The sequence below is a fragment of the Pseudomonas sp. CC120222-01a genome (assembly GCF_003097235.1).
Lineage (GTDB): Bacteria > Pseudomonadota > Gammaproteobacteria > Pseudomonadales > Pseudomonadaceae > Aquipseudomonas.
In genome coordinates this window covers 55090-112265 of sequence record NZ_QEQQ01000010.1, presented here as the reverse complement: position 1 = coordinate 112265, position 57176 = coordinate 55090, and the positions used below count along the sequence as shown (strand labels likewise).

Annotated in this window: 50 protein-coding genes and 1 riboswitch (2 of these 51 only partly in view); of the genes, 28 read left to right on the top strand and 22 right to left on the bottom strand. The window is 62.0% G+C overall.

The features are described from left to right. From dxs to ribB, 4 genes are all read right to left on the bottom strand, one after another. On the bottom strand, nucleotides 1-1564 hold the 5' portion of the coding sequence (dxs, locus tag N430_RS14870; protein ID WP_110637781.1) for a 1-deoxy-D-xylulose-5-phosphate synthase. 332 nt of this gene lie to the left of the window's left edge; the window shows 1564 of its 1896 coding nt (coding positions 1-1564); it begins with the start codon at nucleotides 1562-1564; its stop codon lies beyond the left edge, outside the window. A 143-nt stretch (nucleotides 1565-1707) separates the two neighbouring features. Beyond that, a complete protein-coding gene (gene ispA / locus N430_RS14865) occupies nucleotides 1708-2595 on the bottom strand; it encodes a (2E,6E)-farnesyl diphosphate synthase (protein ID WP_110637780.1) in 888 nt (295 codons plus the stop codon). Further along, complete coding sequence (locus N430_RS14860; RefSeq protein ID WP_008092375.1) at nucleotides 2592-2834, bottom strand: exodeoxyribonuclease VII small subunit; 243 nt, start codon at nucleotides 2832-2834, stop codon at nucleotides 2592-2594. Before N430_RS14860 ends, ispA begins: the two co-directional genes overlap by 4 nt. Nucleotides 2835-3043: 209 nt before the next feature. Then, nucleotides 3044-3694: a 3,4-dihydroxy-2-butanone-4-phosphate synthase gene (gene ribB / locus N430_RS14855; protein ID WP_110637779.1), complete on the bottom strand. Its 651-nt coding sequence runs from the start codon at nucleotides 3692-3694 to the stop codon at nucleotides 3044-3046. A gap of 80 nt (nucleotides 3695-3774) precedes the next feature. Then, a riboswitch (FMN riboswitch) is annotated at nucleotides 3775-3916 on the bottom strand. A gap of 92 nt (nucleotides 3917-4008) precedes the next feature. On the opposite strand from ribB, the gene N430_RS14850 reads away from it, so the two are divergent. Then, entirely contained in the window at nucleotides 4009-5214 is a 1206-nt protein-coding gene (locus N430_RS14850; RefSeq protein WP_110637778.1) for an RtcB family protein, read from the top strand. A 49-nt stretch (nucleotides 5215-5263) separates the two neighbouring features. On the opposite strand, the gene N430_RS14845 is transcribed toward N430_RS14850, so the two are convergent. The 3 genes from N430_RS14845 to N430_RS14835 all read right to left on the bottom strand — a co-directional run bounded on the left by N430_RS14845 (nucleotide 5264) and on the right by N430_RS14835 (nucleotide 8268). Continuing rightward, on the bottom strand, nucleotides 5264-6160 hold the full coding sequence (locus N430_RS14845) for an alpha/beta hydrolase (protein WP_110637777.1): 897 nt from the start codon (nucleotides 6158-6160) through the stop codon (nucleotides 5264-5266). Nucleotides 6161-6229: 69 nt separating this feature from the next. Beyond that, nucleotides 6230-7576 (bottom strand): sensor histidine kinase, encoded by a 1347-nt coding sequence (locus N430_RS14840; RefSeq protein WP_110637776.1) that lies wholly within the window; start codon nucleotides 7574-7576, stop codon nucleotides 6230-6232. Further along, entirely contained in the window at nucleotides 7576-8268 is a 693-nt protein-coding gene (locus tag N430_RS14835) for a response regulator transcription factor (RefSeq protein ID WP_110637775.1), read from the bottom strand. Before N430_RS14835 ends, N430_RS14840 begins: the two co-directional genes overlap by 1 nt. A gap of 193 nt (nucleotides 8269-8461) precedes the next feature. Here N430_RS14835 and N430_RS14830 point away from each other — a divergent pair, with 193 nt between their 5' ends. The 6 genes from N430_RS14830 (at nucleotide 8462) to N430_RS14805 (ending at nucleotide 21624) form a co-directional block, all read left to right on the top strand. Continuing rightward, nucleotides 8462-10639: a TonB-dependent siderophore receptor gene (locus N430_RS14830; protein WP_110637774.1), complete on the top strand. Its 2178-nt coding sequence runs from the start codon at nucleotides 8462-8464 to the stop codon at nucleotides 10637-10639. A gap of 554 nt (nucleotides 10640-11193) precedes the next feature. Further along, the gene (locus N430_RS14825; RefSeq protein ID WP_256592137.1) at nucleotides 11194-12744 is read left to right on the top strand and encodes a sensor domain-containing diguanylate cyclase; all 1551 of its coding nucleotides are present in this window, start codon (nucleotides 11194-11196) and stop codon (nucleotides 12742-12744) included. A gap of 133 nt (nucleotides 12745-12877) precedes the next feature. After that, a complete protein-coding gene (locus N430_RS14820) occupies nucleotides 12878-14008 on the top strand; it encodes a response regulator (protein ID WP_110637772.1) in 1131 nt (376 codons plus the stop codon). Between the two features lie 63 nt (nucleotides 14009-14071). Further along, on the top strand, nucleotides 14072-15769 hold the full coding sequence (locus N430_RS14815) for an EAL domain-containing protein (protein WP_110637771.1): 1698 nt from the start codon (nucleotides 14072-14074) through the stop codon (nucleotides 15767-15769). An 82-nt stretch (nucleotides 15770-15851) separates the two neighbouring features. Beyond that, nucleotides 15852-20699 carry a PAS domain S-box protein gene (locus N430_RS14810; RefSeq protein WP_110637770.1) on the top strand — a complete coding sequence of 1616 codons (4848 nt, stop codon included), beginning with the start codon at nucleotides 15852-15854 and terminating at the stop codon, nucleotides 20697-20699. After that, nucleotides 20689-21624 (top strand): diguanylate cyclase domain-containing protein, encoded by a 936-nt coding sequence (locus N430_RS14805; protein WP_110637769.1) that lies wholly within the window; start codon nucleotides 20689-20691, stop codon nucleotides 21622-21624. Before N430_RS14810 ends, N430_RS14805 begins: the two co-directional genes overlap by 11 nt. 410 nt (nucleotides 21625-22034) lie before the next feature. Here the strand turns inward: N430_RS14805 and N430_RS14800 are convergent, their stop codons facing one another. The 9 genes from N430_RS14800 to N430_RS14760 all read right to left on the bottom strand — a co-directional run bounded on the left by N430_RS14800 (nucleotide 22035) and on the right by N430_RS14760 (nucleotide 31185). Next, complete coding sequence (locus N430_RS14800; protein WP_110637768.1) at nucleotides 22035-22733, bottom strand: XRE family transcriptional regulator; 699 nt, start codon at nucleotides 22731-22733, stop codon at nucleotides 22035-22037. 175 nt (nucleotides 22734-22908) lie between these two features. Continuing rightward, entirely contained in the window at nucleotides 22909-23436 is a 528-nt protein-coding gene (gene ppa / locus N430_RS14795) for an inorganic diphosphatase (RefSeq protein WP_003255365.1), read from the bottom strand. Nucleotides 23437-23529: 93 nt separating this feature from the next. After that, the gene (locus tag N430_RS14790) at nucleotides 23530-24345 is read right to left on the bottom strand and encodes a zinc-dependent peptidase (protein WP_110637767.1); all 816 of its coding nucleotides are present in this window, start codon (nucleotides 24343-24345) and stop codon (nucleotides 23530-23532) included. Between the two features lie 8 nt (nucleotides 24346-24353). Next, entirely contained in the window at nucleotides 24354-25001 is a 648-nt protein-coding gene (locus N430_RS14785; protein WP_110637829.1) for a DedA family protein, read from the bottom strand. Between the two features lie 249 nt (nucleotides 25002-25250). After that, complete coding sequence (locus tag N430_RS14780; protein WP_110637766.1) at nucleotides 25251-25709, bottom strand: GNAT family N-acetyltransferase; 459 nt, start codon at nucleotides 25707-25709, stop codon at nucleotides 25251-25253. 109 nt (nucleotides 25710-25818) lie between these two features. Next, nucleotides 25819-26649 (bottom strand): ethanolamine ammonia-lyase subunit EutC, encoded by an 831-nt coding sequence (gene eutC, locus N430_RS14775; protein WP_110637765.1) that lies wholly within the window; start codon nucleotides 26647-26649, stop codon nucleotides 25819-25821. A gap of 9 nt (nucleotides 26650-26658) precedes the next feature. Then, a complete protein-coding gene (locus N430_RS14770; RefSeq protein WP_110637764.1) occupies nucleotides 26659-28053 on the bottom strand; it encodes an ethanolamine ammonia-lyase subunit EutB in 1395 nt (464 codons plus the stop codon). Between the two features lie 46 nt (nucleotides 28054-28099). Beyond that, nucleotides 28100-29548, bottom strand: coding sequence for an ethanolamine permease (eat, locus tag N430_RS14765; RefSeq protein WP_110637763.1), 1449 nt, complete (start codon nucleotides 29546-29548; stop codon nucleotides 28100-28102). A 116-nt stretch (nucleotides 29549-29664) separates the two neighbouring features. Further along, nucleotides 29665-31185, bottom strand: coding sequence for an aldehyde dehydrogenase family protein (locus tag N430_RS14760; RefSeq protein ID WP_110637762.1), 1521 nt, complete (start codon nucleotides 31183-31185; stop codon nucleotides 29665-29667). Between the two features lie 255 nt (nucleotides 31186-31440). Between N430_RS14760 and N430_RS14755 the strand changes: the two genes are divergently transcribed. The 4 genes from N430_RS14755 (at nucleotide 31441) to N430_RS14740 (ending at nucleotide 35743) form a co-directional block, all read left to right on the top strand. Continuing rightward, on the top strand, nucleotides 31441-33414 hold the full coding sequence (locus N430_RS14755; RefSeq protein ID WP_110637761.1) for a sigma-54-dependent Fis family transcriptional regulator: 1974 nt from the start codon (nucleotides 31441-31443) through the stop codon (nucleotides 33412-33414). A gap of 69 nt (nucleotides 33415-33483) precedes the next feature. Beyond that, nucleotides 33484-34833: a UDP-N-acetylmuramate:L-alanyl-gamma-D-glutamyl-meso-diaminopimelate ligase gene (gene mpl / locus N430_RS14750; RefSeq protein WP_110637760.1), complete on the top strand. Its 1350-nt coding sequence runs from the start codon at nucleotides 33484-33486 to the stop codon at nucleotides 34831-34833. After that, on the top strand, nucleotides 34830-35459 hold the full coding sequence (gene ubiX, locus N430_RS14745; RefSeq protein ID WP_110637759.1) for a flavin prenyltransferase UbiX: 630 nt from the start codon (nucleotides 34830-34832) through the stop codon (nucleotides 35457-35459). The genes mpl and ubiX overlap by 4 nt, the downstream gene beginning before the upstream one ends. A gap of 8 nt (nucleotides 35460-35467) precedes the next feature. Beyond that, nucleotides 35468-35743: a YceK/YidQ family lipoprotein gene (locus tag N430_RS14740; RefSeq protein WP_103448817.1), complete on the top strand. Its 276-nt coding sequence runs from the start codon at nucleotides 35468-35470 to the stop codon at nucleotides 35741-35743. A gap of 3 nt (nucleotides 35744-35746) precedes the next feature. On the opposite strand, the gene N430_RS14735 is transcribed toward N430_RS14740, so the two are convergent. From N430_RS14735 to N430_RS14725, 3 genes are all read right to left on the bottom strand, one after another. Next, complete coding sequence (locus N430_RS14735) at nucleotides 35747-36391, bottom strand: oxidoreductase (protein WP_110637757.1); 645 nt, start codon at nucleotides 36389-36391, stop codon at nucleotides 35747-35749. 27 nt (nucleotides 36392-36418) lie between these two features. Further along, nucleotides 36419-38152 carry a C13 family peptidase gene (locus N430_RS14730; RefSeq protein WP_110637756.1) on the bottom strand — a complete coding sequence of 578 codons (1734 nt, stop codon included), beginning with the start codon at nucleotides 38150-38152 and terminating at the stop codon, nucleotides 36419-36421. Nucleotides 38153-38330: 178 nt separating this feature from the next. Next, nucleotides 38331-38786, bottom strand: a complete 456-nt coding sequence (locus N430_RS14725) for a MaoC family dehydratase (RefSeq protein WP_110637755.1) — start codon at nucleotides 38784-38786, stop codon at nucleotides 38331-38333. 143 nt (nucleotides 38787-38929) lie between these two features. Here N430_RS14725 and N430_RS14720 point away from each other — a divergent pair, with 143 nt between their 5' ends. The 3 genes from N430_RS14720 to N430_RS14710 are packed head-to-tail and all read left to right on the top strand — an operon-like array spanning nucleotide 38930 to nucleotide 40608. Next, on the top strand, nucleotides 38930-39295 hold the full coding sequence (locus N430_RS14720) for a CidA/LrgA family protein (protein ID WP_110637754.1): 366 nt from the start codon (nucleotides 38930-38932) through the stop codon (nucleotides 39293-39295). Then, on the top strand, nucleotides 39292-40008 hold the full coding sequence (locus tag N430_RS14715) for an LrgB family protein (protein WP_110637753.1): 717 nt from the start codon (nucleotides 39292-39294) through the stop codon (nucleotides 40006-40008). The genes N430_RS14720 and N430_RS14715 overlap by 4 nt, the downstream gene beginning before the upstream one ends. A gap of 9 nt (nucleotides 40009-40017) precedes the next feature. Beyond that, entirely contained in the window at nucleotides 40018-40608 is a 591-nt protein-coding gene (locus tag N430_RS14710) for an LON peptidase substrate-binding domain-containing protein (protein WP_110637752.1), read from the top strand. A gap of 110 nt (nucleotides 40609-40718) precedes the next feature. Here the strand turns inward: N430_RS14710 and N430_RS14705 are convergent, their stop codons facing one another. After that, complete coding sequence (locus N430_RS14705) at nucleotides 40719-42035, bottom strand: bifunctional DedA family/phosphatase PAP2 family protein (RefSeq protein WP_110637751.1); 1317 nt, start codon at nucleotides 42033-42035, stop codon at nucleotides 40719-40721. A gap of 3 nt (nucleotides 42036-42038) precedes the next feature. Beyond that, nucleotides 42039-42728: a DNA-3-methyladenine glycosylase gene (locus tag N430_RS14700; protein ID WP_110637750.1), complete on the bottom strand. Its 690-nt coding sequence runs from the start codon at nucleotides 42726-42728 to the stop codon at nucleotides 42039-42041. 226 nt (nucleotides 42729-42954) lie between these two features. Here N430_RS14700 and N430_RS14695 point away from each other — a divergent pair, with 226 nt between their 5' ends. The 14 genes from N430_RS14695 to N430_RS14630 all read left to right on the top strand — a co-directional run bounded on the left by N430_RS14695 (nucleotide 42955) and on the right by N430_RS14630 (nucleotide 56966). Beyond that, nucleotides 42955-44430 (top strand): hypothetical protein, encoded by a 1476-nt coding sequence (locus tag N430_RS14695; RefSeq protein WP_110637749.1) that lies wholly within the window; start codon nucleotides 42955-42957, stop codon nucleotides 44428-44430. A 176-nt stretch (nucleotides 44431-44606) separates the two neighbouring features. After that, nucleotides 44607-45878, top strand: coding sequence for a glutamate-5-semialdehyde dehydrogenase (locus N430_RS14690; protein ID WP_110637748.1), 1272 nt, complete (start codon nucleotides 44607-44609; stop codon nucleotides 45876-45878). Between the two features lies 1 nt (nucleotide 45879). Next, nucleotides 45880-46539, top strand: coding sequence for a nicotinate-nucleotide adenylyltransferase (gene nadD / locus N430_RS14685; RefSeq protein WP_110637747.1), 660 nt, complete (start codon nucleotides 45880-45882; stop codon nucleotides 46537-46539). Between the two features lie 44 nt (nucleotides 46540-46583). Continuing rightward, the gene (gene rsfS, locus N430_RS14680; protein WP_110637746.1) at nucleotides 46584-47006 is read left to right on the top strand and encodes a ribosome silencing factor; all 423 of its coding nucleotides are present in this window, start codon (nucleotides 46584-46586) and stop codon (nucleotides 47004-47006) included. Nucleotides 47007-47015: 9 nt separating this feature from the next. Continuing rightward, the gene (rlmH, locus tag N430_RS14675; RefSeq protein ID WP_008090421.1) at nucleotides 47016-47483 is read left to right on the top strand and encodes a 23S rRNA (pseudouridine(1915)-N(3))-methyltransferase RlmH; all 468 of its coding nucleotides are present in this window, start codon (nucleotides 47016-47018) and stop codon (nucleotides 47481-47483) included. A gap of 16 nt (nucleotides 47484-47499) precedes the next feature. Next, nucleotides 47500-49389: a penicillin-binding protein 2 gene (gene mrdA, locus N430_RS14670; RefSeq protein ID WP_110637745.1), complete on the top strand. Its 1890-nt coding sequence runs from the start codon at nucleotides 47500-47502 to the stop codon at nucleotides 49387-49389. A 38-nt stretch (nucleotides 49390-49427) separates the two neighbouring features. Continuing rightward, nucleotides 49428-50531 (top strand): rod shape-determining protein RodA, encoded by a 1104-nt coding sequence (gene rodA, locus N430_RS14665; protein WP_050437190.1) that lies wholly within the window; start codon nucleotides 49428-49430, stop codon nucleotides 50529-50531. A 17-nt stretch (nucleotides 50532-50548) separates the two neighbouring features. Then, nucleotides 50549-51559, top strand: coding sequence for a lytic murein transglycosylase B (gene mltB / locus N430_RS14660; protein ID WP_110637828.1), 1011 nt, complete (start codon nucleotides 50549-50551; stop codon nucleotides 51557-51559). Beyond that, entirely contained in the window at nucleotides 51559-52560 is a 1002-nt protein-coding gene (locus N430_RS14655) for a septal ring lytic transglycosylase RlpA family protein (RefSeq protein ID WP_110637744.1), read from the top strand. Before mltB ends, N430_RS14655 begins: the two co-directional genes overlap by 1 nt. Nucleotides 52561-52769: 209 nt before the next feature. Then, nucleotides 52770-53930: a D-alanyl-D-alanine carboxypeptidase family protein gene (locus N430_RS14650; RefSeq protein WP_110637743.1), complete on the top strand. Its 1161-nt coding sequence runs from the start codon at nucleotides 52770-52772 to the stop codon at nucleotides 53928-53930. A gap of 73 nt (nucleotides 53931-54003) precedes the next feature. Beyond that, nucleotides 54004-54279 (top strand): DUF493 domain-containing protein, encoded by a 276-nt coding sequence (locus N430_RS14645; RefSeq protein ID WP_103448833.1) that lies wholly within the window; start codon nucleotides 54004-54006, stop codon nucleotides 54277-54279. Then, entirely contained in the window at nucleotides 54279-54926 is a 648-nt protein-coding gene (lipB, locus tag N430_RS14640; protein ID WP_110637742.1) for a lipoyl(octanoyl) transferase LipB, read from the top strand. Before N430_RS14645 ends, lipB begins: the two co-directional genes overlap by 1 nt. A gap of 2 nt (nucleotides 54927-54928) precedes the next feature. Continuing rightward, entirely contained in the window at nucleotides 54929-55945 is a 1017-nt protein-coding gene (lipA, locus tag N430_RS14635; protein WP_060509515.1) for a lipoyl synthase, read from the top strand. 82 nt (nucleotides 55946-56027) lie between these two features. Next, complete coding sequence (locus N430_RS14630; protein WP_110637741.1) at nucleotides 56028-56966, top strand: LD-carboxypeptidase; 939 nt, start codon at nucleotides 56028-56030, stop codon at nucleotides 56964-56966. A gap of 117 nt (nucleotides 56967-57083) precedes the next feature. Here N430_RS14630 and N430_RS14625 read toward each other — a convergent pair whose 3' ends face one another. Further along, nucleotides 57084-57176 carry the end of a lytic murein transglycosylase gene (locus N430_RS14625; RefSeq protein ID WP_110637740.1) on the bottom strand. 1224 nt of this gene lie beyond the right edge of the window, so only the last 93 of its 1317 coding nucleotides appear in the window; the start codon falls outside the window, past its right edge; its stop codon occupies nucleotides 57084-57086.

Here is a 57176-nt window from a genome sequence, read left to right as displayed (position 1 = left end):
ACTGCACGCCGAACACCAGCAGGGCAACGTTCTCGCCCTGGCGGCGAACCACACCCTTGCCGATCTCCAGCGGTTCGAGGTCGCCACTGATCGGTGCGTTCGGGCCGGTACCACGCGGGTAGCGCACAGCTGCCGGGCCGTTGTACAGGTGGCCGGTGCTGAGCATCTTGCGCAGCTCGTTCTCGTCGCTCGGGGTCATCACCAGCATGCCGGGGATGCAGCGCAGGTACGACAGGTCATAGGCGCCGGCGTGGGTCGGGCCGTCTTCGCCGACCAGGCCGGCGCGGTCGATGGCGAACAGCACATCGAGGTTCTGCACCGCCACGTCGTGGATCAGCTGGTCATAGCCGCGCTGCAGGAAGGTGGAGTAGATCGCCACCACCGGCTTGCTGCCCTCGCAGGCCATGCCCGCGGCCAGGGTCACCGCGTGCTGCTCGGCGATCGCCACGTCGAAGTAGCGCTCGGGGTAGCGCTCGCTGAAATCGACCAGGTCGGAGCCTTCCTTCATCGCCGGGGTGATGCCCACCAGGCGGTTGTCGTCGGCGGCCATGTCGCACAGCCACTGGCCGAACACCGCAGAGTACTTCGGCCCGCTGACCTTCTTCGGCGCAGCTGGCTTGTCGGCGGGTTCGAGTTTGGTGATGGCGTGGTAGCCGATCGGGTCGACCTCGGCCGGGGCGAAGCCCTTGCCCTTCTTGGTCACCACGTGCAGGAACTGCGGGCCCTTGAGGTCACGCATGTTGCGCAGGGTGGCGATCATGGTCGGCAGGTCGTGGCCGTCGATCGGGCCGATGTAGTTCCAGCCCAGTTCTTCGAACAGCGTGCCTGGCACCAGCATGCCCTTGGCGTATTCCTCGGTGCGACGGGCGATTTCCCAGGCACCGGGCAGGCGCGACAGCACCTTCTTGCTGCCCTCGCGCATGCTCGCGTAGGTGCGGCTGGAGAGGATCTTGGCCAGGTAGTTGGACAGGCCGCCGACATTGCGCGAAATCGACATGTCGTTGTCGTTGAGGATCACCAGCATGTCGGCGTTGACTTCCTGGGCGTGGTTCAACGCTTCGAAGGCCATGCCGGCAGTGAGGGCGCCGTCGCCGATGACGGCGATCGACTTGCGTGCACTGTTCTGCAGGCGGGCGGCGATGGCCATGCCCAGCGCGGCACTGATCGAGGTGCTGGAGTGGCCGACGCCGAAGGTGTCGTACTCGCTCTCGCTGCGGCGCGGGAAGGCGGCGATGCCGTCCTTCTGGCGCAGGCTGAGCATGCGCTTGCGGCGCCCGGTGAGGATCTTGTGCGGGTAGGCCTGGTGGCCAACGTCCCACACCAGCCGGTCATCCGGGGTGTCGAAGACGTAATGCAGGGCGATCGTCAGCTCGATGACGCCCAGGCCGGCGCCGAAATGCCCACCGGTCTGACCAACGGTGTAGAGCAACTCCTGGCGCAATTCGTCGGCCAGGGTCTCCAGGTCGGCTTCGGCCAGCCGGCGCAGGCCGGCAGGCGTGTCAGCGCGGTCGAGCAACGGCGTGACCGGGCGTTCGCGGGGGATCTCTTGAAACGTCGTGGGCATCAGGCGAGTCGTTATAGGTGTGTGAAGACGCGGCAGTTTACCCCATTGTGGGAAATACTGCCCATTCATGCGGGTGCTGCTGGGGCTGCTTTGCAGCCCTTCGCGGGCTTGCCCGCGAAGGGCCGCAAAGCGGCCCCATTCAATCAGTGGCGGCGTTCGACGATATAGCGTGCCAACGCCCGCAGCGGCTCGGCATTTTCGCCAAACCCTTGCAGTGCGACCAGCGCCTGGTCGCGCAGTTCGATGGCATAGGCCTTGGCGGCTTCCAGCCCCAGCAGGGCCGGGTAGGTCGGTTTGTCACGGGCGATGTCGGCACCCTGGCGTTTGCCCAGGGTGGCGGTGTCGCTTTCCACGTCGAGGATATCGTCCTGCACCTGGAAGGCCAGGCCAATGGCCTGTGCATAAGTCTGCAGGGCGTCCAGCTGCGCCTGCTCGGCGCGGGCACTGGCCAGGGCGCCCAGGCGCACGCTGGCTTCGATCAGCGCACCGGTCTTGTGCCGGTGCATGAATTCCAGGGCCTGCTGGTCCAGCTTCAGGCCGACCGAGCCGAGGTCGATGGCCTGGCCACCGACCATGCCTGCAGGGCCTGCAGCCTTGGCCAGTGCCTGGACCATGGCCAGGCGGGTGCTATCGGCCTGCGGGCTCAGGCGTGGGTCGAGCAGGGCGCTGAACGCCAGGCTCTGCAAGCCGTCACCGGCAAGGATCGCGCAGGCTTCGTCGAAGGCCTTGTGGGTCGTTGGCTGGCCACGGCGCAGATCGTCGTCGTCCATGGCTGGCAGGTCGTCATGGACCAGCGAATAAGCGTGGATCAGCTCTACCGCACAGGCGGCACCGTTGGCTTGCTCGGCCGGCGAGCCAAGGGCTTCGCAGGCCGCATAGGCGAGTAGCGGACGCACGCGCTTGCCGCCGTTCATCACGCTGTAGCGCATGGCGGCATAGAGGCGTTCCAGCTCTTTGGTCGGGGCGACGAAGAGGGGTTCGAGGGCGGCGTCGACACGGGCCTGACAGCTGGCCTGGTAAGCGGTGATCATGCTTCTGGCTCCGCATCGAACGGCTGTGCGGCGAGTTCGCCGTCACGTTCCAGCAGGATCTGCACCTTCTGTTCGGCCTGGGCCAGGGCGCCCTGGCAGTCGCGGGTCAGGGCGATGCCTTGCTCGAAGGCGGCCAGCGAGTCTTCCAGCGACAGTTCGCCGTTCTCCAGGCGCTCGACCAGGGCTTGCAGGTCGGCGAGGGATTGTTCGAAATCGATGGAGGCTTTTTTGCGGGCCATGGCGACAGTCTCGGTGGCAGGTCAGAACGGCGCGACGTTAGCAGAGCGGGGCTAGGGGAGCAAACTCCGGACAGTCTGAGGCTGGATTTGCTGGCCTCTTCGCGGGTAAACCCGCTCCCACACGTACTGTGCAGGTTTCGAATCCAGCGAAATCCCTGTGGGAGCGGGCATGCCCGCGAAAGGGCCGCAAAGCGGCCCCGTGCGGTCTATCAGGCCGGCTCGGCTTCCAGTTCCACCATGGCCTCACGGCACCGCGCCAGCTCTTCGATGGTCAGCACCGGCAGGTTGTACTGCCGCGCATACACCGCCACCTGCTCACCCCGCGCCATGCTGCCATCGGGGTTCATCAGCTCGCACAGCACCGCCGCCGGCCGCAGACCCGCCAGGCGTGCCAGGTCCACCGAACCTTCGGTATGCCCGCGACGGGTCAGCACACCGCCATCACGCGCACGCAGCGGGAACACGTGGCCCGGGCTGACGATATGGCGTTGCTCGGCGGTCGAACGCAGCGCCGCTTCGATAGTGGTGATGCGGTCCTGGGCGGAAACACCAGTGCTCACGCCTTCGGCTGCCTCGATGGTGACGGTGAAGCCGGTGCCGTGGCATGCCTGGTTGTTCTGCACCATCGGCGCCAGCTGCAGGGCATCGACCGTGGTCTCGTCCAGGCACAGGCAGACGATGCCGCTGCAGTCGCGGATCATCATGGCCATGGTCTGCAGTGACAGGTTCTCGGCGGCGGCGACGATGTCGGCTTCGTCCTCGCGGTCGTCATCGTCGAGCAGCAGCACAGGGCGCCCGGCCTGGAAGGCGGCGATGGCGGCGGACACATTGGGAAATTGTTTTTGCAGCAAAGGGGACATGAAACGCTCCTCGTGATTGATCGATGAACGTCTCGGGGCGAACAAAATGCGTGCGCAGGGGCGCCCGAATGGCCCCTGCCTGACGCCTTCTTTCATCCGGACTATGACCGTCGGCTCTGGAGTCGCACCAGATCTGCTGACCCCCGGCATGGCCGGGGCGCTCGCGGGCTCATCTTTCGATTTACCGCCGGTGGGGACTTTCACCCCGCCCTGAAGACCGGCCAAGCATACAGCACTGTGCCACCTTGCTGGCAAGCCGCTGTTCTACGACCTTCGGCGGTATCATGCAGGCATGGCTCAACAGGAACAGCCCCATGGACATTCTCCAGGTCGCCGGTGGCAAGCCGGTCAAACTGTGGACCGACGGCGTGCCGGTCGAAGACGACGCCCGCCGGCAACTGCTCAACACGGCGAAGATGCCGTTCATCTTCAAGCACCTGGCGGTGATGCCGGATGTGCACCTGGGCAAGGGCTCGACCATTGGCAGCGTGATCCCCACGGTCGGCGCGATCATCCCCGCCGCGGTGGGCGTCGACATCGGCTGCGGCATGATCGCCGCGCGTACCTCGCTGCAGGCGCGTGACCTGCCGGACAACCTGCATGGCCTGCGCAGCGCCATCGAGCAGGCGGTGCCCCACGGCAAGACCTTCGGCAAACGCGACCAAGGTGCCTGGGACAACGTGCCGGGCCTGGCAGACAAAGCCTGGGGCCAGCTCGCCGGGCGTTTCAAGGCCATCACCGACAAGTACCCGCGCCTGGAAAAGACCAACAACCGCCACCACCTGGGCACCCTGGGCGGCGGCAACCACTTCATCGAGGTATGCCTGGACGAGGCCGACCGGGTCTGGTTCATGCTGCACAGCGGCTCGCGCGGTGTCGGCAATGCCATCGGCAACCTGTTCATCGAACTGGCCCAGGCCGACATGCGCCAGCACCTGGCCAACCTGCCCGACAAGGACCTGGCCTACTTCGAGGAGGGCAGCCGCCATTTCGCCGACTATGTCGAGGCGGTGGAATGGGCGCAGGACTTTGCCCGGCGCAACCGTGAATTGATGATGCAGGCGGTGGTCTTGGCCACCCGCAAGGTGCTGGGAAAGCCGTTCGAGGCAAGCCTGGAGGCTGTCAACTGCCACCACAACTATGTGCAGCGCGAGCAGCATTTCGGCCGCGAGGTGCTGGTGACGCGCAAGGGTGCGGTGTCGGCGCAGAAGGGGCAGCTGGGCATCATTCCTGGCTCCATGGGTGCCAGGAGTTTCATCGTGCGGGGATTGGGCAACGAGGAGTCGTTCTGCTCCTGCAGCCATGGCGCGGGCAGGGTGATGAGCCGGACCAAGGCCAAGAGCCGCTTCACCGTTGAAGACCAGCGGCGGGCGACGGCCCATGTGGAGTGCCGCAAGGACAAGGACGTTATCGACGAGATTCCGATGGCGTACAAGGACATTGATGCGGTGATGAAGGCACAGAGTGAGTTGGTGGAAGTGGTGCACACTCTGCGGCAAGTGGTGTGTGTGAAGGGTTGACCTGCACCGGCCTCTTCGCGGGCACGCCCGCGAAGAGGCCGGGACAGGATTAACGCGACATATCCCCAATCACCTTACCCAGCGAAGCCGGCAGCATCGGCCCATGCCCAAGCCCTGTGAATCGCTCGAAGCGCACCTGTAGCCCAGGAACCTTGGCCAAGTCGGCCGCCAACTCCCGCGCCGGCCGCTCCACATCGCCCTTCACCGGCCCACGTGGATTCGCCGGCTCCTCACTCCCGCGCATCAGCAACAACCGCGGCCGGCTATTACCCAGGCGCTGCTGCAACCCCTGCGCCTCACGCACGATCGCCCCGTCGTTCCACCACAGCGATGGGCTGGCCGCTGCATAGTCGCTGAACGCGCCAGGCCGGGTGAACAGCGCATGCAGTACCGCCAGGCCACCGTAGGAATGCCCCCACAGCGTCTGCCGCTGCGGGTCGATTGGCGCTACGTCAGCCACCATTGGCCGCATCTTTTGTGTCAGCAAATCAAGGAACGCATCCACCCCACCGTTGGGCTCGCCCGTCAGCGGGTCGCGCTGCGCGGCCTGCCCTGGCACTGCCGGGGTGTAGTCGAAGGTGCGCCCGGTCCGCTCGATGCGCTGCTCAGTCTGGTACCCCACGGCCACCAGCAGCGGCGCCTGGCCGGCGGCAAGCTGGCTCAGTTGCTGGTCATTCAGTGCACCCAGCGCGGCATTGCCGTCGAGCATCCACAGCACCGGATAACCGGCGGCAGGTGCCGGGCGATCCGGCTTGCCGACCCACAGGCGGTAGTGGCGCTGGCCGTCGGCCGAGTCCAGGTCGAGGTGGCTGAAGCGGTAGGCCAGGTCCTGGCGCTGCAGCAGCGATGTGTCCATCTTCTGCTCTCGCGCTGGTTGTGCCATGGCAACCGGTACGGCCAGCGCCAGCGCCACAATCAGGGGCAGGGACAGGGGCATCTTGCTCATCAGGCGTCTCGTCTGGGCTTTGCAGGGAAAGGCCAGATGATAATCAGTGCCGTTTGGGCGTAAAGCGCATTAACTTTCTAAACATTCCTCGCCAATCGGCAACACCACGTGCAGGCACAAACCAGGGTGGCCATTGCTAGCCCACAACCGGCCGCCTTGCAGTTCGATGGCGCGGCGGGCGATGGCCAGCCCCAGGCCAAAGCCTGCGCCGCTGTCGGGCAAGCGTTGGTAAGGTTTGAAGATGCGTTCGAGGTCAGCTTGCGGCACGCCGGGGCCCTGGTCGCTCAGGCGCAGGTGCCAGCAGTCGCCCTCACGCCAGCCATCCAGGCTGACCCGGCCACCGTCGGGCGAATGGCGGATGGCGTTGCGCATCAGGTTTTCCAGGGCCTGGGCCAGGCTGTCCAGATGGACCTGCACCCGGCAATCAGTGCCCAGCGAGCAGGGCAGTCGCGAGCGGTCCCAGCCACTTTCGAAGCAGATGTCCTGGCATAGCGCTTCCCACACGGAAAGCATCAGCACGGGCTCGGTAGGCAGTTGCGGTTGCTCGGTGTCCATCCAGGCAAGGTCCAGGGTGTCCTCGAGCAGCTTCTGCATGTCGTTGACCTCACGCTCCAGGCGTTCACGCAGTTGTGCCGGCGGCAAGTCGCTGTCATGGGCGATGCGCAAGCGCGCCAGTGGCGTGCGCAGTTCGTGGGACAGCGTGCGCAGCAGCAGGCGCTGTTGCTCCAGGCTCTGGCGCAGCCGCCCGGCCATGTGCTCGAAGGCCTGCGCCAGTTCGCCCAGCTCGTCGCGCCGCTCCTGCAAGGGCAGGCCAGGGCTTTCCAGGTCGTCGGCGCGCAGGGCATCGGCCCGGTCGCGCAGGCGGTTGAGCGGCACCACCAGCTGCCGATAGATCGCCAGGCCCAGCAGCAGGGCCAGCAGCGTGGGGGCGACGCCGTGGGTGATGACATGGGTCCAGGGCGTCAGGCCCGTGGGCAGCAGGCGTTCGGGCAGTTGCATCACCAGGCGGCCGTTCTCGGGGTGATCCGGAAACTCGATGCTGACGTACGGAAGTTCATCCTGCAGGCGCCGGCTCATCGGCCAGTCGAGCTTGCGCATGAAGGTCAGGTGGCTGGCCTCTTCGGCGTCCAGCGGTGTGGTGCCAAGGCTTTGCAGGTGTGGCCCGAGCAGCACCGCCCAGGTGTCTTCGGCGTGTTCGAGCTGGCGCCGGAATGCCTCGGCGCCCGTCGTCCCCGCTTGCTGCCAGGCCTGTTCAGCCTGTTGCGCGTAGCGGGCGAGGTAGTCCTGGTCGGCCTGGGAGAGAAAATAGGTGCTGCGCTCCACCGACAGGCCCCAGGTCCAGATCAGCCAGGTCAGCAGCAGGCAGAAGCTGACCTGCAGGGCTGCCAGTTTCCACAGCAAGGGGTGTCGGCGCATCAGGCGTGTTCCGAGTCGACCAGCAGGTAGCCTTGGCCGCGCACAGCCTGGATCTGCAGGTGTTGGGCACCGATGTCGGCCAGCTTGCGACGCAGGTTGCACACGTGTACGTCGAGGCCGCGGTCCAGGCGGGTGTAGGCCCGGTGCAGCACGGTCTGATATAGGAATGGCTTGCTCAGGGCCTCGCCGGGGTGGGCGCTCAACGTGGCCAGCAAGCGGAATTCCGAAGCGGTCAGGCCGGCCGCCTTGCCGTGGTGAAGCACATCCTGCAGGTACTGGTCATAGACCAGCGGGCCGGCTTCGCTGTGCGGCAGCGCGCTGCGGCCAAAGGCCACCCGCCGTAACAGGGCATCCACCCGGGCGTCCAGCTCGGCGAGGCTGAACGGCTTGGGCAGGTAATCGTCCGCACCGCGGGTAAAGCCGCTGATGCGGTCCTGCTCGGCGCCCAGCGCCGACATCAGCATCACGGGGACGGCATGCTGGCGGCGCAGTTCGTCGAGCAGGCTGAGGCCATCGATGCCCGGTAGCATGATGTCCAGCAGCACCAGGTCGAAACGGCTGTGCTGCACGGCATTCAACGCCTGGGTGCCGCTGGCGCAGGCGTTGACCAGGAAACCGCGATTGAGAAAGTGGCGCTGCAGATCCTCACGCAGGCGTGCGTCATCTTCGGCGAGGAGGAGTGAGGTGGGCATCGGTTGTCTTTAATGAGAATTTGTATCAGTTAGCCATCATCCCATTGTGGGCGGGGGAAGGGCAATCGCCCCGTGTCGGGCGCATGTGTTAAGAAGGTTAATCCTGCTGCACCCCGGTTTTTCGTCCGGTATCGTTCGCAAAAAGCAACTTGTTTCATTTGCGATTAAATATCACTTAGGCGAAGGGTGTGTCATGAGCGGTTTCAAAGGTGTGGGGAGCCCGCGACGGGTTCGGGGATGGCTGGTGCTGGGGCTGCTGGCGCCGTTTTCGTTGTCGGCACTGGCTGAAACAGTGGCAGGCCAGGCGGTTGCTGACGACACGTCGCTCGACCTGCCGGCCCTGACCATCGAAGGCAACCGCCTCTACGACATGCTGCCTTCGGAACAGACCGGTGGTTACAGCGTCGATGCCGCCACCGTGGGCACCAAGACCCCGGCGGCACTCAAGGACATCCCGCAATCGATCACCGTGTACACCCAGGACTACGTCAAGGACCGCCAGTTCGTGCACCTGGATGACCTGGCCAAGTACACCGCAGGCCTGCGCACCCTGACCAACGACAGCGGCCGTTCGTCGATCTACGCCCGTGGCTACGAGTACAGTGAGTTCAACATCGACGGCCTGCCGGCGCCCATGGCCAGTATCTTCGGCACCGTGCCGTCGCTGGCGGCCTTCGACCGGGTCGAGATCATGCGCGGCCCGGCCGGCCTGTTCAGCAGCACCAGCGAGCTGGGCGGCATCGTCAACATGGTGCGCAAGCGCCCGACCGCCGAATTCCAGGGCCATGTCGAAGGCCGCTATGGCACCTGGGACACCAACCACGAAGAAATCGACCTGAGCGGGCCGCTGGACGATGCAGGCCGGGTGCGCGGGCGCTTCATTGCCTCGCGTGACGACACCAACGGTGAAGTGGATTACAACGCCAACACCAGCAACAGCTACTACGGCGCGCTGGACATCGACCTGGACGACGACACCCAGCTGTCGTTCGGCCTGATCCACGAGGTGAAGAACATCACCCCGCATAACGGCTACCCGGCGACGCTGTCCGGGGAGGTGCCTGATTTCAGCCATTCGAAGTTCCTCGGCGCCGACTGGAACTACTTCGACGGCAAGACCACCGACCTGGTCGCTGAGCTGACTCACCGCTTCGACAACGGTGGCTATGGCCGCGTCGCCGCCCGCGGCTCGCACCGCGATACCAACTACCTGTATGCCTTCACCGCGACCAATGCCACCACCGGTGCCAACTCCGAGCGTGCCAGCGCCCGCGACTTCACCCAGGACACCTACTCGCTGGATGCCAGCTACAGCCAGCCGTTCGAAACCTTGGGCCAGGTCAGCGAATTCGTGGTCGGCACCGACTATAAGAACTACGACACCGAGTACCTCAACGGCACCACCAACCTAGGCAGCATCAACGTCAATACCTACACGCCGACGCGTTTCGCCAAGCCGTCGCCGAACTACAGCACCGAGACCGGCATGCAGGAAGAGGAATACGGCCTGTATTCCAAGGTCACCTTCCGCCCGGTCGAGCGCCTGGCGCTGATTGCCGGTGGCCGCTTCAGCTGGTATCGCGGTGATTTCTACACCACCACCCTGAGCAGCGGCTCGACTGTCGACGACAACAAGCGCGTCGATGGCCGCTTCACGCCGTATGGCGGCCTGGTCTACGACCTGACCGAAAACCACGCGCTGTACGCCAGCTATTCGCAGGTGTTCAAGCCCCAGTCGGATACCGACGGCAACGGCCGTGTGCTCAAACCGCGCCAGGGTGAGCAGTATGAATTCGGCCTGAAGAGTAGCTACTTCGGTGGCGACCTGAACACCCGCTTCTCGGTGTTCCGCCTGACCGACAAGAACCGCGCCAGCACCGAGTACGATGCCGATGGCGTGGACACCGGCTTCTCGGTCGCTTCCGGCAAGACCCGGGTCAAGGGCGCGGAAGTGGAAGTCAGTGGCAAGCTGACGCCAAACTGGGAGCTGCTGGCGGGCTACACCTGGATGGAAACCGACACCGTCAAGGGTGACGCCGAAACCACGTTCTTCATCATGCCGCGCAACCAGGCGTCGCTGTGGAGCAAGTACACCATCAGCCAGGGCCTGCTGAACGGGCTGGCGATTGGTGGTGGCGTGTCGGCGATGAGCAACTTCTACTCCGAGAATGGCGGCGTGCGTATCGATGCGCCGGGCTATGCCACCGTGGATGCGATGCTGTCCTACCCGGTGACCTCGAAACTGACGGCGACCTTCAACGTCAACAACCTGTTCGACCGGGATTACCTGTCGCGGGTGGGCTCGACCTCGACGTTCAACTTCTATGGGCCTTCGCGGAGCATGATGGTCGGGGCGCGGTATGACTTCTGAGTAGGGCTTTAACCTTGCGTCACCTGTGAAATCGAGCGCCGCGCGGGCGGCGCTCGATTTCATAGGCAATGCAAATGTCGTGGCGAACAAACTGACAGGCATTAAAAAGCCGGCTTGTGGTTAGCTTTTAATTCGCATAACTGGATGAAAGTAAACATTTTCTAGATTTTGTTAGGCGCTTAAATCCCCCAATTAATCCCCCACTTTTTCATCCTTTTTGCCCGGCTTTTGGCCGGCTTTTTTGGTCGGCGGGCATCGAGAAATTTCAACTGGCGCGGACCAAGCGGATGCTTTTGCTCAGGGCAATGCCGCCATATTGGTGCGTTCACTCCTATAGGGTCAGCCACGGAGATTCATTGCTCAGCAGGTGAGCCGCCGAGAGGTATCCCTTGGTCACGGGCGCTCAAGCATGAGAAAATCGTCGACATCCGATTGCCAGGTGGGCTAGAGACGCTTGGCTCCATCGTACTCTTTTGATTGCTGCGATTTCGCCAAAGTTGAACTCCATACCTCCGGAACGCCTAATGCCTTCCCAGCCAAAGCCCAGATTAAACTTGCGCATCGTTTTGCTCACATTTGCGATGTTCAGTGCCGTTGCCACGCTTGCTAACACATTTTGGGTAATGGTCAACATTCAAAAACAAGAGCTTGTAGAGAGCGCGCTGGATGGCAACCGTGCTTACGCTCAGCGTATCGCCGATGCTCTAGATGGGGTGTTGAGTTCTGATCTTGACCGCCTGAAATATAGTTCGAAGGTTGTTTCAACGACGTTCTCCAATCGACATCTACTGGCTGCTGAGGCTCAGCGGCTGCTGGAGCAGGACAACAGCTTCAACTCCGTGCTGGTTACCGACGCTGCAGGCACCATCGTGGCTTCCGCACCAGAAAAGCTGCAGTTGAACGGCAAGTCTTTGCAAAGCCGTGAGCCGCTCGAGCGGCGAAGGGCAATGATCAGTAACGCTTTTCAATCGATCACGGGCAATTGGGTGGTTTTTGTATCTCATCCTGTCTTCGATGCCGATGGGCAGTATCTTGGCCTGGTAGGGGGAACAATCAGGCTGGAGCAGCAGAATAGGCTGCAAGCGCTGATGGATCTCAACCGTCGACAAAACGGAGCCTATGTCTTTGTCGTGGACAATCAGCGGCGCGTGCTTTATCACCCTGATACTCAGCAAATAGGCAGGGTTCTAGGTCCTGATCGGATTGTTGATGCTGCACTGGGCCAGGCGAGTGGCTCTCTCAGGGCCGTAGATGGGGATGGAAACGAGATGCTTGCAGGTTATGCAGGTATACCGAGCAGCGATTGGGGCATCATTTCGCAGCAGCCAATGGTGGTTGTCCAGGAGGCGTTGAATGTTAGCGCGTTGAAGGTGGCCAAAGGGATCGTACCGCTGGGCGTGCTGGGTTTGTTACTGATCTGGTGGGCAGGGACAAGAATCTCCAGGCCGCTGTCCCAGCTGGCGGACAGTGCCAAGCGCCTGGACGTGCCTGAAAGCTACGAACGCATCAGTGCGGTCCCCGTGAGCTACGAGGAAAGCTGGCAGCTACGTCGGGCGCTTTTATTGAGCACCACACTATTGCAGGAGAAGATCGGCAAACTCAATCGCCAGGCTCAGTGTGACCCACTCACGGGATTGGCCAATCGCCGAGCCATGCAGGAAACACTGACGAATTGGTTGGCGACGAAAAAGACCATCGCTGTCATTGCCTTGGACATTGATCATTTCAAGCGTGTCAACGACAACTTTGGCCATGGCGTCGGTGACGAGACGCTGCGGGCTGTAGCTGGGCTGATGAAGCAAAACTCTCGGCCAACCGACCTGCTGTGCCGGGTTGGTGGGGAGGAATTCGTTTTGCTGCTGCCCGAAAGCTCAGTTGCAAATGCGGCAGACATCGCAGAGCGGTTGCGCCTATTGATCGCATCGACCGCTCTGGAGACTGTTGGGCACATTACTGTTTCACTGGGGGTAGCCCTTTGGCAATCCGGCGGTTCGATGGACGAAGTGTTCCAGAAGGCGGATCAACTGCTTTATCGTGCAAAGCAACAAGGGCGTAACCAGGTGGTGGCAGAGCGACCAGGCACGGTGGTCAAAGCCGTGAGCTGAGACATGCCTGACCAAGGCGTGCTATACCCTATGCATCCGCAGCCTGGGTGCCGTCGCATATCGACGTTAGCGGGTCATGATCGGGGGCTTCACTGCAACCGACCCAGTGCCTTCGTCAATGGAGTGATTAATATTGTCGATACGCATCTTGGTGGTGGACGATGATCCGTGGATGTCTGAGCTTCTTCGCCAGATGATCCAGTCGTCTCGACCTTCGGCCGATGTCGAGTGCTTTTCTTGCCTTGAAACTGCGCTGGCGGCCTGGCGCAGTGGGCTTTATCAACTGGTGCTGTCAGACTGGAATCTTCCCGACGGCGCAGGGGTGGATTTGCTTCGCACTATACGCATGTCTGATTCGCAAATACCCCTGGTGGTCATTACTGGACGTTCAGACCGGCAGAGCGTACTGGAAGTAAGGCAGTTGGGAATCAGTGGCTACATCACTAAACCTTTTGATATTCCTGCCGTCATGGCAAAGATCAATGCACTATTGCCAGATGACGAGCCGGCTCCTGTGGCTCCAGCCCTCAGTGATAGCTTGGAGAGTCACCTGGGGCAGTTGTCTCCCTCTGATCTGGATCTGCCACTGTTTTCCAGTGTAAAGGAAAGCCTCCAGCAAGCGTTCAGTGGCGTTGCGACGGATTTCCGTGAGCTGGCCATCCATTGGCAAAACGAACCGGCGTTGTGCGCTTACCTCATCTCGGCCGCCAACAGTGCCGCTTATGGGGGAGGGTTACAGCCGTGTGAGGGCTTGGCGCAAGCATTGACACGCCTTGGCGGGCGAACCGCTCTCAATTTGGCGATAGCAATGGCATTGCGTCAGGCATCGGTGATCGAAGACCCGCTGATTGGCTTATGGTTACACGAGCAGTTTGTGGCCTCGGAGCGTTTGGCTGAGCGAGTGCTATCGCTCGCCAGGCAAAGTGGCTTGGATCCGGGGCCACTGCACGCCGCTGCGTTGTTGCATCGGATTGGCGAGTTGTGTGTTTTGTATCAGGTGGATCTCTGGGCTGGGCGCGGACACGCGGTTGATGACGATATGTTATCGGTGGCACTTGCCAGGTATGCGCGCGCCTTCGCGCTTGCCCTTAAGGCGCGTTGGGCGCTGCCGATGTCGATGCGTGACTTGATCGGCGCTGTTTACGCGTTGCCAAAATCCCACGTGCACCGTGATCAGGTCATCATGCGCCTGGCGGCTGCGATCGAACACGGTGAATCCGTGGAAGCGATCGCACGTCTGAAGGCCTTGGCAGGGCTTGTCTGACTGCGCATCTCGCCAGTTGATCGTCTAGGCTGACGCTGTGAAACGGACTTCCAGGAGTCAGACATGTTTGATCTGGCAGAGCAGATGAACCCTGTAATTCTGATCGTTGATGACCAGTCAAGCGATCTTGAAATTCTTCAAGAATCTATCAGTAACCTCGGTGAGGTTCATGTTGCCCATGACGGTCGTGAAGCGCTGCAGGTGGCTGGGGAATGCCGCCCGGATCTGATCCTGATCGACATAGAGTTGCCCGACATGAATGGCTTTGAGCTATGCCAAACCATCAAGACCGACCCCAAGCTCTGCGATGCTGCCATTCTGTTCGTCAGTTCCCATACCCAGTGTGATAACGAAGTGCGCGCCCTGGAGTTCGGAGGGGTCGGTTTTATTCAAAAACCTATCAATGTCCCTGTGGTAAGAGCCCATGCGCGTGCCCACCTGAATCTGCGCAATGAAGCTAAACGATTGGCTTATTTCGATGCGCTTACGGGCTTGCCTAACCGTCAACTATTCACTAACCGCTCGACCCAAGCGATCCAGCAGGCCAAATGCAATGGCGGTAAGGTCGCGTTGTTACTGTTGGATTTGGATCATTTCAAGAGCATCAATGATTCACAGGGGCATTCCGTTGGAGATGCGATTCTCAAGCGCGTCGCTGAGTGCTTGAGCAGCAGTGTCCGGCCCATGGACACGGTGAGCCGGCAAGGCGGCGACGAGTTTGTGATTTTGCTGCCGCAAGTCACTCGGTTAGAAGCAATCGGTGATTTGAGCGATCAGCTTTTGAAGACGCTGGCGTCCCCCATGCAGATTGGCGAAAGGCGTTACAACATCACCGCAAGCATTGGCGTCAGCATTTACCCCGAGGACAGTACCGATCTGGAGACGCTATACAGCCATGCCGATGTGGCTATGTACCAGGCAAAGCGTGAAGGTAGGAACCGTTCCCGCTTTTTTTCCAGGACATTGGAAACCAGCACACGGGCCAGGCATGTCCTCGAACAGCATATGCGCAGCGCTTTGGATGAGGGATTCTTCGAGGTTTTCTACCAACCCAAGATGGATGCACGAACGGGGTACATGCGCGGCATGGAGGCGTTGATTCGCTGTCGACAGTCCGACGGTACGCTGGTTTCACCTGCTGAGTTCATTCCGGTCGCAGAGGAAACTGGGTTGATCGTTCCGTTGGGGCGTCAAGTGTTGGCCCAGTCGTGTGCAGACGCATGCACACTATTGCATTCAGGTTTTCAAGTTCCTGTTAGTGTCAATATTTCCGCTGTTCAATTCCGTGAAGATAATTTCTTCGACATGATACGTGGCGAACTTGAAGATTCAGGTATTCCAGCCCACATGCTTGAATTGGAAATAACCGAGGGTGTATTGGCAGACAATGTTGCGAAAGCGCGAGAGGTGCTTGAGGCTCTGAAAAGCTTGGGTGTACGGGTCGCGATTGATGATTTCGGCACTGGCTATTCCAGCCTGAGTTATCTCAAGAAACTGCCTATCGATGTTCTAAAAATCGATCAGAGTTTCGTGCGCGACATGCTCGACGACCACAGTGATGCCGTCATCATCGAGGCCATCGTGCGTATGGGCCAAGCGTTGGAATTAGAGCTGATCGCCGAGGGCGTGGAAAGCCAGGAACAGGCCAACAGACTCATGGCTTTAGGCTGCAGTTTGATGCAGGGATATCATTACTCCCGACCGGTGCCATTTGTGCAACTGCAGCAAATGTTGGAGTGCGGCAAGCTGAAGCTTATTTAGGAAAATCTATTTTTCTCGTTCGGCCAGTCTTTGATGTGGGGTGAAATTGAAAGATCGCATTCGGAGATTCGGAACTGTTACAGTGCTGATCGCTGTTCTTGCGTCAGGATTGGCGATTACCTTTCTGGCCACCTACGGCATGGTGGAGCACAATAGAGCACAGGCCGAGGCCGCACTGAACCGTGCGGTCGAACGCACGAGCGAGGCGGTTGCTGCACGCATTCGGCTCTATGAGTTTGGCTTGCGGGGCGCGCGTGGTGCTCTGCAGGTCCTGGGGGAGCAGCAGGTCAGTCGTGACGGCTTTTTAACCTACAGCAAGACACGCGACTTTGATGCCGAGTTTCCTGGTGCTCGCGGGTTTGGTTTCATACGTCGTGTTCCTGCCAGTGCAGAAGCAGCCTTTCTTCAGAAGGCCCGGCTCGACGGTAAACCTGACTTCACGCTACGCCAGCTCACGCCGCATGATGGCGAGCGATACATTATTCAATACGTCGAGCCGCAGGCGAGGAACCAGGCAGCGATCGGCCTGGATATCGCGTCCGAGAAAAACCGGCGAGAGGCAGCCGAGGCCGCGCTGCAGACAGGTGAGGCGCGGCTTACAGGCCCGATTACGCTTGTCCAGGCGACGGGTAAGCCACTGCAGTCGTTTTTGTTCCTGTTGCCGATTTACCGAACGGTCGTCACACCGGGCACTGTTTCTGAGCGCTTGGCACAAGGATTTGGCTGGAGTTATGCGCCGCTGCTGACCGAAGATGTTCTGACAGGGCTTCCATTGCCCTCTGGTGGTGTGCGGTTGCAGTTGCGTGATGTAACTGATGAGGCTGCTCCGGTGCAGTTCTATGAGCGCAAGGAAAGCGGTGAGGACGAGCAGGAGGTCATGCGTACCCATTTGACCCAGGTGGTTTTTGGCCGGCGCTGGGATATCGAGTTGGTTGCATATCCCTCTTTCGTACAGGATTTGCGTCAGTTTTCCCCGCGTAGCACTTTCGCCATCGGTCTGGGCAGCACCTTCCTGGTCACGGCGTTGGTCAGTGTCTTCGGCGTCAGCCGTAGGCGGCGACGCGACATTCTCGCTGAACAGGCCAAACTCGCGGCCATTGTCGAAAACTCGAATGACGGAATCATTGGCCTGACCTTGGATGGCATCGTCACGGCGTGGAATCGGGGCGCCGAGAAGATTTTTGGCTATGACAGCGACGAGGCGCTGGGGCGTACCTTGGTAGGCCTGGTATTGCCCGTCGAGTTGGCGGATGAGGAAGTGCACTTGCTGGGCAAGATCGCGCGCAGCGAGCGTATCGAGCATTTCGAGACCCGTCGTGTGCGTAAAGACGGCCAGTCGTTGGAGGTGTCGGTAACCGTCTCTCCAATTTGTGATGCTACCGGGCGGGTCGTTGGCGCCTCCAAGACAGTCCGTGACATCACCCCGCAGAAGCGGGCAGAGGCACGCATTCTCGAACTGAATGTCGGCCTGGAGCATCAGGTCGCCGAGCGCACGTCAGAGCTGCGCGAAGTAAATGCCCTGCTGACCAACGTTCTGCACTCTGCGTCACAGGTCTCGATCATCGCCACCGACCTCACGGGCATCATTACCGTTTTCAACTACGGGGCTGAGCAATTGCTTGGCTATGCAGCCGAGGAAGTTGTCGGCATTCACACGCCAGGTATTTTCCATCTGGGTGAAGAGGTGGCAACACGTGGCGAAGAGTTGAGTCGAGCGTATGGCGAAACGATAGAAGGTTTCCGCGTATTTGTGCACAAGGCTGCATTGGGCGAGGCGGAGGTTCGGGAGTGGACATACGTGCGCAAGGACGGCACACGGTTCAGTGTGACCTTGCTGGTCACCGGGATGCGCAATGCTGATGGCAGGTTGAGTGGATACCTGGGCATCGCCATCGATATCAGTCGGCGCAAGCAGGTAGAGCAGCGCTTGGCCGACAGCCTGACGCTGACGCAGACCATTCTCGATACTGCAGTCAACCCGGTTATCAGGATCAACCGGTTGGGGGTGATTCAATCCTGTAATCGTGCCACCCAGACTGTGTTCGGCTACCTGCCCGACGAGCTTGTCGGCAGCAACGTGCAGGTCTTGTTGCCTGCCTTGGCCGAGGGCTTCCTGATGCCCTCGCAGGATCCGCTGGGTGATCCTGCGTGCAGTGATATGACAGAAGCCTCGCGAGAAGTGCAGGCCAGACGAAAAGATGGGCACATCTTCCCGGCACAGGTCACATTGGGCAGCATGCAGATTGAGGGTCAGCCCATGGTCGTGGCTGTGCTCTTCGATCTGTCCGAACAACGTCGTCAGCATGATGCCATTGCTTCAGCACGCGACCAGCTGGCCTTGGCTTCGGACGTGGCAAAACTGGGTGTATGGACGTGGTCGCCCGACGACGATGATCTGCAGTGGAATGATCGGATGTTCGAGATTTACGAACAGCCGCTCACCTTGAAAGCAGCAGGCCTTGGTTATGAGCACTGGCGGGAGCGTCTGCACCCCGATGATGCGCAAGTCGCCGCCAAATGGCTCCAGCGCTTGCTCGAAGGGAGCTGTGTTTTCGAGACATTGTTCCGTCTTCAGTTACCCAATGGCGATATCCGTTATGTTCAGGCCGCTGCCAGAATCGAACATATTGCTGAAACCGGCGGCCAGAAAATCACCGGGATCAATCGCGATGTGACAGCAGAGTACCAATTGCAGTCACGCTTGTATTTCGCCAAGGAACAGGCGGATGCAGCCAGTGCCGCCAAAAGTGCTTTCCTGGCCAACATGAGCCACGAAATTCGCACTCCCCTGAATGCTGTGCTTGGCATGCTGCACTTGGTTCAGGCCACCGAGCTTGATTCGAGGCAGCTTGACTATATCCGCAAAGCGCACGGTGCAGCCAAGTCACTCTTGGGGCTGCTCAATGACATTCTTGATTACTCCAAGATCGAGGCCGGTAAGTTGCAGCTTGATCCACATCCTTTCGAGCTCAATCGGTTAATGACGGACCTCGCAGTGGTGCTGTCGGGCAATCAGACGGATAAAGACGTCGAAGTGCTGTTCGATCTCGATACCTCCTTACCTGAGTACCTGGTCGGCGACAGCCTGCGCCTTCAACAGATTCTCATCAACTTGGCTGGTAATGCGCTGAAGTTCACCGAGCGTGGCGAAGTTACCGTGAGCCTTCGTGAGTCCGTTCGTCATGCCGATGCTGTACGGTTGCAAATTGCTGTAAGCGATACTGGAATCGGCATCAGCGAGGAGCAGATCGAGCGAATTTTTGACGGGTTCAGTCAAGCCGAGGCCTCCATCAGCCGTCGCTATGGCGGGACAGGCCTGGGGTTGGTGATCTGCAAGCGGTTGATCGAACTGATGGGCGGCACGCTGCAGGTGCAGAGTCAGCCGGGTGAGGGCAGCCGCTTCTGGTTCGAGCTGGAGTTTGCTCTGGCAAATGCCGCGGAGACTGAGGTGCCGGCAGCAACAGCTAGTGCTGACCTCAAGGTGTTGGTAGTCGACGATAACGACACAGCCCGTGAAGTCCTCGCAAGAACGGCTGTCGCGTTAGGCTGGCGGGTGGATCAGGCCAGTAGAGGGCTGGACGCTGTGGAGCGCGTGGTAAGGGTTGCGGATGTGGCCCCTTACGATGTCGTGCTGATGGATTGGCGTATGCCGGACATCGATGGCTCGACTGCAGCACGCCTGATGCAGGATGCGATGGTTGGTGCTGCGCCGGTGGTGGTAATGGTTACGGCGCACAGTCACGAAGTGTTCGCGGATTTACAGCAGGGAACTCAGGCGCCTTATGCCGCTGTCTTGAGTAAGCCCATCACCCCTAAGCAACTTGTGACTGCTGTGGGGCTTGCCGTCTCGGGGTCGCAAGCTTCTGAAACCACTGCGCACGTGAGCCGGGTATCCAGGCTCGAGGGTATCAAGTTGCTAGTGGTTGAGGATAATCCGCTCAATCGCCAAGTGGCTCAGGAGTTGCTAGAACTCGAGGGGGCCAAAGTGACCCTGGCCGAGGGGGGGCGGCAGGGCGTTGAGGCTGTGTCGCAAGGCACACAAACCTTCGACGCCGTACTGATGGATATCCAGATGCCTGATATGGACGGGCTGGAGGCGACTCGGCTGATACGTCAAAACAAGTTGCATGCCAGCTTGCCCATTGTCGCCATGACGGCCAACGCCTCACTCTCCGAGCGAAAGGCGTGCTTGGCCGCGGGAATGAATGAACATGTGGGCAAACCTATCGACCTGGAAAGACTAGTCATTGTACTCACGCAGCTTCTGGACCGTGAAAAGCCTTTCCGGTCCTCTCCTCAGGCAGATGATTCGCTGGGTGATGAACCCGCCGAGAGTGTATTGCGGCGCTTTGGTGGCAACCTGACGCTGTTGCGTAACGTGCTGCAGCGTTTCCCGGATGACATGCGGCAGAATCTTGAGCAGTTGGAGCGACACTGCAGTAACGCAGACAAACCCGGTGCACTGGTGCAATTGCACACTATCAAGGGCAGTGCAGGTACCATGGGGGCCAGTGGTCTTTCCGCGCTGGCTGCTGAGCTGGAGCAGCGCCTGCTGCGGGCTTCGGCAGAGGACGGGCAATCGTTCATGGCCAGCCCTCGGTGGCTATCGCACCTGCACATGCAACTGGCGTCTGACTGCGCTCGGCTCAATCTTGCCTTTGCCGCTCCCTTGGCGTCCGTTAGTGAACGCCAATCTGCATTGACGGAGCGAGACTGGGAGAGTGACCTGGGTTACTTACGTGAGCTGTTGGTCAGCAACAATCTCCTCGCCCTCCAGCGGGCTGCAGCCCTGCAGGACGGGGTTCCGCTACAGAGTAAAGCGCTTTACGAGGCGCTCAAGCAGGCCGTCGACGATCTCGATTTCCATTCAGCGACCGTCTGGTGCGATAAGTTGGCTTATTCAATCAAAAGGAATGTTGATGGACGATGAATCTAGCCGCGTGCGTGGCAAACCACGTTTACTGATCGTGGATGACCAGCCACTCAACATCCATGCACTGAATGAGCTGTTCCGTGCAGACCATGAGATTTACATGGCCATGGAGGGTAACAAGGCAGTGGATATCGCCCTGACGCAGTTCCCGGATTTGATCCTGCTTGATGTGATGTTGCCTGACATCGATGGCTACGAAGTGTGTCGTCGCCTGAAGGCCAGTCCGTTGACTGCGGACATACCTGTGATATTCGTGACAGCCAAAGGGCAAGAAGCGGACGAAGCAAAAGGACTCGAACTTGGCGCCGTCGACTACATAAGCAAGCCATTTCATCCCGGTATTGCCCGTGCTCGGGTGAAAACCCACCTGACTTTGAAACTACAAAGCGATTATCTCAAAGGCCTCGCATCGCTCGACGGTTTGACAGGCATCGCCAACCGACGCGCGTTCGAGCAACACCTCAGTGATACGTGGAGTCACTTGTGCCGTGATGGCGGGTGGCTGGCGCTGATCCTTATCGACATCGATTACTTCAAACGTTTCAATGATCACTATGGGCATTTACAAGGCGACCAGTGTCTATGCCGTGTGGCGCAGGCACTGGTCGATGTTATTAAGCGTCCATTCGATATGGTCGCGCGCTTCGGCGGCGAAGAGTTTGTCTGCATTCTGCCTGGCACCCATCTCAATGGTGCCGCCACCGTTGCCGAGCAGCTTTCCGCTGCTGTGCAGCGTCTGCAGATCCCTCACGTGAAGTCACTCATTGCTGACAACGTGACGATCTCACAGGGGGTCGGCTGCCTCCAGCCTAAACCAGGGCAGGACGCCCATCAGTTGGTGGCGCTGGCAGACCAAGCCTTGTATCAGGCCAAGGAAAATGGTCGAGGGAGGTTTAACCTGTCTGAGATTTGCAGGGGCTAACGGCAATCAACGTGCAGTGGGTCATCGATTGCGGCCTCACCTATCCCCCATTTGCTCCCCCACTTGGACGTGGAATCGCCTGGATGAAAAAAGAGCTCGCAGGAACGGAAATAGGTTGTAGCCCTTGATTTAGCAAGGTTGCAGTGGGCCTTGAAAGATGGGAGTGGCTTTCAATGGAGCATTAAAAAGCCGGCTTGTGGCCGGCTTCTCGGGGACGGTTCCGACTAATTTATGGTAAGTCGCAACCGCCTTAACTGTGTGGCCAGCAAGGGCCTGAAAGAGATGGCAAACGCTCGTGTGGAGTGTCGCCGAGCCCTCTGGAACGCGGCTTGTGCCGGCCGGGGCTGAATGTGCCGCGTAGCATACAAGGGCTGGCGCGGTATGCCCAGCAAAAAATGGCACAGCGTGTGTCAGCCGGGGCGTCGCTGGCGGTAATGCGACCAATGGAACACCCAGCCCAGTACCTCCAGCTTCTGCACCGCGCACTGCAAGGTGGTGTAGCGTTCGACAATCTCGCGCCGGTTGTGGCTATGCAGGCACAGGGTGCCGCGGTGGCCGAGGCTCAGGCTGTTGACCCTGAGCCTGCCGTTGTGCAGCAGGGCATAGATCTCGCCATCGACCACCTGGGTGTAGCTGAGGTCGATCGCCAGGATCGCATCACGTGGGATCCACGGCGCCATGTTGTCGGCAGGCATGGTCATGCAGATGACTTTGTCCTCAGGCACGGCCAATGCCTCCAGCGCAGATGCCGGCATTGCCAGGCAGTGATGGTCGATCGCCACGAGTTGGCCATTGCGCAGTTCGTTGAAGGGCACTTGCACCAGGGGAGGATGCGATATCGAAGGTAAACCGGGTGTTTCTACAGGCGTTGACTGGGGCGCGTACATGCGCAGAAACGAATGCGGGTGCTTGGGGCCTTCGCCGGTCTGCAGCCAGCGGCGCTGCACACAGAACAACTCGGCCATTTCATCAAGGCGGGCAATCGGGATGCCGCGGGTGAACCAGTTATTGATGTGCTGGGACGAGACGCGGCGCTGGGCAGCGAAGTCTGAAGGGGTCAGGCCACATTCCCGAAGGAGTGCCTTGAGGCGGTCACCGGATCTTTTCATGAGACCGAGTGTAGCGGCCGGTTGCCAGTAACGAAATGAACGTGATGTTGATATGAACGGTGTGAAAAATGTCGGGATGTAGGGCAAAGGTGTAGGACTGCGTAGGATTTTTTACCAGCTTCGTCCTTCACCCATAAAAAAACCCGCCGAGGCGGGTTTTTTCTACAAAACAGTATCAGCCTTTGTAGGCAGCGACCGATTTGGTGATCGCGGCGCGGGCGGCGTCAGCACCTTCCCAGCCTTCGATCTTGACCCACTTGCCCTTCTCCAGATCCTTGTAGTTGGCGAAGAAGTGCTCGATCTGCTGGATCAGCAGGGCTGGCAGGTCGGTGTATTCCTTCACGTCGACGTACAGCTGGCTCAGCTTGTCGTGCGGAACGGCGATGACCTTGGCGTCGCCGCCGCCGTCGTCGGTCATGTTCAGCACGCCGACTGGACGGGCGCGGATGACCGAGCCTGGAGCAACCGGGTATGGGGTCACGACCAGCACGTCCAGCGGATCACCGTCGTCGGCCAGGGTGTTCGGGATGAAACCGTAGTTGGCCGGGTAGAACATCGGGGTGGCCATGAAACGGTCGACGAACAGGGTATCGCTGTCCTTGTCGATTTCGTACTTGATCGGCGCGTGGTTGGCCGGGATCTCGATGGCGACGTAGATGTCGTTCGGCAGGTCTTTGCCAGCCGGAATCTTGCTGTAGCTCATTGGGCAGTGCCCCCGTGTTTGATCAAAAAAGTGGCGGCGATTATAGGCATATTCCGCCAGGCCATGCCACGTGTGGGCGGATGTGCGGCCGCATCAGGCGTGGCTTTCGCGGTAATCCGGGTGCCCAACCTGCAGCTTCAGCAAGCGCTCGAGAGGGTTCTGCCGGTAGAACAGCGACAGCTGCTGGTACACCTGTGGATAAGCTTGCTGCAGCAGGTCGGGGGCGCTGAAGAAGTACTCACTGGTGACGGCGAAGAATTCCGCCGGGTTTTCCGCGGCGTAAGGGTCGATGGCGGTTTCAGCGTCGGGGTCGGCGTCGAGCTGGCGGTTGAGGTCGTCGTAGGCCTGCTGCATGGCCGCAGACCAGTCTTCCACGCGCATGCCCGGGTGCAGCGGTGGCAGGCCGTTGGCATCGCCGTTGAGCATGTCGAGTTTGTGCGCCAGTTCGTGGATCACCAGGTTGTAGGCTTCCCAGCCGCCACTGGCCAGCACTCCGGCCCAGGCCAGGATGATCGGCCCCTGCTGCCAGGCTTCGCCGCTGTGCTCGGCATCCCACACGTGCTCCACGCCGCTGGCATCGCGGTGGCGCTGCGGGCTCTTGAAGTCGTCCGGGTAGAGGATGATCTCGTGGAAGCCCTGGTACCAGTTCAACTCGCCCAGGTGCAGCAGCGGCAGCTGCGCCTGGGCGGCGAGAAACAGGCGCTGCTCGTCGTCAAGTTCAACCCCGGGGAGGGTGGTCAGGTGCTTGTCGAGCAGGAACAGGATGCAGGCTTCGCGCAGCCACTGGTCTTCCGCATCACTGATGCCATCGAGCATCGGCAGGCGATCACGGATCACCTGCCATTGCCCTGGCTCGATCGGGTAGCGCGCGAGGGTACGCTTGCGCCGCCAGGCGCTGAAGGACCACATGCCGGCTGTCAGTGGGCCTTGGCGGTGCGGCCCAGGCGGCTGCGCAGCAGGCCGAGGATCATCGGCACCAGCGACAGCACGATGATGCCGACCACCATCAGCGACAGGTGCTGCTTGATGAACGGCACGTTGCCGAAGAAGTAGCCCAGGGTTACCAGGCCGCCGACCCACAGCAGCGAGCCTGCCACACTGAAACCGAGGAAGCGCGGGTAGTGCATGTGGGCGATACCGGCCACGAACGGCGCGAAGGTGCGCAGGATCGGCAGGAAGCGCGCCATGGTCACGGTCTTGCCGCCATGGCGTTCATAGAACTCGTGGGTGCGCTCCAGGTAGTCGCGACGGAAGATCTTCGAGTTGGGGTTGCTGAACAGTTTTTCGCCCGTGGTGCGGCCGATGATGTAGTTGGTGCTGTCGCCCAGAATGGCGGCGGCCATCAGCAGACCTGCCAGCAGGACTGGGTCCATGCCGCCACCGGCGGCCACGGCGCCGGCGATGAACAGCAGTGAGTCGCCCGGCAGGAACGGCATCACCACCAAACCGGTTTCGCAGAAGATCACGGCAAAAAGGATCGCGTAGATCCAGGGTCCATAGTTGCTAACCAGCAGGTCGAGGTAGGTATCGAGATGCAGGATTAAGTCCAGCGGGTTGAATTCCATGTACAGCACCTGTGTTCTTGACCCGCCTATACGGGCACGCGATGACGGGCTTTGCCCTGGGTGTCGGCATCATTTCCAGACGGTGGGTAACTTTTCACACACGACAGAAGGGCATTATACGGCGAAGTGGAAAACCTGCCCGGGGAGTTTGTAGCGGGGGGTTACCGCGTCAATCAGCCTCACCGCAGCTCCTACAGGCGTTATGCAATCACAGTGGCTGTGAAAATCCTGTAGGAGCGGCGGTGCAGGTCAGTCCTGGCTGATCGGCAGTATGTAGTTCTCGAACTCGGTGTCCTTGCGAAAGCCCATTGACTCATAGGTCTTGCGCGCCACCTCGTTGTTGGCGCTGGTCGAAACCCGCATGCGCACCGCATTGGTTTCCTTGGCCATTTTCTTGGCCTCGCGCATCAGGTGGTCGGCTACCAGCATGCGCCGGGAATCTTCGGCCACGTAGATGTCATTGAGAATCCACACCCGCTTCAGCGACAGCGACGAATAGCTCGGATAAAGCTGGCAGAAGCCAAGCAATTTGCTGTCATCGTCAACTGGCAAAGCCAGGTAGATGATCGACTCACTGCGCATAAGGCGCTTTTGCAGAAACTTGCGCGAACTGTCCGGATAAGGGAGCTGCCCATAGAACTCGCGGTATCTGACGAACAGCGGGGTGAGCAGGTCGAGGTGTTCCAGGGTTGCCTTGATGATGCGCATGTGCGGCCCTCAGAGTCCATTTAGGGAAACAGCGGAATGCCTGCAGCTTTCATGGGCATGCTGCCCCAATGCTGGCCATCAGCGCAATCCGCCTTCCGTTACATGTTCTTTAACGTTCACCGAGCAGGAAATTGCCTCGCTGGGTGGGGGCATTTTCACTGTCGATGCTATGGACCTCGGCTTCGTCCTTCAGATTCACACCGGAAAGCTGTCGCCTGCAGGCTTCGCGCATCAGGTATAGCAGGCGATGGGCCGCCATGCCGTAACTCAGGCCTTCCAGGCGGATATTGGAGATGCAGTTGCGGTAGGCGTCGGTCAGGCCGACCTTGGGCGCATAGGTGAAATACAGGCCCAGGCTGTCTGGCGAGCTCAGCCCCGGGCGCTCACCGATCAGCATTACGGTCATGCGTGCACCGAGCAGTTGGCCGACCTCATCCGCCACCGCCACCCGACCTTGCTCTACCAACACCACCGGGGCGCTGGTCCAGCCATCGCTAGCGGCCTGCTCCTCGAAGCGGGCCAGGAACGGCAAGGTATGGCGGTGCACGGCCAGGGCCGAGAGGCCGTCGGCGACCACGATGGCCAGGTCAACGCCATCGGGGTTGGCCTGGGCATGCTGGCGCAAGCGCTCGGCCGAGTCTTCGTTCAACCGCCGGCCCAGGTCGGGGCGTTGCAGGTATTGGTGGCGGTCGCTGGCGGCGCTGTGCAGCACCAGGCTGTCGCGGCCACGGTCCTTGAGTTGTTCGCTGAGGGCGGCATGGTCGAACGCCAGGTGCACGGCGTCGCGGGCCTGGGCGTGGGCGAACTGAAAGTCCAGCTGCGCGCCGGTGGGCAGGCTGGTGCCGCAGCGGCCCAGGGCGATACGTGCCGGGGTCAGGTTGCGCAGGGCCAGCCAAGGGTTTTCCTGGGTAGAGAGCGGGGGTGGGGATCGGTCTGCCATGGTCACCTCTTATGCCAGTTGCGCCAAGGCCTGGCGGAATGCCGGCGGCAGGTTGTCGCCAAAGCGCACGCGGCCATCGGCCTGGGTGAAGATGCCCGTGCGATGCAGCCAGGCTTCGAATTCCGGCCCGGGCTTCAGGCCCAGGGTCTGGCGCGCATACAGCGCGTCATGGAATGACGTGGTCTGGTAGTTGAGCATGATGTCGTCGGAGCCGGGGATGCCCATGATGAAGTTGATCCCGGCCACGCCCAGCAGGGTCAGCAGGGTGTCCATGTCGTCCTGGTCGGCTTCGGCGTGGTTGGTGTAGCAGATGTCGCAACCCATCGGCACGCCGAGCAGCTTGCCGCAGAAGTGGTCTTCGAGGCCGGCGCGGATGATCTGCTTGCCGTTGTACAAGTACTCGGGGCCGATGAAGCCGACCACGGTGTTGACCAGGAACGGCTTGAAGTGGCGGGCCACGGCGTAGGCGCGGGTCTCGCAGGTCTGCTGGTCGACACCGTGGTGGGCGTTGGCCGACAGCGCGCTGCCCTGGCCGGTCTCGAAGTACATCAGGTTCTGCCCGAGCGTGCCGCGCTTGAGCGACAGGCCGGCCTCGTAGCCTTCCTGCAACACGTTGAGGTTGATGCCAAAACCGGCGTTGGCCGCCTCGGTGCCGGCGATCGACTGGAACACCAGGTCCAGCGGTACGCCGCGGTTGATCGCTTCGATCGAGGTGGTGACGTGGGTCAGCACGCAAGCCTGGGTGGGGATGTCGTAGCGCTGGATGATGGCGTCGAGCATTTCCAACAGGGCGCAGATCGAGGCGATGCTGTCAGTGGCCGGGTTGATGCCGATCATGGCGTCGCCGTTGCCGTACAGCAGGCCGTCGAGGATGCTGGCGGCGATGCCGGCCGGCTCATCCGTCGGGTGGTTGGGCTGCAGGCGGGTCGAGAGGCGCCCGCGCAAGCCCATGGTGCCGCGGAACTGGGTGACCACGCGGATCTTCTGCGCCACCAGCACCAGGTCCTGTACGCGCATGATCTTTGATACGGCGGCGGCCATTTCCGGCGTCAGCCCGGGGGCGAGGGCGCGCAGGCTGTGTTCGTTGGCCTCGTCGCCGAGCAGCCAGTCGCGCAGGCCGCCAACCGTCAGGTGGCTGACCGGGGCGAAGGCCTGGGCGTCGTGGGTGTCGACGATCAGCCGGGTGATTTCGTCCTGTTCGTAGGGGATCAGCGCTTCATTCAGAAAATGTGTCAGCGGGATGTTGGCCAGGGCCATCTGCGCGGCCACCCGTTCGCCGTCGTTGCTGGCGGCGACGCCGGCCAGGAAGTCCCCGGAACGGGCCGGGCTGGCCTTGGCCATCACTTCCTTGAGGCTGTCGAAGCGGTAGACCAGGTGGCCCACCGTGTGTACGAAACTTGCCATACAGAATCTCCAGAGCCGCGGGCTGGCCCGCGGCAGGTGGCGGCGATCAGTGCAGGGCCTCTTCGGCCTTCTGGATCGCGGCGAATTCCTCTTCCGGTGTGCCCGCCACCAGGTGGTGGCGGCTGTAGAACGCAAAGTAGGCAATCAGTACCGCATAGATCACCGCTGCGCCAATCACCACTCGCGGGTCGACCAGGAAGCCCGCGACCACGGCGATACAGGCCAGCACCAAGGCCAGGCCCGAGGTGAAGATGCCGCCCGGGGTGCGGTAAGGGCGTTCCATTTTCGGCCGACGGATACGCAGGGTGATGTGCGCGGCCATCATCAGCACATACGACAGTGTGGCACCGAATACCGCCACCAGGATCAGCAGGTCACCCTGGCCGGTCAGCGACAGGGCGAAACCGATGATCCCGGGGATCACCAGCGCCATGACCGGGGCCTTGCTCTTGTTGGTTTCCGACAGCTTGCGCGGCAGGTAGCCAGCGCGGGAAAGGGCGAAGATCTGCCGCGAATAGGCATAGATGATCGAGAAGAAGCTGGCGATCAGGCCGGCCAGGCCCACCAGGTTGACGAAGCTGCCCATCCAGGTGGAACCGCCATAGGCCTTGGCCAGCGCCTCGACCAGTGGGTTGCCAGAAGCCTTCAGGGCTTCGGAGCCTGCACCGCCAGGGCCGACCACCAGGATCAGCAGGGCGAAGGCCAGCAGCACCAGCATCGCACCGATCAGGCCGCGTGGCAGGTCACGCTTGGGGTTCTTGGTTTCTTCGGCGGCCAGTGGCACACCTTCGACGGCGAGGAAGAACCAGATGGCATAGGGGATGGCGGCCCACACGCCGACATAGCCGAATGGCAGGAAGCTGCTGGCGCCGACGGCGTCCGTTTTGGCGATGTCGAACAGGTTGGCTGCATCAAAATGGGGCACCATGGCCACCAGGAACACGGCCAGGGCGATGGCCGCGATGGCGGTGATGATGAACATCAGCTTCAGCGCTTCACCCACGCCGAAGATGTGGATGCCGATGAAGACCACGTAGAACGCCAGGTAGATCATCCAGCCGCCGATGCCGAACAGTGACTGGCAGTAGGCGCCGATGAACGTGGCGATGGCGGCGGGGGCGATGGCGTATTCGATGAGGATCGCCGTGCCGGTCAAAAAACCGCCCCACGGGCCGAAGGCGCTGCGGGCAAAGCCGTAGCCGCCGCCAGCGGTGGGGATCATCGAGGACAGTTCGGCCAGCGAGAAACACATGCACAGGTACATGGTGGCCATCAGCAAGGTGGCGAGGAACATGCCGCCCCAGCCACCCTGGGCCAGGCCGAAGTTCCAGCCGGCATAGTCGCCGGAAATCACATAGGCAACGCCCAGGCCCACCAGCAGTACCCAGCCGGCGGCGCCTTTTTTCAGTTCACGTTGCTGGAAATAGTCCGAACCGACTTTTTCGAAGTCGACGGAAGACCCTGCCGGCGCACCGGCGGAATGATCGCTTGGCATAGTTTCACCTGTTCTTTTTCTTGATGGCCGGAGGGGTCCGGGCCGATGGTGATGGGTACTGCAGGAAGCGAGCCAGAGCGGTTGGGGCCGCCAGATGGCGGCCCCAGTGCACTGTTTTAGAAGAAGCCCAACGGGTTGATGTCGTAGCTCACCAGCAGGTTCTTGGTCTGCTGGTAGTGGTCGAGCATCATCTTGTGGGTTTCACGGCCGACACCGGATTTCTTGTAGCCGCCGAACGCGGCATGCGCCGGGTACAGGTGGTAGCAGTTGGTCCACACGCGGCCCGCCTTGATGCCGCGGCCCATGCGGTAGGCGCGGTTGATGTCGCGGGTCCACACGCCGGCACCGAGGCCGAACTCGGTGTCGTTGGCAATCGCCAGGGCTTCGGCTTCGTCCTTGAAGGTGGTGACGCTGACCACCGGGCCGAAGATTTCTTCCTGGAACACGCGCATGCGGTTGTTGCCCTTGAGCAGGGTCGGCTGGATGTAGTAACCGGTGGCCAGCGAACCTTCGAGCTGCTCCACCTTGCCGCCGGTCAGCAGCTCGGCGCCTTCTTCCTGGGCGATTTTCAGGTAGGACTGGATCTTCTCGAACTGCTGCTGCGAGGCCTGGGCGCCGACCATGGTGTCGGTGTCGAGCGGGTCGCCGCGCTTGATCTGCAGCACCTTCTTCATCACCACTTCCATGAACTGCGGGTAGATCGACTCCTGCACCAGGGCGCGCGACGGGCAGGTGCACACTTCGCCCTGGTTGAAGAACGCCAGCACCATGCCTTCGGCGGCCTTGTCGATGAAGCTCGGCTCGGCCTGCATGATGTCTTCGAAGTACACGTTCGGCGACTTGCCGCCCAGCTCGACGGTGGACGGGATGATGTTCTCGGCGGCGCATTTCATGATGTGCGAGCCGACCGGGGTGGAGCCGGTGAAGGCGATCTTGGCGATGCGCTTGCTGGTGGCCAGCGCTTCACCGGCCTCGCGGCCATAGCCTTGCACCACGTTGAGCACGCCCTTGGGCAGCAGGTCGCCGATCAGCTCGACCAGCACGGTGATGCCCAGCGGGGTCTGCTCGGCCGGCTTGAGCACCACGCAGTTGCCGGCGGCCAGGGCCGGGGCGAGCTTCCAGGCGGCCATCAGGATCGGGAAGTTCCACGGGATGATCTGCCCGACCACGCCCAGCGGTTCGTGGATGTGATAGGCCACGGTGTTTTCGTTGATTTCGGCAGCGCCGCCTTCCTGGGCGCGGATGCAGCCGGCGAAGTAGCGGAAGTGGTCGACGGCCAGCGGAATGTCGGCGTTGAGGGTTTCGCGGATCGGCTTGCCGTTGTCCCAGGTTTCGGTGATGGCCAGGAGTTCCAGGTTCTGTTCGATACGGTCGGCGATCTTCAGCAGGACGTTGGAGCGGTCTTGTACCGAGGTGCGGCCCCAGGCGTCGGCGGCGGCATGGGCGGCATCCAGGGCTTTATCGATGTCTTCGGCAGTGGAACGAGGGAATTCGGCGATCAGTTGGCCGTTCACCGGGGAGGTGTTTTCGAAGTACTGGCCTTTGACCGGGGCCACGAACTCACCGCCGATGAAGTTGCCGTAGCGGCTCTTGAAGGAAACCTTCGCGCCCTCGGTACCGGGATGTGCGTAACGCATGGTGTGTCTCCTGGCTGTTATGTTTGTTGAGGAGTTGAAAAGCGTAGAGCAAAGGTTGGGCCAGCGTGGTGCGCCCCCGTGGAATCAATGACTTGGGTCATGCTTCGGCGCTGCGGGAAGGCGCGCTGTGCCAGGCTTGGCACGGGCGGGGTGACACTTTGTACCGTTTGCGACACGTTGCCGGTGGGCACGTTGCAAAGCCTGCGCGGGTGGAGGATGCTGGGGTGAATCTCTATCTGCGGAGAACAACAACAAATGCAGAGCAACCTGTTCAGCCGCCATGCCCAGCAAGTGCATACCGTTGCCCGCGGTGAAGCGGGCAGCGATCCTTCGATTGCCCGCTCCTGGCTGCGCTGCCTGGACGACTATCACCTCGACCCGTCAGTGATCGAGGCACCGGTGGTGCTCGAACACGGCCGCCTGCTCGAGAGCCGCGAGCGGCTGCGCCAGGTGTTGAAAATCGCCGACAACGAGATGAACAGCCTGCACCAGCAACTGTCCGGCGCCGGCCATGCGGTGCTGCTGACCGATGCCCGCGGGGTGATCCTCAACTGTGTCACCGCGCCCAGCGAGCGGCGCAACTTCGAGCGTGCCGGGCTGTGGCTGGGTGCGGACTGGAGTGAAGCCCGTGAGGGCACCAACGGCATCGGTACCTGCCTGGTCGAGCGCCAGGCCCTGACCATTCACCAGAATGAGCACTTTCGCGGCCGCCATACCGGGTTGACCTGCTCGGCGAGCCCGGTGTTCGACCCGCACGGTGAGCTGCTGGCGGTGCTCGATGTGTCCTCGGCGCGGCCGGACGTGTCGCGCCAGAGCCAGTTCCACACCATGGCGCTGGTCAACCTCTCGGCGAAGATGATCGAGAGCTGCTATTTCCTGCGTCATTTCGAGCAGCAGTGGTTGCTGCGCATTCACGTGCAGGCCGAGTCGGTCGGCCAGTTCAGCGAAGGGTTGCTGGCGTTCGATGGCGATGGCCGCATCTGCGCCGCCAACCAGAGTGCCCTGAACCTGCTGGGCACCATTCGCGGCGGCGTGCTGGGCAAGCCGCTGGAGATGTTCTTCGCCTGCAGCCATGACGAGCTGTTCAGCCGTGCCACGCCGGGGGGGAGCACGGTCTGGCCATTGCACACCCGTGATGGCCGTCAGGTGTTTGCCAGCCTGCGCGGGCAGGCGAGGGCGCCGCTGTGGACGGTACCGGCCAGCCTGCCCCAGGCCAGGCCCGCTGCTGAGCCGGGCATCTGCCTGCTGGATCCGGCCTTGCAACACGACTTCCACCGTGCCGTGCGCGTGTTCGAACGCGATGTGCCGCTGCTGCTGTGCGGCGAGACCGGTTGCGGTAAAGAAGCCTTCGCCCAGGCCGTGCACCAGGCCAGTCAGCGCCGTGGCAAGCCGTTCGTGGCGGTGAACTGTGCGTCGATCCCCGAGAGCCTGATCGAAAGTGAACTGTTCGGCTATCGCGGTGGCAGTTTTACCGGGGCGCGCAAGGAGGGCATGCGCGGCAAGCTGCTGCAGGCCGACGGCGGTACCTTGTTGCTGGATGAGATCGGCGACATGCCGCTGGCGTTGCAGACCCGCCTGTTGCGGGTGCTGGAAGAGCGCCAGGTGGTGCCGATTGGCGGTGAGCCGCAGGCGGTGGATGTGCGCATTGTCAGTGCCACCCACCGGGATTTGCTGGAGCGGGTGGAGCAGGGGAGTTTCCGTGAAGACCTGTACTACCGGCTCAACGGTCTGGAAGTAGCGTTGCCATCTGTGCGCGAACGTAGTGACAAGGAGGCGTTGCTGGACTTCCTGTTACACCAGGAGGCGCAGGGGCAGGTTGTACATCTGGCACCTGAGGCGCGCCAGGCGCTGCTGACGTTTGCCTGGCCGGGGAACGTACGGCAGATGCGCAATGTGCTGCGGACCTTGGTGGCGCTGTGTGAGGGCACCTTTATAGAACTCGCGGATCTCCCCGCAATCATTCGAAGCGACGCGGCCCCTGCAGGAGCGGCCTTGTGTCGCGAAAGGGCCGCGCAGCGGCCCCAGGATCTCACCAGTGACGCCCAACCCGCCGGGGCTGCTGTGCAGCCCTTTCGCGACACAAGGCCGCTCCTACATGCCGAGCGTCAGGCACTGATGGACATCCTGGAGGCAAAACACTGGCACTTGACCCGGGTCGCCGAGCACCTGGGCATCAGCCGCAATACCTTATATCGAAAACTGCGAAAACACGGCATTAGCCGCGTGTAATTACCGAAACAGCGTGTGCGATTTTTCTCGCCCTAGGCTACCCTGCCTCGAAGTTTTGCGAGGTCGACCATGCACATTCATATTCTCGGTATTTGCGGCACTTTCATGGGTTCGCTGGCCGTGCTGGCCAAAGAGCTTGGCCACCGCGTCACCGGTTCCGACGCCAACGTCTATCCACCCATGAGCACCCAGCTCGAAGCCCAGGGCATCGAGCTGACCCAGGGCTACGACCCGGCTCAGCTGGACCCTGCGCCTGATCTGGTGGTGATCGGCAACGCCATGTCGCGGGGTAACCCGGCGGTGGAGTATGTGCTGAACAAGGGCCTGCCTTATGTGTCCGGCCCGCAGTGGCTGGCCGACCATGTGCTGCAGGGCCGCTGGGTGCTGGCCGTGGCGGGCACCCACGGCAAGACCACCACCAGCAGCATGCTGGCATGGGTGCTGGAGCACGCCGGCATGAGCCCGGGCTTCCTGATCGGCGGCGTGCCACAGAACTTCTCGGTGTCGGCGCGCCTGGGCGGCACGCCGTTCTTCGTGGTCGAAGCCGACGAATACGATAGCGCCTTCTTCGACAAGCGTTCGAAGTTCGTGCATTACCACCCGCGCACCGCGATCCTCAATAACCTTGAGTTCGATCACGCGGACATCTTCCCTGACCTGGCGTCCATCGAGCGGCAGTTCCACCACTTGGTGCGGACCATCCCGAGCGAAGGCCTGGTCATTCACCCGACCACCGAGCAGGCGCTGGAGCGCGTGATCGGCATGGGCTGCTGGACCCCGGTGCAGACCACCGGTGAGGGTGGCCAATGGCAGGCGCGCCTGCTCAGCGCCGACGGCTCGCGTTTCGAGGTGCTGTTCGAAGGTGAAGTGCAGGGTGTGGTGGACTGGGCCCTGACTGGCCAGCACAACGTCGCCAACGCCCTTGCGACGCTGGCCGCTGCCCGCCATGTGGGCGTGGTGCCGGCCATGGGCATCGACGGCCTGAGCGCGTTCAAGAGCGTCAAACGGCGCATGGAGAAGGTCGCTGAAGTCCAGGGCGTGACCATCTACGACGATTTCGCCCACCACCCAACTGCCATTGCCACCACCCTCGACGGCCTGCGCAAGCGCGTCGGCGAAGCGCCGGTCATCGCCATCATCGAGCCGCGCTCCAACTCCATGAAGCTCGGCGCCCATCGTGACGGCCTGCCGGAAAGCGTCAACGACGCCGACCAGGTGATCTGGTACGCACCCGCCAACCTGGGTTGGGACCTGGCTGCCACAGCCGCGCAATGCAAGGTGCCAAGCGTGGTCGCCGACAGCCTCGATGCGATCATCGAGCGGGTCAAGGGCCAGGCCCGCCCGGGCACCCATGTGGTGATCATGAGCAACGGCGGCTTCGGCGGCCTGCACGGCAAGCTGGCCGAGGCCTTGAAGTGAGCGGACCGGAACGTATCACCCTGGCCATGACCGGCGCCTCCGGGGTGCAGTATGGCCTGCGCCTGCTCGACTGCCTGGTGCGCGAGGACCGTGAGGTGCATTTCCTCATCTCCAAGGCAGCGCAACTGGTGATGGCCACCGAGACCGACGTGGTCCTGCCGGCCAAGCCGCAGGCCATGCAGGCGTTTCTCACCGAATACACCGGCGCTGCCGACGGGCAGATCCGCGTATACGGCAAGGAAGACTGGATGTCACCGGTGGCCTCGGGCTCTGGTGCGCCAGCGGCGATGGTGGTGGTGCCGTGTTCGACCGGTACCTTGTCGGCTATCGCCACCGGTGCCTGCAACAACCTGATCGAGCGGGCCGCCGACGTCACCCTCAAGGAACGTCGGCAGTTGATCCTGGTGCCACGCGAGGCACCGTTCTCGACCATTCACCTGGAGAACATGCTCAAGCTGTCACAGATGGGCGCAGTGATCCTGCCGGCGGCGCCGGGCTTCTATCACCAGCCGCAGACCATCGATGACCTGGTCGACTTCGTCGTGGCGCGCATTCTCAACCTGCTGAATATTCCGCAGGACATGCTGCCGCGCTGGGGCGAGCATCATTTCGGGGCGGATGATTGAGGCGTCTCATGGCCGGGTTGCTGGCGGCAAGCCTGCTCGGCGGCTGCGCCACGGTGCGCACGCTGGATGCCAACAAACCAGGGGCTCCGGTGGTGTATGCCGGGACCCGGCTGGATATGTATGTGATCAATGGCGGGTGTTGCCCCAAGGATCGCTTCGGGGCTGAGGCACCAGCGTATCCGCACTTGGACCTGCCTGGCAGCATGCTGCTGGATACACTGTTCCTGCCGCTGTCATTGCTGACGGCGGCAGGCATAGGGTTTCAGGCTACGGGCGGTCTGTAGGGGCTATTTCTTGCCGAGTTTGCGCAACTCGTCGGACTCGATGACCCGAATGCCGTCCTCTTCCTCCAGCGCCAGGCGCCACAGTGCACGGGCCAGGGTGCAGGCTTCGATGCCCCGGTATTTGCCCGGAATCAGCTTCGAAAACGGCGAAGCCAACTTCTCACCGAGCCGTGGTTGTACCCGTTCACCCAACAGCAGCGACGGCCGCACGATGGTCAGTTGTGGCCAGTCCTGAGCCTTGAGCGCTTCTTCCATTTCGCCCTTGACCCGGTTGTAGAAGATCGACGACTTGGGGTCGGCACCCAGGGCGCTGACCACCAGCAGGTGGCGCGCCCCCATTTCCCGTGCGCGCTTGCTGAAGGCGACGACCATGTCCAGATCGACGGCACGAAATGCCTGCTCCGAGCCCGCTTGCTTGAGGGTAGTGCCCAGGCAGCAATAGGCGATATCGACTCGACCGGCCAGCTGCGGGAGAAACACCGCCGGGTCGCCCACCGGGTTTTCCAGGTGGGGGTGCTCGGCCAGTGGCCGACGGGTCGGTGCCAGTACGCGGCTGATGGTGGGTTCGTTGAGCAGGCGGTCGAGCAAGTGCTCACCGGTAAGGCCGGTGGCACCGGCAAGCAGGACATGCTGAGGCGTCAAATACATGATGTCTCTCCCTTGTTACACACAAGCTTAGCGGCTGGCAGGCGTTTTTGCCTGTTCCTCGGCCTTGGCCTGTGCTGCATTACGCAAGGCTTCTTCGGCCTGGTGCTTACGCAGTTGCTGCCAATGTGCCAGCACCGCGGGCGGAGCCCAGATTTGTGGCTCGGAGGCTTCGAAACCTTCCCTTTGTTCTCTTTCGGCAACACTGGTGCGCGCCAGTTCAAACGCTTGTTTCAGGTCATCGGTCTGGTTCAGGGCCTCGGCGAACAGGGCGTCGCCGAAGTAGGTGAAATCGGCTTCTTCTGAACAACCGAACGACACACGGTCTGCACGTGCCGCCGTCATGATCACCGTGCGATCGTCCTTGAGCGGGGCGATGTAGCCCCCTGAATAGCAGGCGGAGATGACAATGATCTTGTCGCGGTCCTTGAGCGGTGCCAGGGCGCTGGCCAGTTCGTCGGCGGACAGGTCGGCCAGTTGCAGGCGTGGCTGGTCGAGCACCAGCTGATGGTCCTGGCTGCCGTGGCTGGTCAGGTAGATGAAGATCAGGTCTTCCGGGCCGCTGCGCTCGGCCAGGGTGCGGGCGGCGCGCGTGAGGTTCTCGCGGGTAGCCATGGGGCGGGTGGTCATCTGGTCGCGGTGGTTGACCAGGGTGACCTGGCCACGGGCACCGAAGCGCACCTTGAGCATGTTGCTGACATAGTCGGCTTCGCGCATGAACACGCTCTGCTGGCCATCGCCGGCCAGCACCAGGCTGTACAGCTGGACTGGCGGCGCCGAGCGCGGTACCCGGGCCAGGGCCTCGTCGAGCAGGCGGCCCTGGTTGAGCAGGGCCAGGTCCAGCGGGTCGGGCAGCAGTTTGCCTTTCTGGTCGCGTACACGCACACCGTTGACCCAGAAGCCGCTTTCGACCTGGCCGCTGGCCAGGGTCAGCTTGCCGTGGCCTTGGTAGGCATCGCTGTCGAAACCGCCGACGTACTTGCTGCCATCAGGCAGTTGCAGGCTGCCTTGGCCAGACAGGCGCCAGTCGACGAAGGTGCCTTTGTAGTGGCTGCCGTCGCTGCCGAGCAATTCGCCTTCGCCGATCAGCGAACCGTCCTTGAAGTCGCCGATCCACACGTCGCCGTCGGCATTTTCGTAGCGGCCGCGGCCTTCCAGGCGGTTGTCCTTGAATTCACCGATGTATTGCTCACCATCCACGCTGTCGTAGGTGCCGCTGCCTTGCAGCTGGCCGTCGACAAAGCGGCCGCTGAACTGGTTGCCGCTGGCATCGCTGCGCACGCCTGCGCCATTGGGCTTGCCTTTGGCGAACAAGCCTTGGTAACGGCTGCCGTCGGCCATTTCCAGTTCGCCTGCACCTTCGTACTGGTCGTCCTTGAACTGGCCACGGTAGGTCTGGTCGGCCTGCTTGAGGCTACCTTCACCGTCGCGCCGGCCGTGGCTGAACGTGCCGGCATAGTGGCTGCCCGGTGTGGTCAGGTCGCCCAGTCCGTGAAACAGCCCTTTGTCGAACTGGCCGCGGTAAACCTCGCCATTGCTACCGTGCCACTCGCCCTGGCCGTGCCACTGGCCGTCCTTGAAGCTGCCGGCGTACCAGCTGCCGTTGGGGTAGTCGATGCGCCCCTCGCCCTGCAGCAACCCATCGACCACCTGGCCCCGGTAGCGGCCACCGTCGGGCAGGCGCGCGTCAGGCGGGGACAACGACTCACCATCGCCACAGGCAGCGAGCATCAGGAACAGTGCGAAGGGGAGCAGTGGACGCATGGCGGAATCCAGGCAAAAAGTCTGCCGAGTATGCCGCAGAATGGGAGGTGGAGGTATCTGTGATCCAATCGAAATCGGTGTTGGATTCTTCGCGGGCACGCCCGCTCCCACAGGGTCACCTACAGCATCAGACTGGCGCGGTACCTGTGGGAGCGGGCGTGCCCGCGAAGAGGCCCTATCAGACGAAACAGAGCGACAGGGGTTCGGCGATATAGGCCGGCTTCTCTTCGCCTTCGATCTCCAAGGTAACGGTGGCTTTCAGCAGCCATTGCCCCGGTTTCTTCTCGGTCACCTCACCCAGGTCAACCTTCAGTCGCACCTTGCTGTCTACCTTCACCGGCTGAATGAAACGCACGCTGTCCAGCCCGTAATTGACTACCATCTTCAGCCCTTCAGGGAGCACCAGGATGTCTTCCATCAGCTTGGGGATCAGTGACAAGGTGAGGAAACCATGGGCGATGGTGGTGCCGAACGGGGTTTTCGCCGCCTTTTCCGGCTCGACATGGATGAATTGGAAATCGCCGGTGGCCTCGGCGAACAGGTTGATGCGCTGCTGGTCGATCTTCAGCCAGTCGGAACGTCCCAGCTCCTTTCCAACGTACTGCGATAACTCGTTTACCGGTACATAGGGCATCGCGACTCTCCAGATTGTCATTTGGTACGAGAGTGCAAGATCAGCACGGCGAACCGTTTCAGTCAAGATGCCCGCTTTTCGGCGAATATCGGCTTACAGGCAGCCCGTGCTTATAATGGCCGGCATGCCTGAAGGAGATCCTTATGCTGTTGCGTGGTTTGACCTGGCTGGTGCTGTTTCAACTGCTGGGTACAGCGCTCAATCACTTGTGCGTGCCAATTCTGCCGGGCCCGATCATCGGCCTGTTGCTGCTGCTGTTCTTCCTCATGGCCCGTGGCGAAGTCGGCAAGCCGCTGAGTGAGGCCGCCGGTAGCCTGCTGCGCTACCTGCCATTGCTGCTGGTGCCGCCAGCGGTGGGGGTGATGGTCTATGCCAAGGACATTGCCGCCGACTTCTGGGCGATTGCCGGCGCCTTGCTGATTTCCTGCCTGGTAACCCTGGTGTTCGTCGGGCTGCTGATGCAGAAGCTCATCAATCGCCAGCACGGCAAGCGCGAGGAGAAGCCATGATCCTCGACTGGCAAGGCGCGATCGACGCCGTTATCCACCATCCGTTGTTCGGCATCGGCATCACCCTGGGCGCTTACCAGATCGTGTTGGCCGGCTATGAAAAGACCCGCTGGATCTTCCTGCAACCGGTGCTGGTGTCGATGCTGTTGGTGATTGGCGTGTTGCTGACCTGCGGCATCAGTTACGCCGAATATCGCAAGAGCACCGAGATCATGAACATCCTCCTCGGCCCTGCCACCGTGGCCCTGGCCGTGCCGCTCTACCTCAACCTGCGGCGCATCCGGCAGCTGTTCTGGCCGACTTTTACTACGCTGGTAATCGGAGGTCTGTTCGCCACGGTCTGCTGCCTGCTGCTGGGCTGGTGGTTCGGTGCCGAGCACATGATCCTGATGACCATGGCGCCGAAATCGGTCACTTCGCCGATAGCCATGCTGGTGGCTGAACAGATTGGTGGTGTTGCGGCGTTGGCGGCGGTATTCGTATTGATTACTGGCGTGATCGGGGCGATCTTCGGCCCGGCGCTGCTGACCCGCCTGGGTGTGCACAGCCCGGAGGCGCGTGGCATGTCGCTGGGGGTGACGGCCCATGCCGTGGGCACTTCGGTGGCCTTGCAGGAAAGTGACGAATGCGGCGCTTTTGCCGCGCTGGCGATGAGCCTGATGGGGGTGGCCACGGCGGTGTTCCTGCCGTTGGCGGTCAGCCTGGTGGCTTGAGGAATTGTGATGACGCTACCGCTGTTTCCCCTCAATACCGTGTTGTTTCCCGGTTGCCTGCTGGATCTGCAGATCTTCGAGGCGCGCTACCTGGACATGATTGGCCGCTGCATGAAGCAGGGCACCGGCTTTGGCGTGGTGTGCATCGTCGAAGGCGAGCAGGTCGGCAAGGCGCCGCCAGTGGTGGCCTCGATCGGTTGCGAGGCCATGATCCGCGACTTCGTCCAGCAGGATAACGGCTTGCTGGGTATTCGCGTGGAAGGTGTACGGCGCTTCGAGTTGAGCCAGACCGAAGTGCAGAAGGACCAATTGCTGGTGGGCGAGGTGCATTGGTTGGCGGAGCAGCCGGACAGCCCGCTCATCGAACACGACGATGACTTGCTGGCGCTGTTGGTGGCCTTGGGCGAGCACCCGATGGTCGAGGCGCTGGACATGCCGCGGGAGGTTGATGGGCGCCAGGCGCTGGCCAACCAGCTGGCGTACCTGTTGCCATTCATGGAGGAGGACAAGCTGGACTTGCTTGCAATCGACTCGCCGGCGCAGCGGCTGGAAGAGATCCAGAAGCTGTTGGAGCGGATTCAAGGTGAGTTGTTCGCCTGACTGAACTCAGTGGCCTGCACCGGCCTCTTCGCGGCTAAAGCCGCTCCTACAGGTAATGTGCGATCCCTGTGGGGGCGGCTTTAGCCGCGAAGAGGCCGGTGCAGGCTAACTCAATACTGGTAGCGAAGCAGGGCGTGCGGCAATGCATGCATGGCAAAGAACGCCAGCAACGCGATACACGCCGGCAACACCAGCCACCAAACCTTCTGCGGCAGTGCCGTCAGCGGCTGTCGATGCTGCACCAGCGTCAGGCTCAACGCACACACGCAACAGGCCAGCAAGGCTCCGGCCATGATGTCGGTCGGCCAATGCGCGCCCAGGTACACCCGCGACAAGGCAATCGCCAAGGCTGGAATGCAGCCCAGCATCACCCAGGTCAGGCGCATGCGCGGCGGCATGCCGCGACCTGCCAGCACCGCCAGGGTCAGGAAGAATGCAAACGACGCCGAACTGTGCCCGCTGGGCATGCTGTAGCTGGTCAGCGGGTCGCTCAGTACTTCCGGGCGGGCACGGGCGAACAGCCATTTCAGCGTGCCATTGGCCAATGCCGTGCCGATCAGTGTGCCGCCCGCGAACAGGGCATGGCGCCACTGACGCGCCAGCAGCAGCAAGCCGGTCAGCAAGCCGCCCAGGAAAAACTGAGTCTTGAAGTCGCCCAACCGGGTCACCAACACCACGGTGCCGTCGATCATCTTGCTGCGATGCTCCTGCACCAGCGTCATCACGCCCTGGTCGAAGGCCTGCAGGTAGGGCCAGCCAAGAAACACCGCCGTGAGCGCGACGAAGCTGAGGCCTGCGATCAGCCGGGTGCCATGGCGCTGGTCACGCAAGCTGCTGTTCAGGCTCAGGCCGACCAGCACCGCCAAGGTCCCGGCGATGATGCCCGCATCCAGCCAGAAGCCTTCCGGCAAGGGCAGGCGCATGGCTGCGCCGGTGGCCCAGCCAGGCAGCAGATAGGCGACCGACCAGCCCGCACCCGCCACCAGGCTGACGGCGATGAAGCGCGGCAGCGGCATGTCGAACATCCCGGCGACCATCGGCAGCATTGGCCGCAGCGGGCCGATGAAGCGGCCTACCAGCAGGCTGGCAATGCCGTAGCGCTGGAAGTAGGCCTCGGCGCTGCCGATCCATTCCGGGTGGTGGCGCAGCAGTGGCAGGCGGCGGATGTTCTGGTGGAAATACTTGCCGATGGTGTACGACAGCGCGTCACCAAGCAGGCCACCGAGGAACCCCAGCAGCAGGGTTTCACCCAAGGTAAATGCACCACTGCCAGCCAGCACGGCAACCGCGAACAGCAGCACCGTGCCCGGCACGATGATGCCGGCGATGGCCAGGCACTCCACGCAAGCCACCAGGAAAATCGCCAGGCCAAGCCACTGGGGGTTGGCGCTGAGCCAGCCGGTCAGGCTGTCGAGCCATTGGCCCATGTTTCAGCTTCCTTGTTTGAGGATGAAAAAGTCTCGCCCTTCGACCTGGCCCCGGCGCAGCGGATTCCGGGTGCAGAAACGGGCGAATTCGGCATCGACGAAGCGGTACGGCAGGTGCTCGTCGCGCCCGTGGGGGATGCCCAGGCGTGCCGCCTGGATCACCCGTGGCACGGCAATGCCGCAGTCTTCGACGTACAGTCGTTCGGGGTCGAAGCGTTGTGCGTCCCAGTGTGGCACTTTCAGGCCCATGGCCTTGCACAGCAGGGTCTGCCCGGCGCACAGGCGCTCGGGCGGGCGCAGGTTGCCGCTGGCATCGGGGTTGTTCAGTTGCATCTGCGCCAGGCTGTTGGCATCAGAGATGGCATCGACCCACGGATAGGCCGACTTGATCAGTACCGCGTTACCTGGGCCCTGAGCACTGAAGTTGAGAGAGTCGCCACCGCGGGCGTAATACATGTAGATATGGCCGCCATCGAGGAACAGTGCCTTGCGCTTCTCCGTGTAGCCGAGTGAGGCGTGGCTGCCTTTGTCGGTCAGGTAATAGGCCTCGGTCTCGATGATGCGTGCGGCGAGCCAAAGATTGCCATGACGGTGGCGAATGATCTTGCCCAGCAGATCCCTGGCCAATTGCTGGGCATCGCGGTTGAAGAAAGCAGCGCTCAGAGCGCCAGACGAGCGGGTCGTGGTCGACATGGGGGCTTCGAAATCAGTTTCGCCCGATCATAACAATCGGCGGGCAAACGGGGCGAGCCCCGTCGGGTAACCTGATATTTTTGCCAGTTTCACGCGGGCGCGAAAATTGGGACGCTGGGCATCACTTGCAACTAACCGGGAGCACCAAGCAATGAGTGGACCTGCAGATAGGGGTATGTCTTCGCCAGTGACCGCACTCCCAGATCTCAAAGGCTGGCAGGCGCGTATGGACATCGATTTCAAGCTGCTCAACAGATTGTGGGCGGCTCAACGCAGGGCGCCACAGCATGCGGCGGACGTGGTGGCGCTGGAGTCGGTGGTGACGCCAGGGATAACGTGGAGGTGGTTTGTCGGAGAAATATCGTCTCCTTGGTATTCATTTTACGAGGACGGCAGATTCGAGCTGGTGGTGGGTCGGGATATCAGCAATGAAACAAATATCACGCTGAGTGTGAATGAGCGGCAAGGTGCTTTCAGGGAAATACTTACCATCGAGTCCAGTTCGACAGTTCAGCGCACGCTGTGCCAGGCGTTTCCGCTTGAAGGGGCACGAATAGGCTTTTCGGGCGGTTATTATCGCTTGTCCAATACCGAGCCGACCCATTATGTGGTGAGGTCGGGCGATACGACCCGATATCCGCGTGAGGCGGAGATGTTTCTACCCTATCTCAAAGGGGATGGCAAAGGCTGGCGCACGTTGAGCCTGGCACGCGAAAAATCGGGGTTGGCCGAAACCCTGACTGGGTATTTCCGTCGTGTGGATGCCGTCAATGTCACCCTGTTCCTTCATCGAGAGGGGAAGCCGGTTGGCAAGCTATCGCTGAACGCTGGTGCTGATGCAACAGGCGGCAAGTCCAGCCCGCCTTATGTTGGGCCGAATGAGTTTCTGCTGGCCTACTACAGCGTCGACTTGCTGCTACCGTTGCCGCCAAGAGGCGATATGGCCGGCGTGCTGGCGCTATTGGCGCCGCGTTCACGCGTGGAGAAATTGAGATCCGCTGTCGCGGGGATCGATATCTGGGCTGAAGTAGCGGCGCTGGCGTCAGTGAACGAAGCCAGTACCGCTGAAGTGCCGGACAGCACAGAGCCAGGCTTGAATCCAGTGCTCCATGTCGTTTCGAGGGGTGACGCGAAAATAGAGCTTTTCGAGGCGACCGGTGGCACGTCCGTGCAATGGCATATGAACGAGGGGGCACTGGGTGAGCTCGACTCTGCAGGCGGCAGGCATTGGTACGTGCCGCCCAAGGACCTGGACGCTGCGATCGCTTATGAAGAGGATGAGAAGTTGGAAGGGCTGAGCGTGAGGAAAAGTGCGGTCAGCGATCCCCTTGTCGTTGATACTGTCACTGCTTCGTTGTCGGGCGGTGAAGGTGCTGATGCTGCCTTCCTCGTCCACAACATAAAGCAGACTCACTACTTTCGAATGTCGAAGGAAGCTGGCCGCCTGAAGCTTGCGCTGTATTACAAGGACAGACACTCGAACGAAGTTCTCGTTCCGGATGCTGATATCGAATGGCGCGTTGTCAGCGGTAATGGGCGTGTCTCACAGATTGGGGCATTCGTTCCCGCCGTGTTGGCACCTTCCGCATTCACGACTGTCCTGGCTATCGAGCATGACGACAAGCGCTGGTATTGGGCCTGCATCACGATTCCTTTGCCGATGGTTTCGGTCGATCAGGTGCTCGACATGTTTTCGGCCTGAAACGAATGCGGCAGACCGCCCGCGCTTCAATTGGCAGGTGGTCTGCGGCAAGCGTTTCGCGTTAACTCGTAATACCTTTTCTCAATCTTCCTATACCATCCCTCCCCCACTGCTGGGCGTATAGCTGCGCGGCAGTTATAATCAGCCGATTTCCCCTTCGCCAAGACACCGAACCCATGACTGAGTCCGTTCTTGACTACATGACCCGCCTGGGTCACGCCGCGCGCCAGGCTTCCCGCGTCATCGCACGTGCCAGCACCGCGCAGAAGAACCGTGCCCTGCAGGCCGCTGCCGATGCGCTGGATGCTGCGCGCGCCGAGCTTGCCGCAGCCAACGAACTGGACCTGGCCGCCGGCCGTGCGAATGGCCTGGAGCCAGCGCTGCTCGATCGCCTGGCGCTGACTCCGGCGCGCATCGACGGCATGATCACCGGCCTGCGCCAGGTGGCCAGCCTGCCAGACCCGGTCGGCGCCATCCGCGACATGAGCTACCGCCCATCGGGCATTCAGGTCGGCAAGATGCGCGTGCCACTGGGGGTGATCGGGATCATCTACGAGTCGCGCCCGAACGTGACAATCGATGCCGCGAGCTTGTGCCTGAAGTCGGGCAACGCCACTATTCTGCGCGGCGGCTCCGAGGCCATCCACTCCAACCGCGCCATCGCTCTCTGCATCCAGCGTGGCCTGGCCGAAGCCGGCCTGCCAGCTGCCGTGGTGCAGGTGGTCGAGACCACTGACCGCGAGGCCGTGGGTGCGCTGATCAGCATGCCCGAGTTCGTCGACGTCATCGTGCCGCGCGGCGGCCGTGGCCTGATCGAGCGCATCAGCCGCGATGCCCGCGTGCCGGTCATCAAGCACCTGGACGGCATCTGCCACGTCTATGTCGCCGAGCACGCCGACCTGGACAAGGCCTGGCGTGTGGCATTCAACGCCAAGACCTACCGCTACGGCATCTGTGGCGCGATGGAAACCCTGCTGGTCGACCAGCGCGTGGCCGAAGGCTTCCTGCCGGAAATGGCCCGCCGTTTCCATGAGAAGGGTGTTGAACTGCGTGGCTGCGAGCGTACCCGCGCGCTGATCGACGCCAAGCCGGCCACTGAAGACGACTGGCATACCGAGTACCTCGACGCGATCCTGTCGATTCGCGTCGTCGACGGCCTGGACCAGGCCATCGAGCACATCAACCAGTACGGCTCGCACCACACCGACTCGATCATCACCGAGCACCAGGCTCAGGCCCGCCAGTTCATGGCCGAGGTCGATTCGGCATCGGTGATGCTCAATACCCCGACCTGCTTCGCCGATGGCTTCGAGTATGGCCTGGGCGCGGAAATCGGCATTTCCACCGACAAGCTGCACGCCCGTGGCCCGGTCGGCCTGGAAGGCCTGACCTGCGAGAAGTACGTGGTGATCGGTGACGGCCAGCTGCGTGGCCAGGAGTCCTGCTGAGTTGAGCAAGGCCCAGGCAGTCCGGCGCATCGGCATTCTTGGCGGTACCTTCGACCCCGTGCACATTGGTCACCTGCGCAGCGCGCTGGAAGTGGCCGAGTTCATGGCGCTCGATGAGTTGCGCCTGTTGCCCAATGCCCGCCCGCCACACCGCGATACCCCGCAGGTGGCGGCGCAGGATCGCCTGGCCATGGTTCGTGAAGCGGTGCAGGGCGTCGATTGCCTGAGCGTTGATGCCCGCGAGCTTGAACGCGACAAACCGTCGTACACCATCGACACGCTGGAATCGATCCGTGCCGAGTTGGGTGCCGACGACCAGCTGTTCCTGGTACTGGGTTGGGATGCCTTTTGCGGCCTGCCCACCTGGCACCGCTGGGAAGAACTGTTGCAACACTGTCACATCCTGGTGCTGCAACGCCCGGATGCCGACGTTGAACCCCCTGACGAGTTGCGCAACCTGCTGGCTGCGCGCTCGGAGAGCGATCCCACCGCCATGTCCGGCCCGGCGGGGAATATTTCGTTCGTCTGGCAGACGCCGCTCGCGGTGTCGGCTACACAGATCCGACAGCTGCTGGCCAGCGGCAAATCGGTGAGGTTCCTGGTGCCGGACGCCGTACTGGCCTACATCGAGGCGCACGAACTGTATCGTGCCCCTAACTGACGGTGCCCCAGGGCGCCTCATCCAAACGAGTTGAAGAGTTTTATATGAGCAAGCAAAAAATCAATGGCGAAGCACTGGTCAAACTGACCGTCAGCGCCCTGGAAGACGTCAAGGCCCAGGACATCCAGGTCATCGACGTGCGCGAAAAGCACAGCCTGACCGACTACATGATCATTGCCACCGGTACCTCCAACCGCCAGATCAACGCGATGCTGGAAAAGGTCCGTGAAGCGGTCAAAAAAGAGGGCGCGCAGCCTCTGGGTGAAGAAGGCAAGGGCGACAGCGACTGGGTACTGCTGGACCTTAACGACGTCATCGTGCACATGATGACCGCCGCTGCCCGTCAGTTCTACGACCTGGAGCGCCTGTGGCTGGGCGCCGAGCAGAGCCGTGCCGCTGATGCCAAGCACCACAGCCCGGAAAACGCCAGCGACTATTTCACCGAAAAACTGAAAGACCGGGAATAAGGAAGCGTCGTGCGTCTGCGCCTGATCGCGGTCGGCTCGCGCATGCCCAAGTGGGTCGAGGAAGGCTGGCATGAATATGCCAAGCGCCTGCCCCAGGAGCTGTCGCTCGAGCTGGTGGAAATCCCGCTGAATACCCGTGGCAAGAATGCCGACGTCGCCCGCCTGATCCGTCAGGAGGGCGAGGCCATGCTGAGCAAGGTTCAGCCTGGGGAACGCATCGTCACCCTCGAGGTCCATGGCAAGCCCTGGAGTACCGAGCAGCTGGCAACCGAGCTGGACCGCTGGCGCCTGGACTCGCGCACGGTGAATTTGATGGTGGGCGGCCCGGAAGGGCTGGCGCCTGAGGTCTGTGCGCGCGCCGAGCAACGCTGGTCGCTGTCGCCGCTGACCCTGCCGCACCCGTTGGTAAGGATACTCATCGGCGAGCAGATCTACCGCGCCTGGACGGTATTGTCCGGGCACCCTTACCACAAATGAGCCTGTAAGCAGTCCGATGTCGCAGCCGATCCGTCTCAAGGACCACGAGAAAGACGCCCGCCTGGTGCGTAACCGCGTCGTGGTCGGCGCGGTGGCGGTCATGCTGCTCATCTGCGTGCTGGTCGCGCGGCTGTATTACCTGCAGATCATCCAGTATGACTATCACTCGACGCTGTCGGAGAACAACCGGGTGCATGTGCAGCCGATTCCGCCGACTCGCGGGCTGATTTTCGACCGCAACGGGGTGATCATTGCCGACAACCGGCCTAGCTTCAGCCTGTCGATGACCCGTGAACGTGCGGGTAACTGGCAGGAAGTGCTGGATACCATCGTCGAAGTGCTGGACCTGACGGCGGACGACCGGGCGCTGTTCGAAAAGCGCATGAAGCAGGGGCGTCGGCCGTTCGAGCCAGTGCCGATCCTGTTCGAGCTGAACGAAGAGCAGATCGCCCGCGTGGCGGTCAACCAGTTCCGTCTACCGGGTGTGGAAGTCGTCGCCCAGCTGGTGCGCCACTACCCACAGGGCGCGCACTTCGCTCATTCGGTGGGTTATGTCGGCCGGATCAACGAAAAAGAGCTGAAAACCCTCGATCCGGTCAACTACAGCGGCACCCACCATATCGGCAAGACCGGCATCGAGCGCTTCTACGAGCCAGAGTTGCACGGCCAGGTCGGTTACGAGGAAGTCGAAACCAATGCCCGGGGCCGAGTGCTGCGGGTGCTCAAGCGCACCGACCCCAAGCCGGGCAAGGACATCGTGCTGAGCCTCGACATCAGGCTGCAGGAGGCCGCCGAAGCCGCCCTGGGTGGCCGGCGTGGCGCGGTGGTGGCGCTCGACCCGCGTACCGGCGAGGTGCTGGCGATGGTCAGCCAGCCGAGCTTCGACCCCAACCTGTTCGTCACCGGCATCGGCTTCAAGGCCTATGCCGAGCTGCGCGACTCGATCGATCGGCCACTGTTCAACCGCGTGCTGCGCGGCCTGTATCCGCCGGGTTCGACCATCAAGCCGGCGGTGGCTATTGCCGGCCTCGACAGTGGGGTGGTCAACGCCAGCAGCCGGGTGTTCGACCCGGGCTATTACCAGTTGCCCAACTACGATCACAAATACCGTAACTGGAACCGCACCGGTGACGGCTGGGTCGACCTGGACACCGCGATCATGCGCTCCAACGACACCTACTTCTACGATCTTGCCCACAAGATGGGTATTGATCGGCTGTCCAGCTACATGAACAAGTTCGGCATCGGCCAGAAGGTTGCCCTCGACATGTTCGAGGAGTCGCCCGGGCTGATGCCGTCGCGCGAGTGGAAGCGCGCCACCCGCCGCCAGGCCTGGTTCCCGGGTGAGACGCTGATTCTCGGCATCGGCCAGGGCTACATGCAGGCCACGCCGCTGCAGCTGGCCCAGGCCACCGCACTGATCGCCAACAAGGGCGTGTGGAACCGCCCGCACCTGGCCAAGACCATCGAAGGCCAGCCGCCGGTGGACCCCAACCCGATGGAAGACATCGTCCTGCGCGACAAGTCCGACTGGGCCAAGGTGACCCATGGCATGGAGCAGGTGATGCACAACGCCCGCGGTACCGCGCGCAAGGCGGCAGCCGGTGCCCAGTACCGCATCGCCGGCAAGAGCGGTACCGCCCAGGTGGTGGCGATCAAGCAGGGCGAGAAGTACGACCGCAACAAACTCCAGGAGCGCCACCGCGACCACGCGCTGTTCGTGGCCTTCGCCCCGGCCGACGATCCGAAGATCGTGGTCTCGGTGATGGTCGAGAACGGTGAGTCCGGCTCGGGCGTTGCCGCGCCAGTGGTGCGGCAGATCATGGATGCCTGGCTGCTCGATGAGAGCGGCCGGCTGAAAAGCGAATTCGCGCCCGCCACCGTCGCCCAGGAAACGGCCCAGTGAAGAACAATTTCGATCGCATGCTCTCCAGCGAGGACGTGATGCGTCGACGCGCCAGCTTCCTGCAGCGCATCCACATCGACGGCCCCTTGCTGATCATCCTGCTGACCCTTGCGGCCGGCAGCCTGTTCGTCCTTTACTCGGCCAGTGGCAAGAACTGGGACCTGCTGCTCAAGCAGGCCACCTCGTTCGGCATTGGCCTGGTCTCGATGTTCGTCATCGCCCAGCTGGAGCCGCGCTTCATGGCCCGCTGGGTGCCGCTGGCGTATCTGGTCGGGGTGTTCTTGCTGGTGGTGGTGGACGTCATGGGTCACAACGCCATGGGTGCCACACGCTGGATCAACATCCCCGGGGTGATCCGCTTCCAGCCCTCGGAATTCCTCAAGATCATCATGCCGGCGACCATCGCCTGGTACCTGTCCAAGCGCACCTTGCCGCCGCACCTGAAACACGTGGCAATAAGCCTGGTTTTGATCGGCGTGCCGTTCATTCTTATCGTCCGTCAGCCTGACCTGGGCACGGCGCTGCTGATTCTCGCCTCCGGTGCATTCGTGCTGTTCATGGGTGGCCTGCGCTGGCGCTGGATCCTCAGCGTACTCGCGGCGACGGTGCCGGTGGCGGTGGCGATGTGGTTCTTCGTGATGCACGACTACCAGAAGCAGCGCGTACTGACCTTCCTCGACCCGGAGAGCGACCCGCTGGGTACCGGCTGGAACATCATCCAGTCGAAGGCGGCGATCGGCTCCGGTGGCGTGTTCGGCAAGGGCTGGCTGCTGGGCACTCAGTCGCACCTGGACTTCCTGCCGGAAAGCCACACCGACTTCATCATCGCGGTGCTTGGCGAGGAGTTCGGCCTGGTCGGTATCTGCCTGCTGCTGATCGTCTACCTGCTGCTGATCGGCCGCGGGCTGATGATCACTGCGCAGGCGCAGACCCTGTTCGGCAAGTTGCTGGCGGGCAGCCTGACGATGACCTTCTTTGTATATGTGTTCGTCAATATCGGTATGGTCAGCGGCCTGTTGCCCGTGGTGGGTGTACCGCTGCCCTTCATTAGCTATGGCGGAACTTCGTTGGTGACGCTGCTGTCAGCGTTTGGCGTTCTGATGTCGATCCACACGCACCGCAAATGGATCGCGCAAGTTTGAATAAGGTGAAGAATTTCATGCAAGCAGTGCGTAACTGGGCTGCCCGTTGTGCGCCGTGGATCGGCGCGGTGGGCCTGTTCGGCGCTGTACAGCTGGCCCATGCCGGCGACTACGACGGCTCCCCGCAGGTGACCGAGTTCGTGCTCCAGATGAGTCGCGACTATGGCTTTGCCCCCGAGCAATTGAACGGTGTATTCCGCGAGGTGCAGCGCAAGCAGTCGATCCTCGACGCCATCTCGCGCCCGGCCGAACGGGTCAAGCCGTGGAAGGAATACCGGCCAATGTTCATCACCGACGCGCGCATTGCCCGTGGTGTGGACTTCTGGCGTCAGCACGAGGCGGTGCTGGCCCGTGCCGAGCGGGAGTACGGTGTGCCTGCGCAGTACATCGTCGCGATCATCGGCGTGGAGACCTTCTTCGGCCGCAATACCGGCAACTACCGGGTGATCGATGCCTTGTCGACCCTGGCCTTCGACTACCCGCCGCGCGCGGAATTCTTCCGCAAGGAACTGCGCGAATTCCTGCTGCTGGCCCGTGACGAGCAGATCGACCCGCTCAACCTCAAGGGTTCCTACGCTGGAGCCATGGGCCTGCCGCAGTTCATGCCGAGCAGCTTCCGCAACTACGCGGTGGACTTCGACGGCGACGGTCACATCAACATCTGGAACAACCCCGACGATGCCATCGGCAGCGTGGCCAGCTACTTCAAGCGCCATGGCTGGGTGGCCGGCGAGGGCGTGGTCAGCCGCGCCCAAGTCAGTGGTGCGCGGGTCGACGAAGGTGTCACCAGCGGTATCGAGCCGGTGAAGACGGTCGGGGAGTTGCGGGCGCTGGGCTGGTCGAGCCATGATGCGTTGCGCGATGATCTGCCGGTTACTGCCTTCCGCCTGGACGGCGACAAGGGCCCCGAGTACTGGATGGGCCTGAAGAACTTCTACGCGATCACTCGCTACAACCGCAGCGTGATGTATGCCATGGCGGTGCATCAGCTTGCCGAACAGCTGGTCCAGGTACGGGGTGTCAAGTAATGCGCGCAATCTTCTCTGCCAACACCTTCAAGCTGCTGACCTGCATGACTGTCGGCATGCTGCTGGTCAGCTGTTCCTCCAGCCGCCCAACCTCCCAGGGCAGTGGCAACGTCGTTCGCTCGCAGCCTGGCCTGGACATCAACCGCGCGCACAAGGACGGTGCGCCATGGTGGGATGTGGACGTCAACAAGATCCCGGATGCCACGCCGACCGTGCATACCGGTGCCTACAAGGCCAACCCGTACACCGTGCTGGGCAAGACCTACTACCCGATGCAGGACGCGCGCAACTACCGCGCCGAGGGGACCGCGTCGTGGTACGGCACCAAGTTTCACGGCCAGAACACCGCCAACGGCGAACTGTACGACCTGTACGGCATGAGCGCGGCGCACAAGACCTTGCCGCTGCCGGCCTATGTACGGGTGACCAACCTGGCCAACGGCCGGAGCGTGATCCTGCGGGTCAACGACCGTGGCCCGTTCTATTCCGATCGCATCATCGACCTGTCCTATGCTGCGGCGAAGAAACTCGGCTACGCCGAGATCGGCACCGCGCACGTACGGGTCGAGGGCATTGATCCGCAGCAATGGTGGGCACAGAAAGGCCAGCAGCCACCGTTGATGCTGAAAGAGCCGCAGGTCGCGCAGACCCAGGCGATTCCTGCCAGCACCGGGCGGGTCGAGCAGTGGACCCCGCCACCGCAGCAGCATGCGGCACCGGTGGTGCCGGTGCAGGTGGGCGGCGGCAACGTGCCAGCCGGCGCGACTGGCAACGTCCTGCAAGTGGGCGCCTTCGCCAACCCGGATGCTGCCGAACTGCTGCGCTCCAAGCTCAGCACCATGGTCAGCGCACCGGTGTTCATCAGCTCCATCGTGCGCAACCAGCAAACCCTGCACCGCGTGCGCCTGGGGCCGTTCAGCAGCCAGGGCGAGATCCAGCAGGCACAGGACAGCATTCGCCTGGCGAACCTTGGCCAGGCCAAGCTGGTCACAGCCGACTGACAGTTGTTGTGGGGGCCTTGGTCCCCACAAACTGTCGGTTTTGTCATGAATTGCCGGCCCCGGCCATGTACAATGTCGGCTTTTGCCCGCAGCGACATAAAGCCGCAGTTTGTGGGCCAGGCCTACGGCCACAAAAACTAGACTGACTGGCGCTGGGCACACGATGTGGCCCAGGGAACATCAGACCATTAGCGATTTTCGAGAGACGGATGAACATCACCAACCTTGCCAAACGACTTTGCCTGCCCGTACTGCTGATGCTCACGCCTGCTGCCTTCGCAGCAGAGCAGATGATGCCGGCGCCACCTCAGCTGGCAGCCAAGTCCTACGTACTCATGGATGCGTCCAGCGGCAACGTGCTGGTCGAGAACAATGGTGACGAGCGCCTGCCGCCAGCCAGCCTGACCAAGCTGATGACTGCCTACATCGCCACCGTCGACATTCGTCGTGGCCAGATCGGCGAGAACGACCCGGTCACCGTCAGCGAAAACGCCTGGCGTACCGGCGGTTCGCGCATGTTCATCAAGGTCGGTAGCCAGGTCACTGTCAGCGACCTGCTGCACGGCATCATCATCCAGTCGGGCAACGATGCCTCGGTCGCCCTGTCCGAGCACATCGCCGGCAGCGAAGACGCTTTCGCCGACATGATGAACAAGACCGCTGCCGAACTGGGCATGTCCAACAGCCACTTCATGAACCCGACCGGCCTGCCGAACCCGGAGCACTACTCTTCGGCTCACGACATGGCCCTGCTGGCCCGCGCGATCATCACCATCGACCCGGCCCACTACGCGATCTACTCGCAGAAAGAGTTCTTCTGGAACAACATCAAGCAGCCGAACCGCAACCTGCTGCTGTGGCGTGACAAGACCGTCGACGGTCTGAAAACCGGCCACACCGAAGAAGCCGGCTACTGCATGGTGGCTTCGGCCGTTCGTGACGGCCAGCGCCTGATCGCCGTGGTGTTCGGTACCAACAGCGAGCAAGCCCGTGCTGCCGAGACCCAGAAGCTGCTGACCTACGGTTTCCGCTTCTTCGAAACCCAGACCTTCTACCAGAAGGGCACCGAGCTGACCCAGGCGCCGGTCTGGAAGGGCGCTACCGGCCAAGTCAAGGCTGGCCTGGCTGACGACCTGACCATGACTATGCCTAAAGGCCAATTGAAGCGCCTGCAGGCTTCGATGACCATGAACCCGCAGCTCACCGCACCTATCGCCAAAGGTGACGTGATCGGCAAAGTGGAAGTCAAACTGGACGAGAACGTGGTTCACAGCGCCGACCTGATCGCCCTCGATGGCGTCGAGGAAGGTGGTTTCTTCCGCCGTATGTGGGATAGCATCCGTCTATTCTTCTACGGGTTGTTCAACTGATACGTGACCTGCAAGCCCCCGCGCATCCTGCGGGGGCGTTGTTGTTGCCACGGCTTACGAGGCCGTTTCCGCCATGAGCGAACCTGACGTAAAGTCGCACAAGATCGAATTCCCCTGCGCCGATTACCCGATCAAGGTCATCGGCGATACCGTTGTCCATTTCAAGGATACGGTCATCGAGATCCTCAAGAAGTACGCCGAAGTCGACATGACTACCCTGGCCGAGCGTCAAAGCAAGGAAGGCAAGTACACCACGGTGCAACTGCATATCGTGGCTACGAGTGAAGACCAGCTGCACGACATCAACAGTGCCCTGCGTGCCACCGGCATCGTGAAAATGGTGCTCTGATGTCGCTCTGCCTCGGTATTCGCGAGCTTGGCCTGCAGCCCTATGAACCGGTGCTGGAGGCCATGCGTCGCTTCACCGAGCAGCGTAGCCCGGACAGCCAGGACGAAATCTGGCTGGTCGAGCACCCCGCGGTCTTCACCCAGGGCCAGGCCGGCAAGGCCGAGCACCTGCTGGTACCGGGCGACATCCCGGTGGTGCAGACCGATCGCGGTGGCCAGGTGACCTACCATGGCCCCGGGCAGCTGGTGGCCTACCTGCTGCTGGACGTGCGCCGCCTGGGCTTTGGCGTGCGCGAACTGGTCAGCCGCATCGAGCAGACCCTGATCGACCTGCTCGCCAGCTATGGCGTCAACGCCGTGGCCAAGCCCGATGCGCCGGGTGTCTATGTCGACGGAGCGAAAATCGCCTCCCTCGGCCTGCGAATCCGCAACGGCCGTTCCTTCCACGGCCTTGCTCTGAACGTGGACATGGACCTAGCGCCATTCCGCCGAATCAACCCCTGTGGGTATGCGGGGCTGGCCATGACCCAGCTGCGTGACCTGGCAGGCCCGATCGAACTCGACGAGGTCAGGACAAGGCTGCGCGGACAGCTGGTCAGGCACCTCGACTATGCTGAGCAGACGACCCTCACGGGCGGAATCGACTGAATATGACAACTGTGCAAGAAGCCGTGCCGAACCTGATCCCTACCCAGGATGCCACCGCGCGCCCAGCGCCGAAGAAAGTGGAAGCTGGGGTAAAACTGCGTGGCGCCGAAAAGGTCGCGCGTATCCCGGTGAAGATCATCCCCACCGACGAACTGCCGAAAAAGCCTGACTGGATCCGCGTGCGTATCCCTGTGTCCCCGGAAGTCGACCGCATCAAGCAGCTGCTGCGCAAGCACAAGCTGCACAGTGTGTGCGAAGAGGCGTCCTGCCCGAACCTGGGTGAGTGCTTCTCCGGTGGCACCGCGACCTTCATGATCATGGGTGACATCTGCACCCGTCGCTGCCCGTTCTGCGACGTCGGCCATGGTCGGCCGAAGCCGCTGGACCTGGACGAGCCGAAGAACCTGGCCGTGGCCATTGCCGACCTGCGCCTGAAGTACGTGGTGATCACCTCGGTGGACCGCGACGACTTGCGTGATGGTGGTGCCCAGCACTTTGCCGACTGCATTCGCGAAATTCGCGCTTTGTCGCCTGGCGTGCAGCTGGAAACCCTGGTGCCGGACTACCGTGGCCGCATGGACGTCGCGCTGGAAATCACCGCGCAAACGCCGCCAGACGTGTTCAACCACAACCTCGAGACCGTGCCACGCCTGTACAAGGCCGCGCGCCCGGGTTCGGACTACGACTGGTCGCTGGACCTGCTGCAGAAGTTCAAGCAGATGGTCCCGCACGTGCCGACCAAATCGGGCCTGATGCTTGGCCTGGGCGAGACCGACGAGGAAGTGATCGAGGTCATGCACCGCATGCGCGAGCATGACATCGACATGCTGACCCTCGGCCAGTACCTGCAGCCGTCGCGCAGCCACCTGCCGGTGCAGCGTTTCGTCCACCCGGACACCTTCGCCTGGTTCGCCGAGGAAGGCTACAAGATGGGCTTCAAGAACGTCGCTTCCGGCCCGTTGGTGCGTTCGTCGTACCACGCCGACCAGCAGGCTCACGAAGCCAAGATCAAGCTCTGATCCGAGCCCCCGCTGAACATGCCGATGCGCGCTGAGAGGCGGCATCGGCATTTTTGTTTTTGCTGTCCAGTAAGGAGCTGCGATGAATTCTGCTGAAACCACGGAGTCCCGTTTACCCACGGCGCTGACGGAAAATGCCTGCTTTGCCATCGTTGCCCCGGCCGGGCCGGCACGTCTGGATGGGCAAAAGGCTGGCCAGTGGTTCACCGAGCGTGGTTACCGCTGCCGGATCTACCCGGGCGTTCACGAGGCTGAGGGTTACCTGGCTGGTAGCGATGAACAGCGCCTGCAAGACCTGCATGCAGCCTTTGCCGACCCAGAGGTCGACGCGATCCTGTGCATGCGCGGGGGTTATGGCAGCATGCGCCTGCTCGATCGGCTCGATTTCGAGTTGATCCGCCGTAACCCCAAGCCGCTGATCGGCTACAGCGATATCACCGCTCTGCACACGGCCATCTACCAGCGTACCGGGCTGATCACTTTCCACGGCGCGATGCTCAATGCCGACCTGTTGGGCGCCAAGTTGCAGCCGACCGAGTCGTCGCTGCTGGCGCAGTTGGGCGGGCTTTTGGGGGAGGGGGATGAAATTGTCCATCCGGCCGCTTTCGCCTTGAACTGCGTGGTGCCCGGCGTTGCCAGTGGTCGCCTGCTCGGTGGCAATCTGTCGATGCTGAGCGCGACCCTAGGGACGGTAGCGCAAATCGATACCCAGGGCTGCATCCTGTTCATCGAAGACGTCAACGAGCCGCTGTATCGGGTAGACCGGTTACTGACCCACTTGCGCCTGGCAGGCAAGCTGGAGGGTATCAAGGGTGTGCTGGTGGGGGATTTTGCCGGGATTACCGTCGCGGCGTTGGCGCCGCTGCTGGAGCAGACCTTTGGGCCGCTGGGCGTACCGGTGCTGGCCGGGTGGCGCAGCGGGCATTGTGATCCGAATGTGTGCTTGCCGCTGGGGGCTTTGGTGCGGCTGGACAGCGAGAAGCAGACACTGGTGCTGGGGCAGGACCTGTTCAGGGCGTGAAATAGCCGGGGCTGCTCCGCAGCCCTTTCGCGACACAAGGCCGCTCCTACAGAGATCGATTTCTCCTGTAGGAGCGGCCTTGTGTCGCGAAAGGGCCGCAAAGCGGCCCCAGGTGCATCAGCGCTGACGCAGGCTATCGAGCAGCTTGTGGGTCGGATAACCGTCTGCCGGCCACCCCAGCTGCTGCTGGGCATTACGAATCGCCTTGCG

Excerpts from the sequence above, each read along its gene's own strand:
- ispA (WP_110637780.1), bottom strand. The coding sequence starts at position 2,595 with ATGATCACCGCTTACCAGGCCAGCTGTCAGGCCCGTGTCGACGCCGCC.
- N430_RS14860 (WP_008092375.1), bottom strand. The coding sequence starts at position 2,834 with ATGGCCCGCAAAAAAGCCTCCATCGATTTCGAACAATCCCTCGCCGAC.
- ribB (WP_110637779.1), bottom strand. The coding sequence starts at position 3,694 with ATGTCCCCTTTGCTGCAAAAACAATTTCCCAATGTGTCCGCCGCCATC.
- N430_RS14850 (WP_110637778.1), top strand. The coding sequence starts at position 4,009 with ATGGACATTCTCCAGGTCGCCGGTGGCAAGCCGGTCAAACTGTGGACC.
- N430_RS14845 (WP_110637777.1), bottom strand. The coding sequence starts at position 6,160 with ATGAGCAAGATGCCCCTGTCCCTGCCCCTGATTGTGGCGCTGGCGCTG.
- N430_RS14840 (WP_110637776.1), bottom strand. The coding sequence starts at position 7,576 with ATGCGCCGACACCCCTTGCTGTGGAAACTGGCAGCCCTGCAGGTCAGC.
- N430_RS14835 (WP_110637775.1), bottom strand. The coding sequence starts at position 8,268 with ATGCCCACCTCACTCCTCCTCGCCGAAGATGACGCACGCCTGCGTGAG.
- N430_RS14830 (WP_110637774.1), top strand. The coding sequence starts at position 8,462 with ATGAGCGGTTTCAAAGGTGTGGGGAGCCCGCGACGGGTTCGGGGATGG.
- N430_RS14815 (WP_110637771.1), top strand. The coding sequence starts at position 14,072 with ATGTTTGATCTGGCAGAGCAGATGAACCCTGTAATTCTGATCGTTGAT.
- N430_RS14805 (WP_110637769.1), top strand. The coding sequence starts at position 20,689 with ATGGACGATGAATCTAGCCGCGTGCGTGGCAAACCACGTTTACTGATC.
- N430_RS14800 (WP_110637768.1), bottom strand. The coding sequence starts at position 22,733 with ATGAAAAGATCCGGTGACCGCCTCAAGGCACTCCTTCGGGAATGTGGC.
- ppa (WP_003255365.1), bottom strand. The coding sequence starts at position 23,436 with ATGAGCTACAGCAAGATTCCGGCTGGCAAAGACCTGCCGAACGACATC.
- N430_RS14790 (WP_110637767.1), bottom strand. The coding sequence starts at position 24,345 with ATGTGGTCCTTCAGCGCCTGGCGGCGCAAGCGTACCCTCGCGCGCTAC.
- N430_RS14785 (WP_110637829.1), bottom strand. The coding sequence starts at position 25,001 with ATGGAATTCAACCCGCTGGACTTAATCCTGCATCTCGATACCTACCTC.
- N430_RS14780 (WP_110637766.1), bottom strand. The coding sequence starts at position 25,709 with ATGCGCATCATCAAGGCAACCCTGGAACACCTCGACCTGCTCACCCCG.
- eutC (WP_110637765.1), bottom strand. The coding sequence starts at position 26,649 with ATGGCAGACCGATCCCCACCCCCGCTCTCTACCCAGGAAAACCCTTGG.
- N430_RS14770 (WP_110637764.1), bottom strand. The coding sequence starts at position 28,053 with ATGGCAAGTTTCGTACACACGGTGGGCCACCTGGTCTACCGCTTCGAC.
- eat (WP_110637763.1), bottom strand. The coding sequence starts at position 29,548 with ATGCCAAGCGATCATTCCGCCGGTGCGCCGGCAGGGTCTTCCGTCGAC.
- N430_RS14760 (WP_110637762.1), bottom strand. The coding sequence starts at position 31,185 with ATGCGTTACGCACATCCCGGTACCGAGGGCGCGAAGGTTTCCTTCAAG.
- N430_RS14755 (WP_110637761.1), top strand. The coding sequence starts at position 31,441 with ATGCAGAGCAACCTGTTCAGCCGCCATGCCCAGCAAGTGCATACCGTT.
- mpl (WP_110637760.1), top strand. The coding sequence starts at position 33,484 with ATGCACATTCATATTCTCGGTATTTGCGGCACTTTCATGGGTTCGCTG.
- N430_RS14740 (WP_103448817.1), top strand. The coding sequence starts at position 35,468 with ATGGCCGGGTTGCTGGCGGCAAGCCTGCTCGGCGGCTGCGCCACGGTG.
- N430_RS14735 (WP_110637757.1), bottom strand. The coding sequence starts at position 36,391 with ATGTATTTGACGCCTCAGCATGTCCTGCTTGCCGGTGCCACCGGCCTT.
- N430_RS14730 (WP_110637756.1), bottom strand. The coding sequence starts at position 38,152 with ATGCGTCCACTGCTCCCCTTCGCACTGTTCCTGATGCTCGCTGCCTGT.
- N430_RS14725 (WP_110637755.1), bottom strand. The coding sequence starts at position 38,786 with ATGCCCTATGTACCGGTAAACGAGTTATCGCAGTACGTTGGAAAGGAG.
- N430_RS14720 (WP_110637754.1), top strand. The coding sequence starts at position 38,930 with ATGCTGTTGCGTGGTTTGACCTGGCTGGTGCTGTTTCAACTGCTGGGT.
- N430_RS14715 (WP_110637753.1), top strand. The coding sequence starts at position 39,292 with ATGATCCTCGACTGGCAAGGCGCGATCGACGCCGTTATCCACCATCCG.
- N430_RS14710 (WP_110637752.1), top strand. The coding sequence starts at position 40,018 with ATGACGCTACCGCTGTTTCCCCTCAATACCGTGTTGTTTCCCGGTTGC.
- N430_RS14705 (WP_110637751.1), bottom strand. The coding sequence starts at position 42,035 with ATGGGCCAATGGCTCGACAGCCTGACCGGCTGGCTCAGCGCCAACCCC.
- N430_RS14700 (WP_110637750.1), bottom strand. The coding sequence starts at position 42,728 with ATGTCGACCACGACCCGCTCGTCTGGCGCTCTGAGCGCTGCTTTCTTC.
- N430_RS14695 (WP_110637749.1), top strand. The coding sequence starts at position 42,955 with ATGGACATCGATTTCAAGCTGCTCAACAGATTGTGGGCGGCTCAACGC.
- N430_RS14690 (WP_110637748.1), top strand. The coding sequence starts at position 44,607 with ATGACTGAGTCCGTTCTTGACTACATGACCCGCCTGGGTCACGCCGCG.
- rsfS (WP_110637746.1), top strand. The coding sequence starts at position 46,584 with ATGAGCAAGCAAAAAATCAATGGCGAAGCACTGGTCAAACTGACCGTC.
- mrdA (WP_110637745.1), top strand. The coding sequence starts at position 47,500 with ATGTCGCAGCCGATCCGTCTCAAGGACCACGAGAAAGACGCCCGCCTG.
- rodA (WP_050437190.1), top strand. The coding sequence starts at position 49,428 with ATGCGTCGACGCGCCAGCTTCCTGCAGCGCATCCACATCGACGGCCCC.
- mltB (WP_110637828.1), top strand. The coding sequence starts at position 50,549 with ATGCAAGCAGTGCGTAACTGGGCTGCCCGTTGTGCGCCGTGGATCGGC.
- N430_RS14655 (WP_110637744.1), top strand. The coding sequence starts at position 51,559 with ATGCGCGCAATCTTCTCTGCCAACACCTTCAAGCTGCTGACCTGCATG.
- N430_RS14650 (WP_110637743.1), top strand. The coding sequence starts at position 52,770 with ATGAACATCACCAACCTTGCCAAACGACTTTGCCTGCCCGTACTGCTG.
- N430_RS14645 (WP_103448833.1), top strand. The coding sequence starts at position 54,004 with ATGAGCGAACCTGACGTAAAGTCGCACAAGATCGAATTCCCCTGCGCC.
- lipB (WP_110637742.1), top strand. The coding sequence starts at position 54,279 with ATGTCGCTCTGCCTCGGTATTCGCGAGCTTGGCCTGCAGCCCTATGAA.
- lipA (WP_060509515.1), top strand. The coding sequence starts at position 54,929 with ATGACAACTGTGCAAGAAGCCGTGCCGAACCTGATCCCTACCCAGGAT.
- N430_RS14630 (WP_110637741.1), top strand. The coding sequence starts at position 56,028 with ATGAATTCTGCTGAAACCACGGAGTCCCGTTTACCCACGGCGCTGACG.